Origin of the sequence: Methylobacter tundripaludum SV96, from assembly GCF_000190755.2 — a bacterium.
GTDB classification, from domain to species: domain Bacteria; phylum Pseudomonadota; class Gammaproteobacteria; order Methylococcales; family Methylomonadaceae; genus Methylobacter_A; species Methylobacter_A tundripaludum.
In genome coordinates this window covers 2,457,965-2,515,635 of sequence record NZ_JH109152.1, presented here as the reverse complement: position 1 = coordinate 2,515,635, position 57,671 = coordinate 2,457,965, and the positions used below count along the sequence as shown (strand labels likewise).

Genomic DNA, 57,671 nt, shown 5'->3' with positions numbered 1-57,671 from the left:
GCAAAAATCCAGTTTTTATCTTGCGGTTCCATCAGGAGCGTGTATTGGTAAGGCGCACCGGTAACGACAGGTTTGACTAAAGGCTTTTGGAAAGCCGCCTGAGTCCAGCGTTTGCCGTCGGTATAAGACAGAACCGGGCCGCGCCAGTAGCGTTGTCCCGGCGGCGGAACGGCTCCTGCAAATTTTACCCGGAACACCCGTTCGAAAGACTCGCCCAGATCGCTGATGGAACCGGGTTCCATGCTGTCGCTTAAACCTGTCCGTGCTTGATGGCGGTCGTTAAACAGCATCCATTTGGGCGCTTCAACCCGGGGAAATAAAACAAACAAAGCGACCGCAATCGGCAGGGCCTGAACGGTGATAATGACGGCTGTTTTTAACGCCGCCAGTGTTTGCGCGGTGCGGCTGTTGATACAAACCAGCGTCGCCAACAGCACGCAGCAGACCAGCAGGATATAAGCCGCCATCAGTATGCTTTGCTCGTATAAAAACTGGGAGGCCGCGACGATAAAGGCCAGATAGCTAATCAGGTAAAGATCGCGCTCTTTTTTAATCTCCAATAGTTTCAGTCCCAGTGCGGTGATAAACAAATGGGTGCCGGCATCACGCCCGAATAGGCCTTGATGTTGGCTGTACAGCACGGCGATTCCGCAGACGGTCAGTAACAAAATAACCAGTTTGCCGGGCAGCCAATTTTGTTTCCAGATACCGATAAATCGCCAGCTGAGCAACAGGCAAAAAAAGCCGAAGACGGTTAGCGGGATATGATAAACATGCGGAAAAACAATCAGCCCGATGGCGGACAGCAGAAAGATTAAAATGTTTTTATCGAGTTCCGGTTTCATAGGTTTAGGGTTTTTCACCATGAAGGAGTGAAGTTCACGAACGACTGTAAAGATAGAGAGATTGCTGTACACAAGTATCTGCGGGGTGTCGTCATTTGGACAGCCCCTGACCTGGCAAACAGGCCGATATGCAGACCTTCCAGGTTTTTAAAACCTGGAAGGTCTAACTTGCAACGTTTCGAACGGAACAACATTCCTCGCCGGCTTAGACTGGAAGTTACTCCTCGTTCCCACGAGACGCTGGAGCGTCTCATCTGCATTCCCACGCCGGAGCGTGGGAACGATAAAAACTTCGCGCCTCGGCAACGGCTCCATACGTTGCTCTGCCTCCTGCATCCACGCAAGTCGTTCGTGGTGAACTCTTGTAGCCATTACATAACATCAATTATCAAAACAGCGCCAGCGCTTCCAGGCATTTCCGATAATGCGTCAAGCCGTGGTCGGGCGGCAGCGTTAATCCCGGCAACGCAAAGCCGTAACGGATTCCGGCTTGCTCCGCATCGACTACCCAACGGCACAGTTGGCTTAGACGTTCCTCAATATTGTGCCCGGGCACATGCTCGTAATCCAGCCTAATCTCCTCTAATGACTGTTCGCCGCCGTATTGTTTGCTGAACACGCCCAAGCCTTTGGCAAACGCTTTCCAGTGTATATGTTTGATGGAGTCGCCGGACTGGTATTCCTGCAGACCGTAAAAGTCATCGGCCCCCTTGCGGCTAAATCCCTGTTGGGCTTGCGCGGATGACGTTTTGGGAAAAGGTATTTCAAGATGAGCCGGTTTCGGGTAAACCAGCGCCTTAAGGTCAAAGCGGATCGGCGACCAGGCGCGGAACAAGCCCAGCGGATAAGTGCTGGACAACGTGACTGACCCCGCTGGGTGCCAGCCTCTTTTTTGGGTGATCGAGTACAGCGTAACATGCTCGGTGCTGTGCGGCTCCATGGCCAGGTTTTGAGCGTCTTGCAATTTAATTTGTACCTGACGTTCCCTATCGGTCGGGTTGTTGATATGGATATCGAACCCGGCCGCCTCTCCGGCAAACACGGCTTTGCTGCGGCCTTTTTGCACCACCAGACCGGCTAACGCTTTGTAGCTGTGCAAGATGGTGATAAAAAAAATACTCGCCAGTAAAAAAGCCAGCATATAGGCCAGGTTATTGTTATAAACAAAGGCAATCAGCAACAGTACGGTAATCAGCAACACAAAGCCCAAGCCCCGTTGCGTGGGCAAGATAAAGATACGCCGGTGATTTAAGGTAACCGGCGCATCGACCGCTTTTTCACCGGAGACAAACCGGCTGAGACTAAAGCGTTCTTTTAAATTCAATGGACGGCAACGTTAGCTAAGATGGGAGCGACGATGGCTTCCGACTGAGTGTTGCCCGCCCGTAACCGATGTCCCGCGACCGCCGCCAGCACGGCTTGAAGATCTTCAGGGATAACCGCATCGCGTTGATCCATAAACGCCCAGGCTTTGGCCGCAGTCAGCAGCGCCAACCCGGCTCTGGGCGACAAGCCGCAGTGATACTCGGATGAATCGCGGGTAAAGTTAATGATGCCTTGGCAATAATCAAGCAAGGCAGACGATACATGAACCTGGCTAACCGCCTGCTGTATCCGTTGCAATTGTTCAGGCGGCAGTTGCACATGCAGCGATTCGCACAGACTGCGCCTGCTTTGCCCGGACAGCAATTGCCTTTCTGCCTGATGATCGGGATAGCCCAGTTCAATGCGCATTAAAAAGCGGTCCAGTTGCGACTCGGGCAACGGAAACGTGCCTATTTGATGGGAGGGGTTTTGCGTGGCGATCACGAAAAAAGGCTGGGGCAGCGGATAGGTTTTTCCTTCCACCGTCACCTGATGCTCTTCCATGGCTTCCAGCAAAGCGCTTTGCGCCTTGGGCGTGGCGCGGTTGATTTCATCCGCCAGCACCATCTGGTTAAAAACCGGGCCGGGATGGAATTTGAATTCATGATTTTTAGCATCGAATACCGAAGCGCCGATGATGTCGGCTGGCAAAATATCGCTGGTGAACTGAATCCGCTGATAATTTAAACCCAGCAGTTTTGCCAGAGTATGAGCCAGCGTAGTTTTGCCGACGCCCGGAATATCTTCTATCAACAGATGGCCGCGAGCCAGCAAACAGCAAAGCGCAAGCCGAACCTGCCGGGGTTTGCCGAGAATGACCTGATTGGCTGAATCTAAAAGCCGATTGATTGCATTTTGCATGAGGAGTGTTAGGATGTTTGGATTATAAATGTATTGAAATTCAGTTTTATTATAAAGCAAGATTCAAGTACACACAGGCCGAACCAAAAAGAGGGATTTGTTATGAAAGAATATGAAGAAGTACGCAACAGTTTAATTGACATGCTGGAAGATCTTGACGATCGGTTGGCTAAAATTACTCATGATGTCAAAGAACCTTTAGATAAAGACTTTGAAGAACAGGCGACCCAAGCGGAAAATGACGAAGTGCTGGATAGTTTGGGCAATGCGGCCAGAACGGAAATAGAAATGGTCAAACAGGCTATCGCCAGAATCGATAAAGGCCAGTACGGACTGTGCCAGGTTTGCGGCAAGCCGATCAGCCAGGAACGATTAAAAGCCGTACCTTATTCCAGCATGTGTATAAAGTGCGCCAGTCAAACAGGCTGCTAATGAATCATTTGAACAAACGATGAGCCGTAGGGCGACCGGACTGTCGCCCATTAGCTTGATACATCCGGCATAACTAAAATTTATCGGGATAAAATCAAAGATTACAAGACAATTTGCTCAAATCTTTTGTTTAATAAGCTTACCACCCTTATAATCCAACAAAACTTCCAAGTTTTTTTCCATTCCCTATTTATTTCACTACAACCAGAGACTTGTTTAACAATGAAAATGAAAATTGCCCTATTTTTAGGACTGTTACTGATTACTAATGTAAGTTTTGCTGATTTAAAGATTGGCTTTGTCAATATCCCCGCCGTTCTTGAAAAAGCCCCCCAAGCCGAAAAAGCAAAAAAACGTCTGGAACAAGAATTTTCGCCGCGCGATAAGCAATTAGTTGCTCAACAAAAAGAAATTCAAGGCATGGACGACAGAATGGCTAAAGATGCTGCCGTAATGGGCGAGTCGGCTCGTGCTAACATGGAAAAAGATATTCTGAACAAGAAAAGAGACGCCAAAAGAGCCCAACAAGAATTTAGCGAAGACTTTAATGTCCGTCGTAATGAAGAATTGGGTAAATTGCAAAGCCGTATCGTTGAAGTTATTCGCGGCATAGCTAAAGACCAAAGTTTTGATTTATTGCTGACCGATGGCGTTATTTATGCCAGCGAACAGATTGATGTCACTGCTCAAGTTCAACAAAAATTATCAGCAATGCCCAATTAATTGATGGCAATCGCCAGTCACGAATCGACTGACGACGCATCAAGTCCCCTTGTAAAGGTGGCCAATCGGCCGCCTTTTCAACACAGCACCATCATCCCCCCTCTTTTTCCTATTAGCCTGCGGCTAATTATCGACACTTTCACCGCCTCATTACACTTTGCATCGGGTAGGATGACATGAACAAGCGCCAGCTTATCGACAAGCTATCATTGGCTCCCCATATTGAGGGCGGCTATTTTTCCAGGACTTACAGTTCCGACCTAAAAACCGACATACCTGCCGACTCGAAACCGAGATGTTTGCTGTCCTCTATTTTTTACATGCTGACTGACGACAGCCCGATTGGTTATTTGCATAAGAATAAATCGGACATTATCCATTACTTTCATGGCGGCTCCCCTTTAACCTACTTGATCCTCCATCCTGACGGCACTCTAGAGACCAAAGTGCTTGGCGCTGATCTTGACAAGGGCCAGCAATTGCAATTAATTGTCCGCGGAGGCTGCTGGAAAGCAACCGAATTAGAGGAGGGCGAGTTCGGCTTAATCAGCGAAGCGGTATCGCCCGGATTTGAATATGACGATATGGAACTGGCGGAACAAACCATAATAAAGAATCAATTTCCGCACGCATGGGATCGACTCTCAAAATATGTCAGGTAGAAGCAGAAAGGCATTTGCCCACGCTATATCCCCCATCATTTGATTCACTCCCCCTCATTTTTCCCGATCCGTTTTTGTCGATTGATCAGCATCGAACGCAGCCGTTGCCATAGCGTCGTACAGCCTTTCATCACATGCGGCGCATGGCGTTTCGCCCTTTGCAGCAACAAACCGGCCAACCGAAAAAGCGTCAACCCGGCGCGATAGCTCATTCCCTGCAACCGGTAAAACAGCGGCCGCAGCGCCGACACCGCGCCTGTTCCCGACAGGCTTGCGGCGTACACACCATCCCTGGCGATAAAATTCACGTCCCTATCCTTGACCTTGCCGTGCCGATGCAGCCAGTGCAGCAAGCCGCTGACATAAAGAACGAACAGTCCTATACCGGTAAGAAACCAGATAAACCGCCCAGTAGCGCCAAACGCCTCGCCGGTATGCATAGGCCATACCCAGGTTGCAAAAGTTTCGCCCGAACTAAATGCCGACGGGTCGCGCACTTCTTTGACCTGACCGCTCCACCTGTCCACCCAGACCGTGGTGTAGGGATGCCGGTGATTGACTTCACTGCCTTGGCGCAAATTAATGCGATAAATTCCGCTGTCACCGGCAGGCGTGGTAACTCGCCTGAGTTCGGCGCGGGGAAACGGGGCGCGCGCGACAAATTCCGCCGACTCCAGGCCGACCGGGTGATTGTTGGGAATCGCCGTACTGATGATATTGCGCCCGGTTTCGCCATGCTCCATGCCGGATGAGCCGACCAGCGTTTCCAATACACCAGGGTAACTCAGATTAAAACCGGTGAACGCCAGCAGTAATAAGATCGATGCGCTAAGCAACCCGATCAGGCGGTGCAGGTCAAAGGCAAGCCGGATCATACCGGCACGATGACGAATCTTTAGAGCATCCAGAATTCCCCGCCAACCCGGCCACCACAAGTAAACGCCGGTACCGATAGACACCACCAGCAATAATCCCAAAATGCCCACCGTATTCCAGCCGAAGCGGTCAAGTTGAAGCTGGGTATGCAGGTCAAGCAGCCAAGTGGTTGCGGTTTGCCCCCAGAACCGGCTGGCAATGACCTCGGCAGTGTACGGGTTTACCGACACCATCAACGGCGCGTGCAGCTCGAAGAAAGTTTCTCTGGGTTTGTCGTACCAGACGGTAATCATGCCATGAGCGGATCGGGGCAGCTCCAACGTCCATGAGCCGTAGCGGTTGGGATGTGCCGCCTGCACCGCCGCCATGATTTTATCGAGGGACTGACGCTTGCCCTCCGGCTGCTCGATAACCAGCTTTGGGTTCAACAGCTCGTCCAGGTCTTCGCGGTAAACGCTGATACTGCCGGTCAGCCCCATCAGCGCAAAAAAGAATCCGGCGATTAATGCCAGATAAAGATGAACCTTAACCCAGGTTGCCCGGTTGAACAGGCGTTGAACGGGGAATTGCATGGCGTTGTTGTGAGATGAAAAAACCGTCATTATCCCATACGGGATTATGCGGTGTTTATTTTTGTCCGACGCGCCGCACATAATCCAAAAACTGCGTCATATGCCTATCCGACTACGGCATATGACGCAATATTTTCCGCCATAACGCCCAAGTCATTGGTGTTTATAACGATCTACCCAGGCATGGATATTGCTTGATTAGCCTACCGCCACTCCAGCTTAACCCTGTCTTGCACAACCGATGTCCGAACCCAAACACAGCTTCCTGCATGAACTCTTCCTGAAACACGCCCACGAGGTCAGCGCCTTTATTCGCGGACACTGGCCCAGAGAGCAGGATGTTGACGACATCATGCAGGAGTTCTCCCAGCTTATCCGGCGTTGCGTATTGAATCTGATCTTTATTTTCGTGGCGTAGCGCTTATGCATCAATTTTCTTGTTGCGTAAAAATGAATTTCCTACCAGTACCAAAGTCAAAACTCGGTTCAATCCTGGATTATTATGTTGATACCGTTTCCATACATAAACGGATTTATAAAACAGAGGCTTACCGAATCAAAGCCCTGAAAGACCTTCTGGGCGAAATGCAATTCGACGGGATTCCCCCTCAGCACATGGTTGTGTACCGAGATATTAGGCTTGCCACTCCAAATTCAAGAAACAACAATAAGATGCTTGCCGGTTCCACTGTTAAACTGGAGCTGATGCTGCTTTCTCATGTTTATTCCACAGCTATCGCGGAATGGGGCATGGAGAATCTAGTTAATCCGGTCGAGAAGATTCGAAAGCCCAAAATTCCTCCTGGCCGAAACCGCCATCTGACTCCCCAAGAAGAGCGAAAAATTCTCCGCGGTGCTTTGAGACACCCGAACCGGGAGTTCTACGCCATCATTGTTATAAATGGGAATATGGAAGGACATATTATCTCCCATAATTAGATCCCTAATATTCTTTTGGTGACCTTCAATTGCCATAAGGTTTTTCGTTCCTTTTTGTCGTGTGCGCGAAATGCGGGAAGCTGTACTTTTTGATTTTTTATGGCGGCTCAAAGTGAAAGACCAGAAAGAGATCAAATCCAGTCATTCGGATGAGAAGTGTTACAGACAGCTCTTGGCCGACTGCCGCTGGTCGAGACTGACGTTTCAGTTGCAAATAATCCTGGTTTACGGCGGATGATTGCAGGTTCAGTTGCAAATAATGTCGGTTTGATCGCCCGTCAGTTGCATTTAATTCCGGTCGAGAATTGCGCTGATTGCAGGTTTGTGGGTTTTCGATTGCAAGCCGCTACAGATAGGCGTTTCTGGCAAATCAAGCTAGCCGGAAATAAGCTTCCGTCGAATGCTAAATTGAGGTTCATGCCCTTATTCGACAGAGCACGATTGGATGCGGCGAGGTACGATCCGCATCAATCTCGACCGATACGGTGCATGACGTTTACCGCATCCTACCGGGCTTAATTTTGGTGTCGCAGATTCAATATAGGCAAGTCAATAACCCTATTAACGTATTTCCTCATGCATACCTAACATGGAAAATGAGTCTGTCATTTAAATCTGAATGACATAATCAAATTGGAGAAAATAATGGCTGTTGCATTTATTAGAGAAATTGTTAATTTAAATCCTGATATTACTTTGCGCATACGTGTCATGGATAACAACCGTCATCCAGTCTGGCAGGGTGTTCGATATTCAACCGAAGATTGGTTGCAAATCAATCGTCCGGCAAGTTCAGCTGTACCCGTTGTGGTTAGGCCGGACAACATGGCTGTGCCATGGAGTTATGGCGGAATACAACGTCTGTATATTCAAACCGTTACCACCGGTGGGCTGGTTAAAAATATCACAGCAGAAATCCATGGTGAAGATGCTTGGGACTATATGGTGTTGCGCGATAACTCATTGGCTGAAATTGGTAAAACAGAAATTGGCTCCCTTGGAGATGCTCCGGGCGTAAACCATTCTTGGTGGGCTATAGTGCTACTGGAAGATGGCCGCCTGGAATGGCGGTTGTTTGAACGGCAGGGAATGCACCGAGATGACTTGGTGAATATTGTGGAAAAAACCGGGAAATTCTTGATTGATATCTATCCCACTCTCATTGATAAAGGGGCCGAGCTTTTGCCGTTGATTGCCGGTTTATAAAAAGGGTTTAACTGACACGTCGTGAAGAACAGGATGGGGGTTTAACTTATCTTGCTCTTCATTTTTGTTGCGTTAGAGGCTGCGGACAAAACACATTAACCAATTGATTTTAAACAAACAATAAACGTCACCAGTCATCAGGATAGTTGACAATAGCATTTCAAAATCATGGGGTTAAAAACATCTTGTCCACGCTCTATTGCGAGATTGAAAATAATTAATTGGGGAAATCATGAAAAAAGAAATATATTTGGCTTTTATTATTTGTTTACTGTTTACAACCAACAGCTATGCAGCCTGTACCTGCATATTAACTATTAGTAATGGTCTTTGTAATAATCTAAATGAATATGTTAAAAATTCCGCCGACTCAACTTTGGTGGATTCGTATAACAATAAAACATGTGTTATTACAAAAAAATTCCACACAGGGGGGCATAAACTTCATGTATCTCAAGCTCCAAAAAATGATCCGCATATTACTGTTAAAAACAATATAGCAAATTCAACCTTTCATGTTTTTAGATATAAATATAAGCAGGGCGATCAGTATGGTAGTTCAAACAAAAAGGTCGAGACATTCAACATAGGCAAATATGCTACAACACGCGATTTAATGTAGTCAAATTGCCAAACGAATAATTTGTATATTTAGAGGGCGCCATTTCCGGTAAAGAAGTTGCCAAGAAATATATATTTGAATAATAAGCATACCAGGAAGGCAAGTAATTTTACGTGCCTTCCTTTTTTTGAGATGGGTTAATTTTAATTATCAAATATGCGGTTCGATTTGCCCCCATTTTTTTGAGCAAGTTTTCCCTGTGCTTTGCTGCGGTTCCCGGCGCTATTTTTAAAAGCTTGGCAATTTCTTTGGCTGTATATCCCTTCACCAGCAGCTGGGCAACCTCTTGTTCCCGAGGGGTCAAGGGCTCTGAGTCAGTCGCGGGCATCTCTTTGCTCGAAATATCTGTCGTGTTCAATAAATGCCAGTAAGCTGACAATTCTGCTGCGCGTCGCATTCCAAGTACATCTCGGATGTTTGCAAGGTGTTTACGAATGGTCTCTGGACTAATGCCAAGCGTTTTTGCGATTTCTTTGCTGGAAAAACCTTGAGCCAGCAGCGCAAGTACTTGCTTTTGCCTCTCGGACAGGTACGAGGCTCTTCGAGACAAGCTGAGCGCCAATTAATCGCGAATGATGCGCCTCCTCGCGTCTGCAGCATCCCACATATCCAGTTACAAAATCCATCGTTCCAACGCTCCGGCGCGGCAATGCCGTGACGGACGATCCAACGTCCAAATGTGCATCGCGCGAGCGGTACGGAATGCGTTACCGCACCGGAGCGCCGGAACGATAAAACGAGGGCCGTAGCTCCGATTAGTGAAACGTAATCGGACGAATTTAAAGCCTTCGTTCCACCACAACACGCTACGCTATTTGAATCTACGCCGACCGACCTTTCATCCACGATTAGTTCTCTTGCCACTATAATGGCATTCAATCTTTCGCTATCGCCCGATAATAACAACCCGGCGTAACAAAAACGTAACAAGGTCTGCATGAAAAAAGTCACCGAAAGGACTCGCCTGGCATTACTGGGAATCTGGCAACTGGAAATCGACGGCCAACTGAACATCGGGCCTAATTACAACAAAGGTCGGGCGCTGTTGGCTTACCTTGCCATCGGCAAAGGGCCGCAATCGCGGGAAGCGATTAGCGCCCTGTTGTGGCCGGACTCCGCAGGCCATCTGCGCAGGGTGCTGTCCAATCTGCGCACCACGCTGGACATCGGCAACGCTCCCCCCTGTTTGTTGTCCGAAGGCGGCGCGCTCGCCCTCAACCCTCAATATCCGCTGTGGATGGATGTCAGCGCCTTTACTGAACCGCTTGCCTGCCATGCCGATAGTTCGCCGGAATATTGCGCCGGCTGCCTGAACGGAATGGAGCGTAAGGCGGCTTTGTATCGCGGCGAATTCATGGCCGGCTTTTCGATTCCCGAATGCGAGGCGTTCGAGGACTGGCTGCAACAGCAACGCGAAACGCTACGCTGCCGGATGCTGACCTTGCTGGAACGGCTTTGGCAGTGCCATGAACAGAACGGCAAACCGGATAAAGCCCTGACCTATGCCCAACGCTATGTGGAAATGGAACCCTGGAACGATGCCGGCCAGCGCCAGTTGATCCGCCTGATGGCCGTGAACGGACAAGCGGCGGCCGCCTTGTCACAATTCGAAACTTATCGACGCTTACTGGACAGGGAATTGGGCGTTCTGCCGGAACAGGAAACCCTGATGCTGATCGAGCAAATTCGTATCGGCAACTTCGACACCGCTCGTAACAACACTCTCCGCTTATCACCCGCATCGAACGAGCCGGTTTCGGAGCACCGCCTGCTAACCATGCTTTACTGCGGATTCGACGCGCCCGGCGTGGAAGACCTGGACGATCTGGCCGAGACGCTGCAGCTCCCGCAACAGCAAAGCGAGGAGATCATCGCCCGCCATTCCGGCCATATCGTCCAATCCCAACGCCACGGCATACTGGCCTGTTTCGGCTTTCCGTCGGCACGGGAAAACGCCGCACGTCATGCGGTCAGAGCAGCGTTGACCATCAGAGACGCCATGCCTGCAGCCATCTCCGCCAGAATTGGCGTCCATAGTGGCATGGTCATCGCCCAGGCCGGCATACCGGACATCATGGGCATGACGGCGGCTTATGCGACGGACATGGCAGAATACGCCGAGGCCGGAACGGTGCTGATAAGCGAGGTCACCGAACGCCTGACGATGGGTTATTTCCGTATCCATCCCCTCGGCACCCAGAGCCGGCAAGGCATGGCCAAGCCGCTGGCCGTACTGCGCGTCGAGGGCGAAAGCGGCGCCAACTCGCGCCTGGAATCCGCCGAACGCCTGACACCGCTGGTCGGCCGCTCGGCCGAATTAGCCCAACTTCGGGCTTGCTGGGAACAAGCCCGGCAAGGCATGGGGCAAACCGTGCTGATTCGTGGCGATGCCGGCATCGGCAAATCGCGTCTGGTCCACGACCTTGCCGCGCAATTGACCGGGCATACCGCCAGCCGCGAGTTGCGCTGTTTTCCCGAGTTCAGCCAGTCGCCGCTGCATCCGGTGCTGGCTCTTTGCGAGTCGCTGTGCGGTTTTGGCGCCGGCGATGCAGAAGCCGACAAACTCGAAAAACTATCGACTTACCTATTGGCGCATCACCCGGCTCTGGCGGATGAGGCGCTGGAACTGATCGCGCCGTTATTTCATTTACCGACGAAAACGCCTTCCGCACTGTCGCCGCAAACACAAAAACAGCGCACTGTCGGCATACTGCTCGATTTGCTGCACAATCTGGCGGCTCGACAGCCGCTGCTGCTGATCATCGAAGATTTGCACTGGTGCGACCCGTCCACATTGGAACTACTGGAAGCCCATGCCCGGCAACAGGCCACCCCCATCCTGACGCTGCTCACCGCCCGGCCGGAATTCCGCCTAGAACACAAACCCGGCTATACACTGGATTTAGCGCCGCTATCGGTAGCGGAAGTCACGGAGTTGATCGAACAATTGGATATCGGGCTGTCCGAGGAAGCCATACTCGGCATCGCCGGCCGCACCGACGGCATACCGCTGTTTGCCGAGGAAATGGCGCGGGCCTCGCAGATTCATGTTACCGGCCCAGGCGCAACGCTGACCTTGCAGGAATTGCTGACCGCTCGCCTGGACAGTACCAGCGAGGCCAAGCCTACCGCCTGGTTGGCCGCCACACTGGGCAGGGAATTCGATTTAGCCTTGTTACGCCGCATATCCCCGCTAACTCAAGACGCGTTCGAACAGACTGTCGAAACATTGGTAAACACCGGCCTGATACATGGCGACCATGACAAGACCTTCGCCTTTCGGCATGCCTTGATCCAGGAAGCCGCTTATCGCTCCCAACCCAAGAAAACCCGGCAGGCGGCGCACAGGCGTATCGCCGAGGTCTTGCAAACGGCTTTCCCGGAAACCGCAGAAACCCAGCCGGAAATCGTGGCCCGGCATTTGACCGAAGGCGGCGAGACCTTGTCCGCCATAGGCTATTGGCTCAAGGCCGGCCACAACGCCGCGTTGCATTCTGCCCATTTGGAAGCCAAGGCCCACTTCGAAACCGGCTTGTCTCTTCTGGAACAACTGCCAGACGACGAAACCCGCAACCGCTTGGAACTACAGCTACAAGCCGCTCTCGGCGGAGTGTTGATCGCGCTCAAGGGTTACGGCTCCGAGGAAGCCAAACGACATTTCACCCGCGCCGCCTATCTGGGCCGAGGCGCCGGCGACGAGGCGGAACTGTTTCCCATTATTTACGGCCTCTGGCTGGGTGGCCAATCCGACAGCATCACCGTGGCGCCGTTGGACTTAGCCGAAAAACTCATGCACATTGCCCAGCGCTCGGGCGACCCGGTTCATGCGATCGCCGCACATTACGCCCACGGCAACAATTTATTCTGGTTGGGTCGTCATTTGGAAGCCCGTCCGCATCTGGAAACGGTGTTGTCGTCGTTTCCGAAAATATCGGCCGAACGCTTGGTCGCCGAGCTGGGCGAAGATACTCGCGTCAGTTGCCACTCGTTCCTCGCCTGGGTAGAGTGGTTGCAAGGCTACCCCGATCGCGCCCGCCGGCAGATCGAAACGGCGGTATCCCAAGCATCGGCCCTTGGGCATGCTCACTCGCAAGGCTTCGCGCTGGCATTTTCGGCTACCTTGTATCGCCATCTGGGCCTGCCGCGCGAGACCGAAGCCATTAGTCTCGAATTATTGAAACTGGCCGAGCATCGCGAGCTGGGCCTCTGGACGGCCGTGGCTTATACCGCCCAGGGCTGGGCGATGGTCGCTCAAGGTAACGCAGAGGCCATCCATCAGATCGAACAAGGCGTGGCGGCAGTGCGGGTAGCGATGAAGCTGGTCGACGCTACCATCAGCTTGTATTTGGCCGATGGCCTGCTCAGATTGGGCCACCACCGCCAAGCCTTGGAATGCCTGGAAAGCATCATCTCCCAAGCCATAGACTGGCAAGACCACTATCTGCTGGCGGAGTTTTTCCGCTTGAAAGCCGAAGCCCTACTAGCGCTGGATAACGGCGTCAGTAGGGAAGCGGAAGCCTTGCTGCATCAAGCATTAGACACTGCCCGCCAGCAAAAATCAGTGATGTTGGAATTACGCGCCGCCATCACTCTGGCTCGGCTATGGCGGGATAGAGGGGAGTCGGCGCAGGCCTACTCCATGTTAAACGCAGTCTATCGCCGATTTACTGAAGGCTTCGATACTCCTGATCTACAGGCGGCGGCGACGCTATTGCAGGAATTCTCACCTCTATAATTGTATTTGCGATTGCCAACGATTAGACAGTGCGATCGACTCAGCCTGATCAAGTAGGTAGGTAAACTTTGAATGGCAGTTTTCGAACTTTCACCGGCCATTGGCTTGAAATGCGCGACACATAATTGCCGATCCCTGTCTGTCACTGTCCAACAAACGGCCATTTAATGGACGGGTTTGACCAAATCACTTTCGCAGTGGCCTTTACACTCCGGTCAGGCGTTCGGGATGACTGGGCGTATTCTGGTGTTTTTATCCGGCCTTGCTTGTCCGGTATTATTCGTTACCGGCGTGATGCGCTGGCGACAAAAACGCAGGGCGCATAAGTTAAAAGCCCCGTAGCTTGGGTTGCCGTCTTTTTGGCGACCCAACTCATGACCGCGACGGATGTGAGTAGGGCGTGCCGTGCGCGCCTTAGCAGTGAGTATGAAATAACGTAAGCTGATTTTATTTTTAAATCATGAAGAATTAAAGCCTTCAGTCTTTCATGGTCATTGCTTAAGCCTGTTCCTTACCTCCCAAGGCGCGCACGGCACGCCCTACGACGGATATTTCCAGACACGGATCAAGATATTTCCTGGTTGCGATTTATTTTTTTCACGACGGTTCTAGACCGTGCGTAACATCAGTAAATAGTCTTCTACACTCTGATGCGACAAGGGCTGTTTTGTAATGCCACGGGCTTGTCTCCGGTTATAAAGCGTGTTGGTTTTGGCAAACGGTTGGTTCGGTTTCGTAAGACCGTAGGGTGGGTGGATTCGTCGATTGGTTTGTGATGAGATGATCAATGATTGGCAACCGCTTAACCTTTCTATAGCGCAATAGTGACCGGCAAGGCTCGGATGAGCCGCGCTATTGTCCTTGATAATGGCAGGGTGTTTGGGATGGCGAAATGATTTTGTGCTGACATTCCATCTTGCCCATGTTCCTCGCATAACACGTCCAATACCCAGGACCGTATGTGATATGCCTTATTGCACTGTGTCATATCACGCAGTTTTACAAATTATACCGCCCCTCCCTACCCCCAACCCATCGCTAAGAAATCTTGTCAGATACGGCGCAAGCCCTGTCAATGCTGGCTTCATGGCACTCGTATGCAAGGCGCATCCCAGTGTGGCATGGATGCTGCTTTTGCTTATCAAATACTTGTCAATCAATAGCCTGTCCCCGACTTTCAATGCCTAAATCCAAACACGATCTACTCAACCGCCTGTTCCATCATCACAGCAAAGAGCTGTTGGCCTTCGCCGGTTGGCGGGTGGGCGATTTCGCGGCCGAAGACCTGGTGCAGGAAACCTATCTGCGCTTTCTACAGCATCCCGAACCCGCCTCCATCAGTAATCCGCGCGCTTATCTTTACAAGGTGGTCGCCAATCTCGGCTTCGATCACCACCGCAAGGAGAACGTTCGCGGCAAATACACCACCGAGACCGATGAAGTCGAACCGGATGACCTGATTTCGCCGCTGCCGGGGCCGGAAGCGCTCATGGAAGGAGAACTCCTGCTGCGGAACTGTCTGGCGGCGCTGAAAACATTGCCCGAAGTGTATCGTCATGTTTTTTTCCTGAACCGGATCGACGGCTTAACCCACCTCGAAATCGCCGATGCCTTGAAGCTGCCCCAGCGAACCGTGGAGCGCTATTGCGCCAAGGCGCTTGCCCACTGCTTTACCCATACGATGCGTAATCATGGCTAAATCGGCGCGCACCGGCAGCCGCTATTGTTTTATACTGCGGTATTCAAAGCCTCCCATTATTCTATGACTGATTCTTACGACACCTCATCAGGCTCCGTCCATGAACAAGCCACTTTCTGGGTCACGCGGCTCCATTCCGGCGATTGCACCGACCAAGAACGGCGAGATTTCGAAGTTTGGCTGGCGCAAAGCGAGGTTCACCGCGTCGCTCACCGCGAAGTTGAAGCATTCTGGAACGGCTTAAGTCGAATTGAGTCGCTTGCCGCTCCCCAGCTTGCGGCCGCGCGCGCCTATCTGCGCGAGACCCGGCAGTCTCGTCGCGCATTGTCTAAAAAACGTCTGGCGGGAATCTTGTCCGTTGCCCTGATAACCGGTTTCAGCCCGCTTGGCTGGTCATGGCTGAGCACCGATATTTACCGCACCGCCAAAGGCGAGTCCACCAGCATCCAGCTTAGCGACGGCTCGCGCATCGACCTCAATACCGACACCGAACTGAGCATACAGTACACCTGGACAGCGCGTAGCGTGAAACTGGAACGCGGCGAAGCTCTGTTTTCAGTCGTTCACAACCCGGAAAAGCCTTTTGAAGTCATCGCCGCAGGCGGCCGCATTCAGGACATAGGCACTCGCTTCAATATCTACCGGCAAGCCGATCGGGTCTCGGTAACGGTGCTGGAGGGCGAAGTCAGCGTTGCGGCCAAGCAAAATGCCACCGCGCAAAACCTGATTCCCGGCCAGCAGATCAGTTACGACTCGACCGGGCAAACCTCCGCCATTTCTTACCCCGACATGTCTATCGCCACCGCCTGGCAAAAAGGACAACTGGTATTCAAAGGCCAGCCCTTGAATAGAGTCTTGGAGCAGTTGGGCCGCTATCACGATGCCTCGCTGCAAGTGCCCGATTCGCGCTTGCAGTCGCTTAAGGTCAGCGGAGTATTCCCCACCAACAACCTAAGCCTTGCCCTCAATACCATTGCCGGTGCCTTGCCCATCAAGGTAACCCAAACCGCAACAACTACCTTCGTCATAGCCCCGGCTGATTAGCTTAGAGAGTTTTGTTAACTGCTAAAAATATCAGCATGACTGCCTGTTCTGCCAAGATATAAATCATCGCCTGCAATACGGTAGATTAATAGCCAATCCGGTTCGAGGTGTGAATCTCGATAACCATTCCAGTTACCTTTAAGAGGATGATCCAGGTATTCTGCGGGAAGCGGTTTTTCCTCAAGTAGCAGAATAAGTAATGCCCTTAGCTTATCCATGTCTTTACCACGTTTCTTGGCAACTTTTACATCACGCTTAAATTGGCTGGAATGAATTGGGTTGAGCACATTAAATTTCCAGGTCTTTAAACAACTCATCTGCCGAAGCGAAGCGCATTCCCTTCCCTTGTTCCAGCTCTTCCATTGCGGCGCGTGTCGCTTGATTCGGCTGTTGTTGCTGAGCGATATAAAGCCGCATCAGTTCTCGTACAATTTGAGCGGCCGGGCGATGGACACTGGCTGCAACAGCCACAAATTGATCTCTCAATTCCGGCTCCATCTTGATGGACATTTGTACTTCTTTGCGCATGGTGATTCCCCTGATAAATGACAGTTCGTCAGTCTATTGGGTATCTATAAAATAGTCAAAGGACATTCATTTGCTGCCGTTGCGCCGCTATAAGGGTGCCATTAAGCTAAGGCGACTCCCATGAAAAACCATTGTAGAAGTGAATTTACCCCTCTACGAACCATGGAACACGGGAACGATACAATTTTTTTCGTACTAAGTGGCGGTCTACAATCACCAAATCAGTCTTATAAGTTAGTGTCACAAACAAACTTAAAGGAGATCTGATGCGCACACTACCCAAACTGATAGCAAACCTGCCGCTGGCGATGGTCATGGGAGCGGCCGTAGCCGAAGAAAACACTTTCAACCTCAACATCCCCGCGCAACCGCTAGCCGCAGCGATAGAGGCAGTGAGCAAGCAAACAGGATTACAACCCTTTTACGCCGACGGCGCTTTAGTCGGCAAACAAAGCCCGGCGCTGAAAGGAAGCTACAGTAAACGCGAGGCCGTGGAAAAACTGCTGGCGCAAAGCGGACTGGACTACACTTTCACCGGCGACAATACGGTGGCGGTCAAGGCGCCTGCCGCCAAATCCGCTCAAAAAGCAAAGACAGAGGAACCTGTGGTTTTAGATACGCTAACCATCAAAGCCCAAAAAGCCAATGTCGATCAGCCGTTCGGATCCTATCTCGACCCTTCCAAAATAGCCCTCGCCAGAACCGCAACCAGCGATACCGCCCAAATGCTTAATGGTACGCCCGGCGTAAGCTTCTCCGGCGGTGGCGGCATTTCCAGCCGCCCCGTTATCCACGGCATGGCGGACGACCGGTTGCGGGTTCAAGTCGACGGCATGAATTTGATTTCGGCTTGCGCCAATCACATGAATCCCGCGCTGTCTTACGTTGCCCCTTCCAGCGTACTGAGCGCGCAGGTGCTTGCCGGCATCACGCCGGTCAGCATGGGCGGCGACAGTATCGGCGGCACGATTCGCGTTAACTCCGCCGACCCGGAATTTGCCGAGGACGGCAAGGCGCCGTTGATAAAAGGCCAGGCCTCGACCTTTTATCGTACCAACGGCGATGCGCGAGGCGGCAATATTTCCGCTTCGATAGCGAACGAACATGCCGAGCTTAAATACACCGGCTCCACGGTGCAGGCCCGTAATTACAAAGCGGGCGGAAATTTCACCACCCAAAATACCAAAAACGGCAGCGATGTCGTCGGTTCTTCAGCCTATAAATCCGAGAACCAATCGCTGTCGCTGGCCTTGCGTAACGACGACCATCTTGCCGTCATCAAAGTGGGACAGCAAAATATCCCTTATCAAGCCTTCCCCAATGTGCGTATGGACATGACCGGCGATGACAGTTGGTTCGCCAATGTCTTCACCAAGAGCCAGTTCCAGTGGGGTAATCTGGAAACGCGCGCTTATCACGAGGACGCCCGGCACAAGATGAACTTCCTCGCGGACAAAATGACGACGCCAACCCGCAACATGCCTATGGATACGCATGGCGTTAACCAGGGCCTGTCGGTAAAAGCCAATATCGATATGACCGACAAACACTTGCTGACTGTAGGCAGCGAATATCAGCGTTATCGTTTGGATGATTGGTGGGACCCGGCTCCAGGCAGCATGATGATGGGGCCGGGTACATTTTGGAATATCAATGCAGGAAAACGCGATCGCATCGATCTATTTACCGAATGGGAAGGCCGCTGGACCCAACAATGGCTGACTCAACTCGGCGCCCGTGTCGGTGTCGTGGAAATGAGCGCCGGTAACGTAAAGGACTATAAAGACAGCACAGTGGCACAGAGAGCGGAAGCGACGGCGGTGAATGGCCAAAATAAAAAACAGACCGACGTGAATATCGATTGGACTGCGTTAGCGCGTTATACCTTCAACGACATGCAAACTTATGAGTTGGGGGCCGCCAGAAAAACCCGCTCGCCCAACCTTTACGAGCGCTTTGCCTGGTCTCGCGGAGCTATGGCGATGTTTATGAACAATTGGGTCGGCGACGGCAACGGCTATGTAGGCGACATTAATCTTAAGCCGGAAGTCGCGCACACCGTCAGCGCTACAGCCAATTGGCACGATGCCAAGCAGGAGGACTGGGAAGCGAAAGTCACTCCCTTTTACACCCACGTCGAAAACTATATCGATGCGAGACTCTGTCAGCCCGGTAATGGGGTGACCTGCGCCAGCCCGTCCAGCGGTTTTAATCTACTGCAACTGGCCAACTTCGATGCGCACCTTTTCGGTGTCGATGTTTCCGGGTCTAAATTATTAGTGGATACCGCTAAATACGGCAGTCTGACCGGTAAAACCGTTTTAAATTATGTCAGAGGCCGAAACAACGACACCGGCGGCAACCTGTACCAACAAATGCCGTTCAATGCGACGGTAGCGCTCGAACATAAGCGCGGCGGCTGGTCCAACACTATCGAAACGCAAATAGCCAGCTCTAAAACAGATGTGCAAGCCGTCCGTTTGGAACCTAAAACCGCAGGCTACGCACTGCTCAACCTGCGCAGCAGTTATACCTGGAAGCACTTACGCATCGATGGCGGCATAGATAATCTTCTTGATAAAAATTACGCCCTTCCCTTGGGCGGTACCTATATAGGCGAAAGGAGTGTTGCGGGAACCGCAGTTCCCGGCATGGGGCGCTCGTTCAATGTGGGTATGACGATAAACTATTAAGTTTTTTATAGCTGACGTTACGCAAATTACATAAAATCACCGCGAAGATACGAGGAGTACGCTATTTTGTTTTTTCTTCGCGGTGGACATTGATTAGCTATTGCGTAACATCAGCAAATAACAATGCCCCTGGTAATAAACTAACATGGCAAGCAGCGCTACAAAGGAAATCAAATGATGAAACGATTAATCGCATCCCTCTCGGCCGCTTTATTGATAGCGGTATCAGCCCAGGCAGTAGAAAAAGCCGGCGATGATCGGCTTGATGAAATTGCGCAACGCGGTTCGCATGTCATGCCTTTCAATTTGGAGCAGACTACGCATATTTTCTCAAAAACCGAGAAAGGCGGCTTGCAGCAGGTCATCGCCAAAGACAGTTCCAATGTTGAGCAAATCAAGTTAATACGCGAGCATCTGTCAAAAATTTCAAAGGAGTTCGTTCAAGGCGACTTCTCCAACCCGGCCAAGATTCATGGCGAAAATATGCCCGGTTTAGCGGAATTGAAAACAGCTAAGCCGGATCAGATCAAAATTGTCTACAAGGAGCTGCCTAATGGCGCCGAGATCGACTACTCAACGGATGTTCCCAAACTGATTGAGGCCATTCATCAATGGTTCGACGCTCAATTGAGCGATCACGCCCGTCATGCTATTCCAGGTCACCCGCATCATTTAATGCACCACAAACCGTAAACCCGACATTTACCGCTCAATTCGGCAAGACGCAAACCGATATCAACCATGACGGTTCCGCAGCCAAGCAAAACCTGCGGTTATCGCGTCTAACACCCCATACAAACGCTGGGCTGCGCTTAACCTTGAACTCCAGCTTCGCTCATTACTCGAATCCGAGCTCTAAATCAGATAGGTCATATCACCTATAAAAATGTGTTATATGGCCTATTCCTCCGCTGCGAGACAGGAGTCGAGTAGTCCCCAGAAGCGATAGGGCATGTGTATTCACGAAGCGTTTTTTTGCGTAGTGAAAATGCAGGCTTTCCGAAATCGCGTCGAGTCATTGCGAGAATGATGTTGGATACCCTTTGCTGGGTATCCAACGAATGAAGCAGGACGGCTGGTTCAGGTGTTTACATGAATTTGCCCAACCAGTTTATGGCGCTGATCAAACAGCTGTCGCCCGGCACGCAGGGTTTTATGGATAGTCCGCATTCATTACCGGCGCCGTGTAAAAAGCCGATTGGTTTGGCGCAGGCGTTAAGCATTGTTCAAAGCCGTTGTCCTGAAGGTCGGATCGATTGGCTGAACTTTCCCGATGGCGATACCGGCGTTTATCGTATCAGCCTCATCAACGTACCCGAACTCAGCCGGTTTTGGTCGGAGCGGCAAGTTTCCGTCGATCAATACAACGGTGCGATATTGAAAGTACAAGATCCCGGCACCCGCAGTACCCCTTTGTCGAATGACAATGGCCATTGCACAGCGGCCTGGCCTTCGGTTGGACCGGGCGGATTTTAGTGTTTTTGACCGGCCTAGCCTGTCCGGTGTTGTTAAGGGTTGTCAGATGCCTGCCCTCCTGCGCAAGACTGCAAGACGCGACAGAACTGGGTGGGCAGGCGTCGGACAAGCCTCGAGGGAGGAAACCGCGGGCTACGCAGCAGTGGACTAGAACAGGGGATGGACTATGGAGATTTAACAGGTGGCTGTACGGGTTAACCTGGCTCTCATGTTGGTCAGCCGAGGCCCGATATAGCCCAGTAGGTCCATCTCACAGTCTATGCGCCTGATTTTTCGTGGCGGTGGCGAGCAAAAAATAGGGATTTTACGCCACCAGGCCAAGCCTTCCCGTATCGGCTCTAACCGCCGATAAACCAGTGGCAGGTGATTTGGCGTTTGGCAGGCACTTGTTTTCATGCCGTACCTCGTTGCCAAGGTGGCGCTCGAATCGGCTGTTTGCGCGCTAAGATTTCGACGATGATCATGGCCGCACCGCAGTCGGGACAGGTGAAAGTCGGCTGGGCCGATTGTCCTACCGCATCGGTATCCCCACCGTTGAGTTCACTGTCGGTCGGCATAACCTGCAGTAGTTTACGTACCTGCGCAAGCTGTTCACGGCGGCCGCAATTGGCGAGCAAGCCATAATGACGAATGCGATGGAAGCCACTGGGCAACACATGCAACAGGAAGCGGCGGATAAACTCGTCGGTAGTGAGCGTCATGGTTTTATGCCGCGTCTTGCCCTTGGCTCGGTAGTCTTTCCAGCGGAACGTGACGCCGCGCTCGTCCAGGGCAATCAGGCGTGAGTTGGCGATTGCCACCCGGTGGGTATAACGCGACAGATAAGCCAATACCGCCGAAGGCCCTGCAAACGGGCGTTTGGCGTAGACCACCCATTCGCACTTTTTAAGTGGCACGAGCCAATCAGCAAAGGCCGAGGCGTCAGCCAGATGGGCATGCTCACCGAAGAACTGCAATTGTCCTGCCGCCTGCGCTTTGCTGAGTTCTTCCAGAAAACGCCGTCGAAACAGCCGTGACAGCACGCGTACCGATAAAAAGAAGCCCGGTTTGCAAGCCACCCATCGCTTGCCGTCTACGGATAAGCCGCCGCCGGGAACGATGCCGTGCACATGCGGATGATGAGTTAACGCCGAGCCCCAGGTATGCAGAATCAAGGTGGCTCCGATCCGTGCGCCCAGATGTTTAGGGTCTGCGGCGATGGTGCGCAGCGTCTCGGCGGCAACCTCAAACAGCAAGCCATAGATCACTGACTTGTTGGTGTAAGCGATGGCGCTGATCGGCGCGGGCAAGGTGAACACCAGATGGTAATAGTCCACCGGTAACAGATCGGCCTGCCGGGCTTCGAGCCACCGTTTAGCCGCACTGGCCTGGCATTTTGGGCAGTGCCGGTTACGGCAAGAGTTGTAGGCAATTTCGTCATGCTCACAGGCGGAGCAGTGCAACACATGCCCACCCAAGGTCGAGGTACGACACTGTTCGATGGCGGACATGACTTTCAGTTGCCCCAGACTTAAGTGGGTTTGCTGAGCTTGTCGCCAAGCGGGTCCGTGGGTGCGGAAGATATCCGCCACCTCCAGTGCGGGACGCACCATGACCTTAGTCTACACCGGTTGCAATGTCTCCAGTGGACTGACCACCTCACGCAGGATATCGGTGGCTACCTGGGCATAGAGCGCCGTGGTCTCCAGCTTCTTGTGACCGAGTAACACCTGGATCACCCGAATATCCACCTTCTGTTCCAGCAAATGAGTGGCAAAGCTGTGCCTCAGCGTATGCATCGATACCCGCTTGTCAATTCGCGCCGCCTCAGCAGCGGCATGGATGGCCCGGTTGAGTTGACGGGTGCTGAGTGGATCGATGGGGTCCAAGCCAGGAAATAGCCAGCCACCTTGGAGCATTTTGCCTTGTGCATGAGCAAACTTCCACCAGGCCCGCAACCGTTCCAACAGCACCGGCGACAGCATGGCATAACGATCCTTGCTGCCTTTACCCTGTTCGATGCGCAGCGTCATACGCTGGCTGTCGATATTACCGACCTTCAGCGACACCACCTCGCTGGCACGTAAGCCGGCGCCGTAAGCCACCGATAACGCTGTCTGGTGCTTGAGATTGTCAACGGCGGCGATCAGGCGAGCCACCTCTTCACGACTCAATACCACCGGCAGTTTGTGAGGTACATGCACCGGGTGCATCTTAGTCAACAACTCAGGGCGGTCTAGCGTCGTTTCAAAGAGAAACTTGAGCCCGGTGAGGGTCGCATTCAATGAAATCGGCGAAATACCGTGATCAACCAAGTGCAATTGATAACGGCGTAAATCTTCGACGCTGGCTGTATCAGGCGAACGTCCCAGGAAACCCGCGAATCGTTTCACAACACGGATATAACTGGCCTGGGTTTTGGGGGAAAGTTTGCGCATCCGCATGTCGTCAATCATGCGTTGGCGCAACGGGGTAATGGGTTTACTTGTCGAAGTCATGACACTGCTCCTATCTTGAAACAAGGCGGATTGCCTCATTCCTTAACATAGGAAAATGTCACGCTCTTTCAACCACCCCCAGGCTTATGATCGCAGCCTCAATACCGCGTGAGCGGTTTAGTCCAATATTCGTTATCGGCCTGATTCGCTGGCTGCAAAAACGCAAGGCGAATAAGTTGAAAAACAAGGACGGCAAAAGGCTAAGGGGGTTAAAGCGTCTGCCAGCAATAACTTCCGCTTATGATTCCCGCGCCCTGCGCTCATCGTTATACACCAGCATCGACAGGCTGACGTTAGGCGGGAAACATGCCGATATGCAGACCTTCCAGGTTTTTAAAACCTGGAAGGTCTAACGTGCAACGTTCTGAACTGGTCAGACGTTTCGAATGGAGCAGAACCCCATCCTGCTTGATTCGAAAGTTACCGGCCCGCTCCTGCAGCGTCATTGTCTTCTTAAATTAATGGCAGTGACGCGCCGCGTGGAAACGATGAGCCCAAGTTTTGGGGCGTTATTGCCGCCATATCCCAAGGGCGGCCCCTGTTGAAGCCGCGTTTTTTTTTCGCCTTGCGCCTTTGGCCCTTCGCCTAATTTGACTATTTAAATTTTTTTTATCTTTTAGGTGAGGATTTCTTGCGCCTGAAACGTCTTATAGTTGAAGCTCGTAATTTGTTGTTTTTCCCTTAAAACCGGCAGTTCAGTTAGACGCTGCAAATTCTGGGCTTCGTTGTCTTCCTCATTTTGTGTCAGGCACGATAGCTGTTATCCAGGGATGGTTTTTTAAACGTAATCATGATGATTGAAGACTTGTTTGCAAAGATAACCCTGTTTAAGAATTTATGACGATTATTTCGTCCTAATTAATAAACGCGAAGACTGATACAAAAACAAACTAACGACATGAGGAAGGCGCTATGAAAACACTCAAACTGGTACAAGAATCCAAGGGAGTAAAGCTCCCTGCAAAGATGTCTAAAAATCGCGATGTTAAAAAGGATGATGATTTAATCGATTTATTTCCCCTCCCCCGATATTTTCAAGTGCATTTTCAGCATGTTCATGAAAATAGCCATGACCTTCAAGGCGAACTGGTTCAACTTAAAGATTATGTGGCTAAAGTCGACGAAAAACTCGAGCGTTTGATGGCGTTGTTAAGCCGTCCGCCCGAACATGTGCTTTGATAGCAAGACAATTTCCCTATGTATTTATTTAATAGCCATGAAGGCGGCGCGTTAACGCCTTTCGACGGCGCGGCTATGCCGACTGCACAAAAAATGCAAGCATTGCTTCAAGCCTTGGTAGGTCAAGAAAAGCCGCTCTCAATGGGCGGTTTGTTATTGACCTTAGTGCTGTCACTGCATCTATGGGCGGCTATATGGATGCTGCAACCTAGCGAGCCCGTTACCAAGGCCCAACCGATGATCATGGAAGTATCGCTGGTTTCCGCGCCGAGCCAACAAGCTGCGGCTGCGCCGATTGCGCAACCTAAACCGGTCGAGCCGAAAAAACCGCCGGAAAAAAAGCCGGTCAAGAAAAAGCAGCCGGTTATCCGCAAACAAATGGAGCTTCCAAAGCCGCAGGCTATGGCCGAGGAAATGCTGCCTGCGCCGTCGACTGCCGAATCGGCACCGGCTCCGGTAGCGACTAGCGCTGCCGCGAATACCTCAAGCAAGGCGACGGCGGATACCGCACCCTTTACCGAAGCGAATTTCAACGCCAATTACGGCTCCAATCCCAAGCCGAAATACCCCGGCGTTGCCACCAGTCGAGGCTGGGAGGGCACGGTGCGATTGCTGGTGAAAGTGTCCGTCGAAGGCGACAGCGAGGAAGTCACCGTGCAACGCAGCAGCGGCTACGACGTGCTCGACGAAGCCGCTATCGAAGCGGTCGAAAAATGGAAATTTATTCCAGCCAAACAAGGCGACACGCCGGTGTCCAGTTCGGTCGTCGTACCCATTAATTTTGTTTTGAATAACTAAAAAAGGAGATCTTAATGCCTCATCATATTGCGCCGGAAGTCATCATCAACGGCACCTTGTACACACTGCTGGCTTTCTCGGTAGCCACATGGACAGTGATTTTTTTTAAAATCTGGGAATTCACCAATAACGGTTACCGCAACCGCCGTTTTAACGCCGCGTTCTGGGATGCAGCCGATTTAACGCACGCGGAATCGGTGCCCGCAGATACCGCCATCGGTCCGCAGGCTCGAATCGCACAGCAGGGTTTTGCCTGGCTGAACGAAAGCCAACAGGCTGACGGTAAACACCTCAGATATATCGGCGCTCCGGCTGAATTGCTGGAACACTCGCTACAAGTGCAAATGCAGCGGGAGCAACACCTGATGGAAAGCGGCCTGACCCTGCTCGCCAGCATCGGCAGCACTTCGCCGTTCGTCGGCCTGTTCGGCACGGTGCTGGGCATCATGCACGCGATGCATGAGATTACCGCCAGCGGCTCGACCAGCCTGGATGTCGTGGCGGGCCCTATCGGCGATGCACTGGTCGCCACCGCAATCGGTATTGCCGTCGCCGTACCCGCGGTGTTGGCGTACAACTTTTTCCTGCGCAGGGTCAAACAGCAACGCGCCGGTTTGGAAAACTTTGTCACCAGTTTTCTGCATATCACGTTAAGCGCTGACAGCAAGGCTAAGGCATAGACATGGCTTTTAAACCGCAATCGGAAGACGAAGGCGCGATGAGCGAGATTAACGTCACGCCGCTGGTCGATGTGATGCTGGTGTTGGTGATTATTTTGCTGGTGACCGCGCCGCTGCTCACCCAATCGGTGCATGTGACCTTGCCGAAAACCGCTGCGACCACCCCGGACATTAAGGAACAACCGCTACAGCTCGGCGTCGATGCGCAAGGACTGATAACGCTGAATAAACTGCCCATGACCGATCTGGCTACATTGGAAACGGCTTTGAAGGATGAACTGTTGCGAAACCCTGAAATCGGCCTGCATTTATATGCCGATCAAGACGTTGTTTATTCAAAGGTTGCTGAAGTAATGGCGACCGTTCAACACGCCGGAATTGCCAAAATAGCCTTTGTGACTGAGGAGCAGTAATTTGCCCGGTCGGATTTTTAATACTGCCGGGGTAGCTCGGGCATGCCGTTTATGCCCGACATTTCGATGGTTGAATAGGGAAATGACGATCAAGTTACCTATCGCCGCCTCATTACTATCCCCGGGAACGTCGGGCAACGAACGGATGTTGCCCGACCTACGCCTTTTAATCTGCACAATCGTGTTGCTGACGACAAGCTGCGCTACAGCACCGGAGCGTAATGCCATCGATATGACGAAATCGCCGCCGCAATGGGCAACCGTCAATGCTCCCGCCAACCCAATCGCAACGCAATGGTTAAGCTCTTTTGCCGACCCCGCGCTAAGCGCATTAGTGAAAGATGCACTGAACAATAACTATGATTTGAAAGCCGCCGCAGCGCGCGTGGATTCGGCGCGGGAACAAGCGCGTATCGACGGCGCGGCGCGTTGGCCGCAGTTATTTTTTGCAGCGGGATACCGGCGCGACGCCTTGCCAAGCAGCGAGACAGGCGCGTTTGAAGCGCTGTTCACCATGAGCTGGGAAATCGATGTCTGGGGACGCATCAAAGCCGCCCAACAAGCGACCGGGCAGGAAGCGGAAGCCGTGGCTGCCGATTATCACGGTGCCAGACTGTCCCTGGCGGCGCGCACCGCGCAAAGCTATTTTGAGCTGATCGAGGCCAATCTTCAGGCTGAGGTAGCCGAACAATCGATCAAGGATCGCCGCACCATCGTCGAACTGGTACGCGGCCGATTTGCCCGCGGCCTGACACGCGGCCTGGATTTGCGTCTGGTGCTCACCGATCTGGCCAATGCCGAGGCGCAACTTGCCGGATCGCGCAATCAAGTGCAAATCGTCACCCGTAGACTGGAAGTATTGCTGGGCCGCTATCCGGGCAATAGCCTGAAAAACCGTTCAGCCTTGCCGGCACCGCCGACCGCTTTAGCCGCAGGATTACCCTCGGAACTGCTGACGCGTCGGCCCGACCTGATCGCCGCATTGTCGCGACTGCAAGCGTCCGATTCCCGTGTGGAGAGTGCGAAGAAAACCCTGTTGCCGCGGATTACCCTGACCGCCGCGGGAGGCACCGGCAGCCCCGCGTTGACAGAGCTGATCGATCCTCGCGCCGTCGCCTGGAATTTAGCCATGGGGCTCGTACAACCCGTTTTTACCGGCGGCCGCCTGAAAGCGGGCATACGCTTGAATGAGGCGCGCACCGAAGAAGCCTTTAATCAATATCAAAGCACCGCGCTTAACGCCTTTCGCGAAGTGGAACAAGCGCTGGCCGCAGAATTTTGGCTAAGGGAACAGGAACTGGCGCTCAAGGAAGCCGTGGAGCAAACCCAAGCCAGCCGCAAGCTCGCGGTCTATTCGTATCGTCAGGGCCTGATCGAAATTCTCACTTTGCTGGACAGCTACCGCAGCACCCTGAACGCCCAAAGCGCGCATCTTTCCGTGCAACGGCAATTGCTCAGCAATCGTATTGATCTGTACTTGGCTTTGGGGGGCGGGGTTTGATGATCACCTCGTTCACCTCGTTCCCACGCGCTGCGTGGGAATGCAGTATCGGCGCGCTGCGCCGCGAGTCACGACCAACATCTTGCGTATACGGGACGCAGCGCGTCCAGCACCGCATTCCCACGCAGCGCGTGGGAACGAGGGGTAAAGCTTTTTATTCGCACGAAAACACGAAGTTTATTTCTTCGTGTTCTTCGTGTCTTCGTGGTGAAAATTATTTTTTTAGCCCGTTTTATTTGGATTTACCTGATTATTAATGAGAAAACACTGGATGCTTGAAAATAGCCGGTTGAAAATCCTCCTGCCCGTTGCGCTGTTGCTGGTCGGCATCGGCTGCGCCTGGGCTGTTATCGCCACGCGTCCCCAAATGACGCTGCAAACGCCGAACGCCGAAGTGCCGCTGGTTACCGTCATTCAGGTCGAACCGCAAACGCTGCGGCTCGACGTTCATTCTCAAGGCATCGTCACGCCGCGCAATGAAATCGATTTGATACCGGAAGTTTCAGGCAAAATCATCCAGCTTCATACCGATTTTGTCACCGGCGGCTTTTTTACCCGCAACGACGTGTTGGTGTCCATCGACCCGCGCGATTACGACTACGCTATCGCCCAAGCCCAGGCACAAATCGCCGAAGCCAAACGTCAACTGGCGATGGAAGAAGCCCAAGCCGAGCAGGCGCATAATGAATGGCAAGCCTTGGGCGAAGGTATCGCCACATCGTTGGCGATGCGCGAGCCGCAACTGGCCGAAGCGCGCGCCAAACTCAAAGCCGCCGAAGCCAGCCTACTGCAAGCTCAAATCAAACGCAGTCGCTGCGAATTGCGCGCCCCTTTTACCGGACGCTTGCAGACCAAATTGGCGGGCCTGGGGCAGACTATCCAATCCGGCGAAAAGCTCGCCCATCTCTATTCCACCGATCTTGCCGAAATCAGGTTGCCGTTACCGACCGACCAACTGGCCTATCTCGATTTGCCGCTGGGCACGGGCGACAGACAATGCGGTGCATCGTCCCTGCCCTGCCCTAAAGTCATCCTCACTGCCGACTTCGCGGGTACGCCGCAAACCTGGGAAGGCCGCATCGTGCGTAGCGAAGGAAAGCTGGACGACACCACCGGCGTCCTCTATGCGGTCGCCGAAGTCATCAACCCCTACACGCAAAAAGACGATCATCCGCCGCTGCTGGCCGGGCTGTTTGTGCAGGCGCAGGTACAGGGCAAAGCGCTGCACAACCTGTTCGTGCTGCCCCAAAATGCAATCGATGCCGCTCAGCAAGTGTTGGTGGTCGATACCGAGCTACGCCTGCACCTCCGCCATCTTGAAGTGCTGCGCAACGAGCCGGATCGTATCCTGGTGAAAAAGGGATTGAACGCGAGCGATCGGATTGTGACCTCCGGTATCCAGGTGCCTGTGGAAGGCATGAAAGTCAGGGTTGAATGATGGTCACTTGATGTTCAAGTGTTTAAGCTTAAAAAAGCAGGAAAACGGATAAGCTATTAACCAACTTTGTTTAGTGAAGGTGAACTATGAATAGTCGCGACAAAAAAAGCCCCTCTCCCTCAGGGAGAGGGGTTGGGGAGAGGGTGAGCCAACTCGACCATGCTAAACATTTGCGCGCCAACCAAACCGATGCTGAGCAACGGCTTTGGTATCATCTTCGCGCTCATCGCTTCATGAATTTAAAATTTAGACGCCAGGCCCTAATAGGCCCATTTATCGTTGATTTTGTCTGTATGGAATACAAGCTGATTGTTGAAGCGGACGGTAGTCAACATGGCGGCGATGACGATGCGCGACGAGATGCATGGCTTAAGAAACAGGGTTTTACCGTACTGCACTTTTGGAATCATGATATTTTGCAACAGACGGATGTTGTTTTAGAGGCTATCCGTCAAGGATTTATTGCCCTCTCACCCTCTCCCCCACCCCCTCTCCCTGAGGGAGAGGGGAGTAAAGACGCATCCGCTAGAACGGGCTTCGATGTGTCGAGTTACACTATCGCTAACCCGAATACTCATGAATAGTCCATCACAATATCAATCTACCGGCCTGTTGGCCTGGTTCGCCTCCAATCCGGTGGCGGCCAATCTGTTGATGATTCTGATCATTATCGGCGGCATCGTCGGTTTTAGAGTGATGGATAAGGAGGTATTCCCCCGCTTCAGCCCTCGGCAGATCGATATTATGGCCGCGTATCCGGGAGCCGGTCCCCTGGAAATCGAGGAATCGGTGTGCGTCCGTATCGAAGAGGCGATCGTCGATATGCCGGGCGTCAAGCGGCTGGACAGTGCGATTCGCGAAGGTGAATGCACTGTTAGTGTATCGATATTGCCCGATTACGATCAGGAGCAGATCATCAATTCCCTGCGCGGACGCATTCAAAACATCCCCCGACTGCCGAAAAACCTGGAAAAAATCGACATACAGCCGGCCACGCGCAATGGCGATGACGGCGTTATCTGGGTGGCTTTGCACGGCCCCACCGATCCGCTCACCTTGCAGCGTTTCGGCGAGCGCTTCCGTGCCGACCTTGAACAGATTCCCGGCGTGCTTCGGGTGCGTAATTACGGCGAGATTCCTTATGAAATCGTTATCGAGGTCGCTGCCGCCAAACTGAATCAATATCACCTGTCCTTGCACGATGTCACCGAAGCGGTGCGCCGCGCCTCGCTGGATCAGTCGGGCGGGCTGGTAAAAACACCGTCCGGCGAATTGCAGCTTAGGGTGAAAGGAAAAGCGCAGGATGCGGCAAGCATCGGCAACCTGGTGCTGCGTACCCATGCCGACGGCACGCGACTGCGTCTTGGCGAAGTCGCCGTGATCCGCGACGGCCTGGAAGAGCGGCTTTCGGAATGGCATCATAACGGCGAGACCGCCCAAGGCTGGGAAATCCATACCCAATACAGCTCCGTCGAAGTGGCGCGCCGCGTTAAGGACTATGTCGCCGACATGCAGCCGCAACTGCCGGAAGGTTTGCTGATGACGACCTGGTGGGATGACTCGCAGGCTTACGACGAACGGGTGCGCACGCTGGTGGAAGACGGCCTCGGCGGCTTTGTGCTGGTGTGTTTGGTGTTGACCTTGTTTTTGCGGCTGCGCGTGGCTATCTGGGCCGGTGTGGGCATTTTCACCTCGGTGCTCGGCGCGCTGTGGCTGATGCCAGCGCTGGATGTGTCGCTCAACATGTTGTCGTTGTTCGGCTTTCTGCTGGCGATGGGCATCTTGGTGGATGACGCGATTATTATCGGAGAAAGCGTGTATTCGCATCAGCAGGACGGTCAAGATGCCGAGGCCAGTCTTGCCGGTGCGATTCGCGGCGTACAGGCGGTGGCTTTGCCGGTGATTTTGTCGGTGCTGGTGGCTCTGGTGGCCTTTTTGCCGGGATTGTTCCTGCCCGGATGGGCGGGGCAGATGATGAAGCCGATCTGTCTGGTGATGATTTTGACACTGGTGTTTTCGCTGATTGAGGCGCTACTGATTCTACCCTCGCATCTGGCCGCGCCTAATCGCGCCGGAACAGCTTCTTCCGGACTGGAACGTTTGCGGGAAAAGCTTAACCGCGGCCTGGAGCGGTTTGTCGACCGCTACTACCGCCCGTTTTTACAACGCGCCCTGGACTGGCGTTACCTGACCGTCACCGGTTTTATCGTATTGCTGCTGCTGTGCGGCGCATGGCTGGACAGCGGACGGCTGCGCATGTCCCTGCAGGCGGATGTGACCAAGGACAGTTTCTGGGTTTCCCTCGCCTCGCCTCAGGATATGCCTTACAGCGAAGTGCGCAACCGGGCGCAGCAGGTGGAACAGGCGTTTTTCGCCCTGCGCGATGAACTGGACGGTGTAGGCAACGCAAACCATGAGCTCAAAAAAGCCAGCATCGTAGTCGGGCTGGAAACCATGATCTTTGAGCACGGCGCGGGCTTTTGGACCGAATTTTCAGCGGAGGGGCGGCAACGGATAGTCGTCGAGGATTTTATCAACGAGTGGCGCAAACGCGTCGGCGACTTGGGGCGCACCAAGATCGATTTTCTTTACAAGGAAGGCGATGTACCTTACGACATCGAGTTCGATCTCGGTACCGCCGATCCTGAGTTACTGCCCAAAGCGGCCGAGACACTTAAAAATACGCTTGCCGCCTATCCGGGCGTTTACGACGTGGTCGATTCCAGCGAACCGGGCAAGCCGGAAATCCGCTTGACCTTGAAACCGGAAGCGGAGCGCTTGGGTTTACGTCTCGAAGATTTATCCGCGCAAGTCCGCCACGGCTACTATGGCGACGAAGTACAGCGGTTGCAGCGCGGGCGCAATGAAGTCAAGGTGATGGTGCGTTATCCGCGCCGGGAACGCCAGTCGCTGGACAGTCTGGCGGCGCTGCCGGTGCAACTGCCGGACGGCCAACACGCGCCTCTGGGTACGTTGGCAAAAGTGACATTAACCCCCGGCGTCGCCAAGCTGATCCGGCAAGACCGCCGCCGGGTGCTGAAAGTGCAGGCGCGGGTCGACCCGCAAAAAGCCGATGTCAACGCCATCTATGCGGGACTGGAATCCGGGGCATTGAAAAACCTGCGCTTGAATTACCCCGGCCTGAGCGTCAGCATCGGTCAAGAACGTCAGGAACAGCAGGCCATAACGGGGGCGTTAGGGCAATACACCCTGATTTCGCTGCTGGTGATTTACGTGCTGATTGCGGTTCCGTTCCGATCCTATCTAAAGCCGCTGATTTTCCTGCTGGCGGCGCCGGTCGCCTGGTGCGGCGCGGTCATTGCGCACGGGCTGGCGGGCTTGCCGTTATCGATGGAATCGTTGGTCGGGATGATCGCGGCCAGCGGCGTGGTCGTCAACGACAGCCTGGTGCTGCTGGATTACATGAAAGAACACCACGATCCGCAAAAACCGATCACGGAACTGATTTGCGAAGCATGCACCTCACGGTTCCGGCCGATCTTTTTGGCCTTCCTGACCAATTTCGCCGGATTCTTACCGGCTCTGCTGGAAACCAGCCCGCAAGCGCAATTTTTGATTCCGATGACCTTGTCCCTGTCTGCGGGCCTGCTGTTGGGCATGACCGCCAGCCTGATATTAACACCGGTTTGTTATGCCATTTTGGGTAAGCAAAAAGACGCGGGGCTATCCTAATTATCTTAAAAACCGCGGTCGATCCACGAAAGACACGAAATTGCGTTGATTTAGCCATTCACCCTTTGGGTGACGACCTACAGTGTGGTATCCCTTTGAATATTTTCGTGCTTTTCGTGGACAGTGCTTAACGTCAGTTAGTAAACAGGGCCTCCTATCAACTTTATTGCCGTCAAAATCGGGAATTACGATACCATAGGGAAACATTATAATCATTGATTAGACCTCTATGTCCGAACGCGACAAGTGGGTACAGATGTTTGACCTTTTAGATATTAAAAACTTCATTCCTCATGGCTATTGCCTGTCGTGGAGTCCCGTATTACTTTGGCTGCATGTCACCTCAGACCTACTGATCACGCTCGCCTATTATTCCATTCCCCTGATGCTGGTCTACTTTATCCGGCGGCGTAAGGATTTCCCCTATTCGTGGCTGGCGGTCATATTTGCCGGATTCATTGTCGCCTGCGGCACCACTCATTTACTGTCGGCTATCACGATCTGGATACCGTTATATTGGCTGGACGGCTTGCTTAAAGCCTTTACGGCCATTATTTCGATCGCCACCGCCGTGCTGCTGCTAAGCGTTATTCCCCGCGCCTTGTCCAGACCCAGTGCCGCACAACTGCAAGCGGAGATAGAACAAAGAAAAACCGCCGAGAAAGCGCTACGCATCGCTAATGTTACGCTACAGAAAAATATCGCGCGCACTCAGCTATTGCTCGATTCAGCGTTAGATGGAATCGTCAGTATGGATCATCACGGCAACGTAACAGGCTGGAATGCCCAAGCCGAACATATTTTCGGTTACTCCAGCGAGCAGGCATTAGGACGTGAAATGGCGGAGTTAATCGTTCCGCCTGCTTATCGGGAAAAACACAGGCAAGGCTTATCGCGCTTTCTGGCGACAGGCACGTCAAACATTATCGGTACGCGCCTGGAGATTACCGGTTTGCGTGCCGATGCTTCGGAATTTCCAATGGAGCTGACTATCGGCGCGCTGAAACAAAAGAACAACTATTTTTTTAGTTCCTATATTCGCGATATTAGCGAGCGCAGAATAATCGAAGATGCGTTGCGCGAAAGTGAATATCGCTGGAAATTTGCCATTGAGGGTTCCGGCGACGGGGTATGGGACAGGGACATTCAGACCAATAAAACCAAGTATTCCAGCCGCTGGAAGGAGATGCTGGGGTATGCCGAAAACGACATCCTGCCTGCTCACCAGGAATGGCTAAATCGAATTCATCCCGATGACCAGTCGTACGTTGCAGGCGTGCTACAAGCATGCTTGACTGGAAAGACGGCCATTTATGTCAGTGAACACCGATTGCGCTGCAAGGATGGCAGCTATAAATGGATTCTGGCGCGGGGCACGGTGGTCAGCCGGAGCGAAGACGGCAAGCCCTTGCGCATGATCGGCACGCATACCGATATTTCGGAGCGCAAACAGGCGGAAGAAGCGCTACGACAAAGCCGGAAGGAGCTGCAAGAAGCGCAGCGAATCGCCCATATGGGCAACTGGCAGCTGGACATGACAACTCACCATGCCGTTTGGTCGGAGGAACTTTACCATATATTGGGATTAAACCCGGAATTGCCGGTGCCGGGTTACACTGAGCACCACCAGTTTTTCACTCCCGAGAGCTGGGAACGCTTGAGCGCCGCTATGCTCCACACACAGGAAACGGGGGGGCCCTACGAGCTGGAGCTTGAGATGGTCAGGGCAGGCGGCACTCACGGGTGGATGTTGGCGCGCGGGGAAGCCATGCGGGATGGCAGCGGTGCTATTGTCGGACTCCATGGCGTGGCGCTGGACATCTCCGAACGCAAGCAGGCTGAGCGGGTGTTAAATCAACTCAAAGCCATGATTGACATATCCCTGGACGGGTTTTGGATAGTCGATTTAGAAGGTAATGTACTGCAAGTTAATGAGGCTTACGCAAAGATAAGCGGTTATTCGGTTGATGAATTGGAGGGCATGCATGCCAGTCAATTGGAAGCGATAGAAGAATCGGAGCAAATAAAAGCGCATATGGCAAAAGCGGTTGCGATGGGCTATGAGCAATTCGAAACCCGCCTCCTCCATAAAAATGGACATACCATTACTATTGAAGTATCTGCCACCTTCCTGCCTGAGTTTCAGCAGTTTTGTGTATTTTGCCGCGACATCACCAAGCGCAAACGGATGGAAGACGAGCTAAAAGCCAGTGAGCTAAAATTCCGCTCGATTATTGAGGCTTGCCCGGTGCCGATGGCGTTGAATGACGAGCACTTGAACATCTCTTTCCTGAATCCGGCATTTGTGCAAACCTTTGGGTACAGCGTCAATGATATTCCCACTCTGGCGGACTGGAGGCAGAAAGCCTACCCTGACCCTGATTATCGGCACTGGGTCGAGACTGCCTGGCAAGCGGTACTGGAGAAAGCCAATCAGGAACAGACCGAATGCCTGCCAATGGAAGCGGACATTCACTGCAAGAATAACCGCATTAAAACCGTGTTGCTGACTGCCGCTACGATTCACCACAGCTTTACGGGTGAGCATCTGGTGATACTGTACGACATTACCCCGCGCAAACAAATTGAAGCCAAATTCAACGCCATTTTTGCCGCGTCGGTGGAAGGCATTATCACTTACGATATGTCTGACGTCATCGTATCCGCTAATGCCGCAGTAGAAGCTATTTTCGGCTATAAACCGGAAGATCTGGTGGGTTGCAATATTAACAAGCTCATGCCGGCATCGCCAAAGGCAATGAGCGATTGCGATTCATCCCAGGCAGCAGAATCTATCGGTCAAATTCAAGAAATTGAAGGCATTCACAAAGACGGTTCCGCGGTGCCTCTGGATCTATCCATAGCGGAGTTTTCTATCGAAAATGAGCACTACTTTACCCATATTGTGCGTGATGTGAGCTTGCGCAAACACCGAGAACAGCAGGACAAGGAGCACCTGGACGAACTCGCCCATGTCACTCGCCTTGGGCTGATGGGCGAAATGGCGTCGGGCATTGCCCATGAAGTCAACCAGCCGCTGGCTGCGATTTCCAGCTACACCCAAGTCAGTCTAAACCTTATTAACGTCGGGCATCCCGATCTGGCAAAGCTCGCCGAGATCCTGTACAAAACCCAGCAACAGGCGTTAAGAGCCGGACGGATCATTCATCGCATGCGGGAGTTCGTCAAATCCCATGCAAAACAGCGCTCAACCGCCGACCTTAATACGCTGATCCATGATGCTGTCGGCCTGTGTATCGATGAACTTAAACAAAACAACATAAGACTGACATTTGAACTGGAAAACAATTTGCCGTCTATCTCTGTCGATCAGATACAAATTGAACAGGTCCTCATCAACCTGATCCGCAACAGCGTTGAAGCCTTGCAAAACTTATCCTCGGAACGGCAACGCCACTTAACCATCCATAGCCACCTGGTTCCCAATAATGTTATTCGGGTCAGGGTGAAAGACAATGGACCGGGACTTGACGAAGACCAAAAACAGCAAATATTAACGCCTTTTTACACCACCAAGTCAGACGGCATGGGCATGGGGCTATCCATCAGCCGCTCACTTATCGAAGCCCACGAAGGTACGTTGCATTTCAATAGCAAACCGGGAAAAGGCACCACTTTTTATTTCACACTGCCTACACAGAGAAAAACCCGATATCTGCCATTCAACTCAATAGAGGATGAACGTGACTCATAGGTAACTGTACTTATTGATTGACGAAGTTGTTCTCTCTATCCTAAAGGCACGTGTACAACACCCACCGATTTTTTAGAGCGATCGGTTTATGGCCTATGATTAAGCAGAGCACCGGTTGTTATGCCTGTGTTTTATCATCAAAACTGGACACCCGCTATTTTTTAACTCTTCAATGACGGGTTGATTGTAGATAGGTTCGGAATGTTTCAGCTGCAAGGTTTCTTCCGATATTCCCGCCACATCAGGGCGACAGATTGGAATGAGGTACGATCTCAACGTTCATAAGGTATCGAGGCATTGTGCCAGGTGGACTGAACACTACCAGATTTCAGTATGCCTGCATGATCGTTTACGGCCTTTTTAATGCGCTCGACCTTAAGCCTGCTTCAGCTCCTGAGTTATAAAGGGCTGATCGGTATAAGGCATTGACGCTCAAGCATGTTTTAGACTCCTGTTTTTTATGACGGCACACGGAACGAAGGGCGCTTTAAGTCATCCCGAAATGACATTCCTTTCCACACTTCACCCCATACCTGGAAAATGCAAGCATTAATTGATCACCTTTTTAATATTAAAGACCTCATTCCTCATGGCTATTGCCTGTCGTGGAGTCCGGTCTTGCTTTGGCTACATGTCGGATCGGATCTGCTGATCACTCTCGCTTATTATTCCATTCCCCTGATGCTCGTGTATTTTATCCGGCAGCGTAAAGATTTTCCCTATCCGTGGCTGGCAGCCATGTTTGCCGGATTTATTGTCGCCTGCGGCACCACGCATTTACTGTCGGCTATCACGATATGGATGCCGTTATATTGGCTGGACGGCTTACTTAAAGCCCTTACGGCCATTATTTCCATCGCCACCGCCGTGCTGATGATCTGGATTATTCCCCGCGCCTTGTCCAGACCCAGCAGCGCACAGCTGCAAGCCGAAATACAACAAAGAAAAACAGCCGAAACCGCACAGCACGAGGCTTTCGACCGGCTACAGAAAATAGCGTGTCAGTTGCCCGGCATGGTCTTTCAATTTCGCTTGCGTGCCGATGGCAGCTCCTGCTTTCCTTTCGCCAGTGAAGCCATCTGCGATATATTCAGGCTCAGTCCGGAGGACGTTCGCGAGGATGCGTCCAAGGCATTTGCCCTTGTTCACCCGGACGACTACGGCAGTATCGGTCCTGCCATCCGGAAATCAGCGCGAAACTTGACCCCGTGGCATCATGAATACCGTCTCAGGTTTGCCGACGGTACAGAACGCTGGCTATTCGGTAACGCCTTGCCGCAACGCGAAGAAGACGGTTCGGTGCTTTGGCACGGCTTCGTAACCGATATCAGCGAACGTAAACGGATGGAGGAAAAACTGCACGACAGTGATGCCCTTAATGTCAGCATACTTGACTCGCTGGCCTCGCGTATCGCCGTGCTGGATGCACAAGGTGTTATTGTTGCCGTCAACAAAGCGTGGCGGCAGTTCGCCAAAGACAATGACTTACCGGAATCCCGTCAAAATATGCTGGGGCTTAATTATCTGGATATATGTAAAAATGGCTGTAGTCAACCTCATTGCAATGATGTAAATCCTGCTCAGGCCGGTATTGCGGCAGTGCTGACGGGCGAGCGGGAAACCTTTAATTTAGAGTATCCTTGCCGCTCGCCCACTCAACAGCGCTGGTTTCACATGAATGTATTGCCCTTGCAAGGTTCGCATCGCGGGGTTGTCGTCAGTCATGAAAATATCACCGAGCGCAAACTCATGGAAGATGAACTAAAAGCCAGCGAGGCTAAATTCCGCTCGATTATTGAAGTTTCCCCGGTGCCGATGGCGCTGAACGACGAGCAATGGAACATCACCTTCCTGAATCAGGCGTTTGTACAAACCTTCGGTTACAACGTAGACGATATACCCACGGTGGCAGACTGGCAGTCGAAAGCCTACCCCGATCCGGACTATCGTCGCTGGGTCGATACGACCTGGCAATCGGCACTGAAAAAAACCAAACAGGAACAGACCGACTTTCCTCCTATGGAGCTGGCTATTCGCTGTAATAACAACAATATTAAAACCGTGTTGGCGAGTGCCGCTGCGATTCATCACGATTTCGCAGGCGTGCATTTGGTGATTATGTACGACATTACCCAGCGCAAGCAGATTGAAGCCAAACTCAACTCCATTTTTAATGCGTCAGTGGAGGGCATTATTACTTTTGACATGTCCAATATCATCATATCCGCTAATGCCGCAGTAGAAGCTATTTTCGGCTATAAACCGGAAGATCTGGTGGGTTGCAATATTAACAAGCTCATGCCGGCATCGCCAAAGGAAATGAGCGATGGCGATTCATCCCAGGCAGCAGAATCTATCGGTCAAATTCAAGAAATTGAAGGCATTCACAAAGACGGTTCCGCGGTGCCTCTGGATCTATCCATAGCGGAGTTTTCTATCGAAAATGAGCACTACTTTACCCATATTGTGCGTGATGTGAGTTTGCGCAAACACCGGGAACAGCAGGACAAGGAGCACCTGGACGAACTCGCCCATGTCACACGCCTTGGGCTGATGGGCGAAATGGCCTCGGGCATTGCCCATGAAATCAACCAGCCGCTGGCTGCGATTTCCAGCTATACCCAAGTCAGTCTAAACCTTATTAATACCGAGCATCCCGATCTGGTAAAGCTCGCCGAGATCCTGTACAAAACCCAGCAACAGGCGTTAAGAGCGGGACGGATCATTCATCGCATGAGGGAGTTCGTCAAATCGCATGCAAAACAGCGCTCAACCGCCAACATTAATAATTTGATTCACGAGGCTGTCGGCCTGTGTATTGATGAACTTAAGCAAAACGACATAAGACTGACATTTGAATTGACAAACAACCTGCCGACTATCTATGTCGATCATGTGCAGATTGAACAGGTCATCATCAACCTGATCCGCAACAGCGTTGACGCCTTGCTAAACTTACCCGAAAAACGGCAACGCCAATTGACCATCCATAGCCGATTGACGCTTAATAATGACATACAGGTCAGGGTAAAAGACAATGGGCCGGGACTTGACGAAGAGCAACAACAAAATATATTAACGCCTTTTTACACCACCAAGACAGACGGCATGGGCATGGGACTATCTATCAGTCGCTCACTTATCGAAGCCCATGAAGGCACCTTGCATTTCAATAGCCACTCCGGCAAAGGCACTACCATGTATTTTACCCTGCCCATACGGAGAAAATCCGGCACGCGTTAACATAGCAGCGGATAGCGCGGTAGAGGAATGCGGAGTAAGCCCCAACGTCATCCCCAATACCGCGCCAAAATCCGGGCTTGAGGGGAGATTTGACCGTTCTCCCCTCGATTATCAAGGTCTAAAAGTCAAAGCTTTCAACTTCCGCAATTAAAAACACCGGCGCGCCCCCCGTTGAAATTTCAACCGCGTGCGCCGCTGTTTCTTGTCCTCCGGCTGAATTCAAACACGCTTCCAATGCTTGCATGGACGGAAAATAAACTTCCGCAATGCGATGAAAAGGCGCGGAGGCGTTGCCTGGACTGCCCGTTATGAGGGACGCAACAAAGCGGGTTTTTCCTGCCAGTTTTTCTACAGCCATGGGAACGTGCTCATTCGCATAGCGTTGCTCAAACGTATCAAGGTTGGTCGGATGTGGGTACATGACGATCAGTTTTGCAGTTTTCATAGTTTTCTCGTATGGTCTTGTTAATGGAGGCTCTATCTTATAAGCGATACAAGGTATTTGTATAATACCGGCTTGCTATGAATGAATAGGATTTACCTATATAAAGCCTATCCTGTGACAATGTACCCCTTAATTGCCGGTTTAAGGCGACTTCCGATAAAGATCATCCCATCAAGAATCTAATCCTTAGGAAAAACAGGTCCACGAAAATCACGAAAGACACGAAAAAAAAGCAGTCAAAAGAATCCGTTTTGCGAGGTTTTTCGTGCTTTTCGTGCTTTTCGTGGACAATTCTTCGGGAAAAATCGGAAGCGAAACGCTTGGATTTAACCTTGATGCATTGCCCTCCTCGGCTATAGCGTGATAAAGCAACCCCCTACACTTGGCTCAAAGGATCAATCCTGCCTAATTCACCGACGTTAATCGCGGCTTTACCGGCTCGCTATCAATTTCAAAATCCATTTTGATGCGTTTTGCCGCGGCTTTCATTTCCGTTTTGCTCTTAAATGGCCCGGCGATAACCTGGTAGGCATCGTCCTTCTGGATTTTACGGGCCGGTATGATCGGCCCTTGATGATTAAGCATGGTTGCCAGTTGTTGCGCCTTGGTTTCGTCATTAAAGCTGGCCACCAAAATGGCCCAGTCGCTGTCTTTTAACTCACCGGCGACAGGTTGGTCGTAGAACTGCCCCGGATGTTTCAGCTGCAAAGCGTTTGCCGACAGTTCCGCCACATCAGGACTTTGCACCAGTATCGGCGTGGGAATACCGTCCGAACGCTGGAGTATGCGTTCGACTTTTTCCCAATCGACGGCCACGCCTTTTTTGGCGCTGAGTTCATGCAAATCCTTCACCACTTTTTTTCTTAGACCGGCTTTCTCCTTGGCCCATTTCGGCAAAGGTTCATGCGCTTCGAGGTAGAGCATGTCCTCATGCCACGCGGTCAAATAGGGCTGATGAATGATGCGCACCGGCATGCCGACCGTGGCTTTTTTGAACAACACTTCAATGTCCTCCGGGTAAAGCTGCACACAGCCGTGACTGATCTGCATGCCGATACCATAGGGTTTGTTGGTGCCGTGGATTAAATAACCGGGAAAGCCCAGACGCATTGCATAAAGTCCCAACGGGTTATCAGGCCCTGAGCGAACGACCTTGGGCAATGAATCGCCTTTTTCGGCATGTTCTCGATGAATGGACTCGGGAACATTCCAGCTTGGATTGGCATCTTTGGCGACGATGCTGGTCTGTCCCATCGGCGTATTCCACCCCTGACGGCCAATGCCGACCGGATAGGTGTAAACTTTGTCCGGCTGTTTTTTGGGATAGTAAAACAGGCGCATGTTCGCCAGGTTCAGCGCTATGCCTTTATGAGGCGAATCGGGAAGTATGAATTGCAAAGGCAACAGAACGCGACTGCCCGGCTTGGGTGTCCAGGGGGAGACGGCGGAATTGGCTATGCTGATGTCGTTATAGCCAAGGCCGAAATGCCGGGCAATATCCGGCAGGGCATCATTTTCGCGGGTGTCGATTGCAGCAAGGCTGCCGACCATGTTTTCGCCGTCAGGCAGTTCGAATTCGTGGGTGACTACGGTTTCCGATTGCGGCTCGGGAAACTCGATGGTTACCGTTTTTTCCTCGTCTTCGGGAAAAAACGACGACAAGGTCTGACAGCCGCTGAGCAGCGTTAATCCAATCGCCAAACCGAGTGACAGGGCTGACTTTTTAATTTTGAACAGGTCAATTCTAAAGTTTTCTTGGCTAGTCATAGAGGTAAGCGCGAGTAGAGTTACAAACGCTAAGTATAACCAAGAGAACATTAAGATAGGCCGCGGTAAACATTAAGAAATGATTAAATCCGGGTTAAAAAGCACGGCCTTGAGGGACCTGACTGAACCTCCGACAGGACAAACTCCGTTTAGCCCTCGGCGTTTGAAGCTTGCCTAATCATTCGCTAACCGGCCGGTCAGAATTCAGCGCACTCCATCCGACTACGATCCTGTATACCATCAGCACTACCGTTGCAATCAGGATAAAAAGCCCGATACCGAACTCAAACGTTAAGCCCGACAATGCAAGACCGGCCAGAGCTATCCACACGGTCTTGATCTGCCAGTCGAAATGGGATTCCAAAAAGGTTCCCTTAACGTCATCCTGCCTCATAAAGTTGATAATCACACCCACCAGCAATGGCAACCCGGCAAACGCGAAAGCCAGCACCTGACACAGATACACGGCCGTTGCCAAGCGCTTTAATGAGTGCAATTTTTCAATATCGGTTTGATCAGTCGAACTTTCATTCATACCCCACCCGCCTGTTGATTTTTCTGTTATGACAACCCTAAAAAACGCGTTGTCCTCCTTCTTGGTTATAAGCCTTATCACAGATAAATCAAGCGGCGCCAAACTCATTTTATGCTTTAAATAAGCTCAAAATCCGAGTTCGGACAGGCCGGGGTGATCATCGGGTCTCGGCCCCGGCGGCCAATGAAATTTCCGCTCCGCGTCCGCTATCGGCAAGTCGTTGATGCTGGCTATGCGTCGTTTCATCAGGCCGTTTTGGTCAAACTCCCAATTTTCATTGCCGTAAGATCGAAACCAGTTGCCCGATGCGTCATGCCACTCATAGGCGAAGCGCACCGCAATACGCGCATCGTGAAAAGCCCACAGCTCTTTTATCAGGCGGTAATCCAGCTCCTTGGCCCATTTTTGCTGGAGAAATTGCACGATCTGATCGCGGCCGGTAAGAAACTCGGCACGGTTACGCCATTCGCTATCAACGGTATACGCCAACGCTATTTTTTCCGGGTCATGCGTATTCCATGCATTTTCGGCGGCGCGTACTTTTTGCGCGGCCGTTTCGGCAGTGAATGGCGGCAACGGCGGACGGATGTTTTCAGTCATGTTCTGATCCTCTTGTAACGACTCAGCAGTTAAAAAAATGGAACGCTGATGCCAAAAGTAAGCGCCTCCAGGCGACGCTGATAATTATGATCAAATAGGATTTAATCCGTGTTCATCATATTCATCCGCGGCATCTGCGTTCCATTATGTTTGAGAACGCTTTTATTGGTTTATTGCAGTACGAATTTAAGCCCGATCAGCAACAGGATGGAAGCCAGAATCGGCCGTAAAATTCTTTCCGGGATCTTTGCGCTCAGGTGGCTGCCAATCCAGATGCCGGGCAAAGAGCCGATCAACAGGCTGCCCAATAAAACCAGGTCCACGTTACCCAGACTGAGGTGACCCAGCCCGGCGACTGCGGTGAGCGGAATGGCATGAGCCAAATCGGTGCCGACAATTTTCAGCGTGGTCATTCGGGGATAAAGGAACAGCAGCGCGACAGTACCCAGCGCACCGGCCCCGACAGACGACAGCGTCACCAATATGCCCAGCACGGCGCCGATCAATACGGTGGCGGGTATTTGCAAATGTTTGAAGCGACCGGCATTTTCGGGAGTGCTATGCTCATCATCAATAGGCTTAAGCTTCGCCGCCCGGCTTAATAACACGCTACGCACTATCAGCGAAAAAGCGGTCAACAGCAGCGCAACGCCCAGCGTAAAGGTAATCGCCCCTGTGGTTTCCTTACCGACTTCCATAAAATGTTTGAGTACAAACAAGGTAGCCAAGGCAAAAGGTATGCTGCCCAGCGCCAGCCAGCCGACGATTTTCCAGTCGACCGAGCTGTGTTTGTTGTGATGCACCCACACGCCGCCGGTTTTGGTGATGGCGGCAAACAGAAGGTCGGTACCCACCGCGACGGCGGGTTTGAATCCGAACAGGAAGACCAGCAATGGCGTCATCAGCGAACCGCCGCCTACGCCGGTCAAACCCACCAACAGACCTACTGCAAGACCGGAAAAAGTGTATCCCCAATTCATAAAAACGCGCCCTTGTTTTAATGCGTTAAAAAAATACGCATTATAACAGGCGAGTAGTTCTATTTTTTAAGAGTTGTTGTCCTATGTTTGTTTGATTTCTATTTCAAAATGAAGTCTGTTTCAAATCACTGCGCTTTAGACCGATCACTCACGCTGCAAATATTGAGCAATCGATCGACTATTTTGGGTTTATTCACTTTCAAGCGACTGATCGTTGTCATTTAAAACTCTTCCCAGCCGCCGGCATCAACGGTTGCCAACTGCGCTTTATGCTGGGTTGCAGGCGCTGTCGAATGAGGAATAAGTCGGTAAGAGCTGCCTGAATGGTCCCCCACTTTAAAGCCGCTCACCGTGACCGCCAGGTTTTGCGCCTGTTCTTCCAACGATTCCGCCGCTGCCGCGGCTTGCTCCACCAAAGCGGCATTTTGTTGGGTTACGTCGTCCATTTGGGCGATGGCTTGATTGACCTGCTCAATGCCGGAACGTTGTTCAGCGGAGGCGGAGGTAATTTCGGTCATCGTATCGGTAACGCCGCGAATGGAGGCGACGATTTCCCTCATCGTCAGCCCTGCCTGATTAACCAGCTTACTGCCTCCTGCAACCTTATCGACCGAATCATTAATCAGGTTTTTAATTTCTTCAGCAGCCGTCGTAGCGCGCTGCGCAAGATTTCGCACTTCAATTGCCACGACGGCAAAACCTTTGCCCTGCTCTCCCGCCCGGGCGGCTTCTACCGCGGCGTTGAGGGCAAGTATGTTGGTCTGGAAAGCGATGTCGTCGATCACCGAAATAATGTCCCCGATTTTACGTGAAGACTCATTGATGTCATTCATGGTCGCAACAACCTGGCCGATCACGTCAACGCCTTTGCCGGCTATGTCGGATGCGTCAACGGCGAGCCGGTTGGCATGCTGGGCGTTTGCGGCATTATGCTGCACGGCGGAGGTCAGCTCTTCCATGCTGGCGGCGGTTTGTTGCAGGCTGGCGGCTTGTTGCTCGGTGCGGTATGACAAATCATTATTGCCTGAAGCGATTTCTTTTGTTCCGGTGTTAATGCTGTCGGTGGCGTCCTTGATTTGGCTGATAATATCTTTAAGCTTTTCCACCGTGGTATTGGAGTCGTTCTTGAGTTGCCCGAAAGTACCGGCATAGTCGTTGGTGATGGTTTCGGTCAAATCGCCACGGGACAAGGCGTTGAGGATACGCACCACTTCATTGAGGCCGGTTTCGCTGGTTTGCACAAGCCGGTTGATGTCTTCGCCCAAATGGCGCAAAAAACCTTCCTTGCCATTCACATCGAATCGCATGCTGAAGTCCCCCATAGCGGCGGCTTCGACAATCGCCGCGACCTCATTCTCCGCCGTTACCTCGTCGGTGCGGTCATGCCACTCGGCTACCGTGCCGAGTCGTTGACCTTGTTCATTGACGACCGGATTGGCGGTCACCACCATCGAGCGACCGCCTACCGTCATATTGGCCTCATAGGCGCCGGTTAAGGCGTTGAGCATGTTTGCCTGATGCGAGGGATTTTTGTGGAAAAAATCCATGTTGGCGCCGATCAACCCATTCATTGAGAATTTCGATAATTGCCGACCAATTTCCGCTTCGGCCTTGCCAAAAATATTGATCACTTCCCGGTTAACGTAGATGATGTTGCGGTCGTTATCGGCAATCATGACCCCGGTACTGACATTGTCCAGCGCGATCTTGACGCGCAGGGTTTCGTCCGCCGCTTTACGGTCTGCCGTTATGCGCGCCAGCAATTGTTGTTGCATGGTTTCCATGGAGCGCAACAAATCCCCGATCTCATCGCTTTGGTGAATGTCGATACTGGAGTTCAGGTCGCCATCGGCAATGGCTCCCGCGACCTGTTGGGCGGTTTTGAGCGAGCGTAAAATGCCGCGACTGACCCATACGGTCAGCACTATCGCCATTGCAACACTGAAAGAGAAAATACCCAGCAAACCGATGTTGTATCGGCCGGTCATCGCCTGCGCCTGCCGTTCGTCCTCGGCATTGCGCGCCGCTGTATAGCGCAACAGCTCATCGATAACGACACGATGTTGGTCATAGGAGCGACGCATTTCCTGAAAACCGGCGAGTGCGCCGTCGCGATCTCCGGCCTGGATTGCAGGCAGAAACCGTTGTTCGGCCTCGGCATAAAAAGCCTGCGCGGGCAGGTAAGAACGTTCAAGCAATAAATCATGAAGCTCCTGATCCAACGGCTGGGTTAACCAAAAGCTGTGACGGGCATCATATGCCGATCTCAATTTTTTAAATCGCGATACCAGTGCTTGCGTCTTCAGATCATAAAAGTCTTCGGCAACTGTCAGTTGCAGCGCCACCATATAGGATTCGATGATGTATTCGGGCGGCGGCAGCACATCGGCAATAATGTCTTTACCTTGCGCAATCCGCTGGTAAACCGGCCCGTTAACATTAAGCGTGGTCATGGCCTTGAATGTCGCAATGCCGAACAGCGAGAAGCCGATAACCAAAGTGCCCAGGATCAGTATAAAGCGTATTTTGATGGTTAAGTTCTTAAACATGATACGTTTTCTTTTCGATTTTATAGTTGCCGTGCTTGACGATGCGGCGGATTCAACCGGTTTCCCTGCCCTGGATGCCGGTGAGCTTGCAATGATCTTGCGCAGGTCGGTTAGCCTTTATCCAATTTCGATAAAACTTCAGCGCCAGGCAGCGGACGACCAAACCAATAGCCCTGAAAAGCGTTGCAGCCGCAACCGACCGGATAATCAACCGGCATGGTTCAGTTGAATACGACCGGTAACGAATGGACTATGCTGCCGAAAACTCGAATTCATCCCGCTTTCCAGACATGCAGTGAAATAGCCTGCTTTTTTTAATACCGACATGCCCCCTCCTCCCATCAACCTTATTGCCGGAAAATAGTTTAGTGCAGCATGTAATGAATAAAGAAATGATATTATTCGATGATTATGTCTAATAAATAGATACACAGCATTCGGCTTTTGTTACTTTCTACAGCCTTGCAAGACACGGCTTAGCGCCGATTATAGTTAGCCTAAATGTTCAATGGCTTTCAATACCGGCGGCAGTGTTTTTGCTTGTTGTAAAGGTAAAGGCAGTGGCGTGACCCGCTTTATGGAAAGCGATTTGTCCGGTCAAATCTTGATCATTAATAGAGCGGAATACGTCAGTTGAGTAATGCCGTTTCCGTAGGATAAAAAGATGCGGTCAGGGCTGCTGACCGCACAGAGAGGAAGGATAGCTAACTCTAATCCCTTTAGGAGAGGGAGCGCATACAAGAGTTGCATGCATTCTAATGACTAAATGCCGCCTTGAAAATGTGACCGATTGCCGCGCGACAATTTGCCTCTACAAATGGCGCGCTAATTGCTTTGTATCCAGGTTTGTGCGATGGAAATGGCGCAACGACTGGGCTTAAGCAATCCATCAGGTGAATTGCCGGTGCGCTTCCCCCAGAAAAGCAGGTCATATCACGCATAATCCGCTTCGCCCATCGAATGAAGGAAGTCCCAAAAGAGATTTAAAAAGCTTTGTTGCATGAACCGCGCTTTTTATCTATTTATTAGATGCAACTATCGAATAATATCGTTTTATTAAAAGTAAAAATCCCCCTAAGCTATATCCAACCACAAAGAACTGCCGTAAAAAATAGTACGGCAGTGTTTGCAACGTGTGTTTGATGTCATTTTTATGTGTACCTCCTCTCTGTACAAGGATCGTTTTCGGGGCGGGTTTCGACCCGCCTTTTTTTTTAAACCGGAAAAGGTACAAATTCTTTACGATTTGAATCCACTGCAATACAGCCCATACAACCTGAAGCGGAACATCCGCCGATAAGTACACCCTTTATCAGACCTGAGGATAAATTCATGCCATTACAAAATCTAGTTGAATATTTCAATGACCGCTTCGGGCAAGAGCATCGCTCCAGTTTTCGTCCCTTTCTTCTGGAAGAAGGAACAATAAGCGCGCTGTTCGGTCAAATCAAAATAGGCAGTGTTTTTTCGCCAATACGCCTGGCGCAAAAACCCGCCGAGATCGTCGGCCACGCCGCGAAACTTAAGGTTTCCACCCATGAAGTCCAATACCTGTATTCGGACGAAATTGAAAATTTGCTGAGTAACCATCCTCACCAAGCCAGCGATTTTGAATCCATCATCAATTTCGATCGCTTATCCCGCACCGTGCATATGCTCAATTACCTGCCCATCACCCATTTGCAGGGCGCGCTGTTCGTGGAAGTCGATCCGCGCCATATACTGGGCGTTAAAAAGGATCACGGCGCCTATTTTGAAGAAGTAATCGGGCAATGCGGCCTGGAAACCAAGAATGTCGTCATCATCATGGCGGTAAACAGCAACTATGCCCGGCATTACCAGGAACTGGTCACCGGCCTGGATAATTACCGGCACAGGGGCTATCAAATCGCGCTTAAGTTCGATTATGTCGCGCAGGAAGGCCAATCGTTCGATCTGATTAGCAAGCTGTCCCCGAATTACGTCAGTTTGTCGGCGCGGCATCTTGACCATGTCCGCGACAATGCCATGTTTGAAAAATTGCGCGATTTAAAAGCGCTGGTCGTTTCAACAGGCGGGCAAAGCATCCTGCAACAAATCGATCAAAAAAAGTCCGATCTGCTGGCTCGCAATACCGGTTTCGATCTGGTGCAGGGCAATTATTACGAACGCGCCTCGGCACCGGTATTTTCGCCGGAATCGCTTGATGTCGGAGTCAGCGCCAATGGCTAGCGTTCGGGATTAAAAACGAGAGTTTGTAATGGCGATAGCCGTCATGACATTGTGAGGAAAGTCCATGTGTGAATTATTGGGTATGAGCGCGAATGTTCCGACCGATATTCGCTTCAGTTTTACCGGCCTGATGCAGCGCGGCGGACGCACCGGACCGCATCGGGATGGCTGGGGCATTACCTTTTACGAAGACCAGGGTTGCCGCACCATTAAAGACCCCGCGCCCTGCTGCGACTCGCCCATTGCCAAACTGGTTCAAGCCTGCCCTATTAAAAGCCGCGCCGTTATCGGCCACATCCGGCAGGCTAATCGGGGCCCTGTTGCCTTGAAAAACACCCATCCCTTCACCCGCGAACAATGGGGCCGTTTTTGGACTTTCGCCCATAACGGCCAATTAACCGACTATCAGGCCTTGCAACAGTCCGGGAAACATCTGCCGGTCGGCGATACCGACAGCGAAACGGCATTTTGCTGGCTGCTCAACGAACTGGATCGAAAGTACCCGCACAAACCCGCAAACATGCAAGCCATGTTCCGTTACCTGGGCGAGCTGTGTCTCCAATTGCAGCAGTTCGGCATCGTCAACATCCTGCTTTCCGATGGCGACTATTTGTTCAGCTTTTGCAGCAACACCTTGCACTGGCTTACCCGGCGCGCGCCATTCGGGTTGGCCCGGCTGATTGACGAAGATGTCGCGATCGATTTTAATCAGGAAACCACGGCCAATGATGTGGTCACCGTCATCGCCACGCTGCCGCTAACCAGCAATGAACAGTGGCATAAAATGGAAGCCGGTTATTATCTGCTGTTTAAGAACGGCGAATGCGTTGGCGACAGCGCATAGGATATTCCGGCGCTGTCTCTGGATCTCGTCAAGCCAGCGGCGGCTATTGCTCGATTGCATTTTCTCGGTCACTTGCGGCTTAAGGGATATCCGCGATAGGCATGCACAGAGTAAGTGGAGCATCGGGGAGCGCTACAAACCCATAGCGGGCATAGAAAGTTGCCAATTCTGTATCCTTTGCATCGACAAATAAAAAGCTGCCGCCAATTAAGCGAGAGGCCGTTTTAACTTGCGTCATGGCATCAAGCAACAGACGTTCGCCATGACCTTTCTTTTGCTCCTGGAGCGATACAGCTAAACGGGCAAGCGTCATTGCAGGCACATTTAAGGGGAGGGATTTTTTCATGTTTTTCGGCAATGCTTCTGTGAGCATGAGGCCTCGGATCGCAAGTGAATAATAACCGATGATTATTTCGTCCTGCATCAGTACAAAGGTGCGGGATATATTTTTTTTCTGGTGCTGCCGCGAAGTATTTTTTAGCCAGGCATCAAGGGCTATATTGCCGCAATTAAAACTGTTCAAGTCATGTGATCGATCTAGACTCCGTATTGATAAAGCCACTTTCTACCTCGTTTTTATAACGCTCGGATGCCTTTGCCAAAACACTATTGGGGGCAGATGGCTTCTGAAGCATTGCGAATAACATGGCGGCATCTTTACGGGTCAAGCTGATTGTCGTTTCACGCGCAATAAGCTGCTCAGCCCTTTCAAGCGCGGCTTGAACCACAAATTGATTCAGCGTAGCGCCCGTTAAATCTGCTGCCTCTTGGAGTTTCTCTTGTATTGACAGAGAAACCCTTGCCGTAATACGGCCTCGTTCTATTGATTTTTGCTGCATATGAATTAGTTACCGTAGTTACCCATAACCTATGTTAGGTCGATATTGGCGTGTCGATATTTTTTTCACTTATCGGAAATTTAATTATGTCATAGTGGTGACAATATGACACCATATTTTACAGTCTCGCCTGAAAAAATTAAGGCCTTCAGGATAAGTCGCCCTATATCGACAACAAGCTTGAACCGTTACCAGTGAAAATCCTTACCCGCCAACACAGCTTTGACATAACCGGCCTTGATCACAAAATCGCCGAATCGTTCGCCCGGTTCCCGCTCTTGGGCATACCGTTGAATAATAGGAGTTAGTTCGGCAAGAATCTGTTCCTCATTGATATTCTCGCGGTACAGCTTATTCAGGCGTTGGCCGTAAAAACCCGCGCCCAAATACAGGTTGTACTTGCCCGGCGCTTTGCCGATAAAACCGATTTCCGCCAGCGATGAACGCGCGCAGCCATTCGGGCAACCGGTCATGCGGATCAGGATCGGATCGTATTCAAGTCCAGCCTGTTTGATGATCACATCGAGCTTATCGAGCAGCGACGGCAAGTAGCGCTCGCTTTCAGCCATGGCCAGACCGCAGGTGGGAAAAGCCACGCAAGCCATCGAATTCAGGCGCAACCCGGTCTGGTCATGAGTGTCGGCCAGCCGGTATTTTTCCAGCAGGGCGTCGATGACCGGTTTCCGTTTGCTGCTGACCTGCCCGATAATCAAATTCTGGTTGGCGGTGAGCCTGAAATCGCCGTCATGCACTTTGGCAATCTCGCGTAGCCCGGTCATCATCGGGTAATCCTCGGTGTCGAGAATGCGGCCGTTCGGAATAAACAAAGTGTGATGCCAGGCGTCGTTAGCGCCTTCGACCCAGCCGTAGCGGTCGCCGGAATGTTCGAATACGAAAGGTTTGGGCGGCTCCATAGCCCAGCCCAAGCGCCGGTTGAGCTCGAACTTTAACCAGTCGAGGCCCCGGTCCTCGATGGTGTATTTAAAGCGCGCGTGTTTGCGATTGGTTCGATCGCCGAAATCGCGCTGAATCTTGACGATTTCCTCGGCGACTTGCAACGTTTTGTGCTTGGGGCAATAGCCGATCACGTCGGCCAGACGTGGGTAGGTCGACGTCTCGCCGTGGGTCATGCTCAGTCCGCCGCCGACGCTGACGTTAAAGCCAAGCAGATGATCGTCCTCGGTAATGGCGATAAAGCCGAGATCGTTGGCAAACAAATCGACATCATTGCTCGGCGGAATGGCCAGCGCTATCTTGAATTTGCGCGGCAGGTAGTGTTTGCCGTAGATCGGCTCTTCGTCCTGTCGGCTTGAGGACAGCAGTTCCTCGTCCAGCCAGATTTCATGGTAGGCGGTGGTCCGGGGCGTCAGATGCTCGCTGAGGCGGCGGGCATATTCATAGACTTCCCCATGCAACCGCGATTGGTACGGATTGGGATTGCACATGACGTTGCGATTCACGTCCCCGCAGGCGGCAATGGTATCCAGCAATGCGGCGTTGATTTCGGCAATGGTTCTTTTCAGGTCGCGCTTGACGATACCGTGCAGCTGGTAAGCCTGTCGCGTGGTCAACCGGATGGCAGGGTTGCAGTAGGTATTGGCGATGCGGTCCACTTCCAGCCATTGCATCGCTGTACACACGCCGCCGGGTACGCGGATGCGCACCAGAAACTGGTAGTGCGGCTCCAGTTTTTGTCGGCGGCGCTCGTCCCGCAGGTCGCGGTCATCCTGCTGGTAAATACCGTGATACTTGGACAGCTGGGTGTCGTCTTCGGCCAGCGCGCCGGTCAGCGGGTCTTGCAGGCTCTTGACCAGGGTGCCGCGCAGGTAATTGCTGGCGTCCTTGATCCGCTCGACTTCAACCCGCTTGTTTAATTCTTCTTCCAATTCTTCCGGCGTTACATAGGCCATTGTTTAATCCTCATTGAATACACATCCCATTGATAACGTTTACGGGGGTTTACGCTGGTTCCCAAGCTCCTGCTTGGGAACCCAGTAGGCGGAAGCTCCAGCTTCGCGAGACGGAAAGCGCCCTCGTTCCCACGCGCTGCGTGGGAATGCGATATGGGACGCGCTGCGTCCTACGTCGATACACTCCGCATTTCGACACGTTGCCCGCGACTCGCGGCGCAGCGCGCCTTGACTGCATTCCCACGCAGCGCGTGGGAACGAGACAAACGGGAGTGCAAGCTTTGCTTGCGCTTGCAGGCAAAGCCTGCACTCCAGCGAGCGGGACGGGGGTTGCACCCCCGTCCCTACCGTTTTCGATAACTACTGCCATATCTTCATCCGTCAAACGTTTCGGACGGGGTTGCAAACCCCGTCCGGCCACAGTACTTGTGTATAACGACGAGCGCAGCGCGTGGGAGAAATTCTTCCCATCGTTTAATCCTCATTCAATACACATCCCGCTGATAGCGTTTTGCCTTTTGCAGATTCGCCACATAGTCTTCCGCATTGTCCGAACCTGTTTCAGCCGCCACAATCCTGAGCAACGCCTGATGCACGTCGTGCGCCATGCGTTTTTCGTCTCCGCAGACGTAAAGATGAGCACCCTCTTGCAACCACGCATACAGTTCCTTACCGTACTCAGCCATCAAATGCTGAACATAGATTTTTTGCTCCTGATCACGGGAAAAGGCGACATTCATACGGGTCAACACCCCGTTTTTCAGGTAACGCTGCCATTCGGTTTGATACAAAAAATCGGTCTCGAAATGCTGGTCGCCGAAAAACAGCCAGTTTTTACCGGTCGCGCCCACCGCTTCACGCTCTTCGACAAAAGCGCGGAAAGGCGCGATGCCGGTGCCGGGACCGATCATTATAATCGGCGTGGAAGAATCGACCGGGAGCTTGAAATTAGTGTTGTGATCGATATAAACAGAAATGGTCGCATCCTCGTCAATGCGCTCGGCCAGAAACGTCGAGCCAACCCCTTTACGATTCCGACCGTGCGAGTGGTAGCGCACCGCAGCCACGGTGACATGCACCTCGTCGGGATGCTGTTTCAGGCTGGACGCAATCGAGTACAAACGGGGCGGTAGTTTGCGCAGGCAATCGACAAAGGCCTGCGGCGACAGGTGCTCAACTGGAAAATCCGTTACCAGATCAATAATTTCACGGCCATGCAGATAGTCGTTCAGTTTATGCTTGTCGCCCAGCAACTGATCCAGCTTGCGGTTGTTCGCCAACAAGGCGTATTTTTGCACCATAGGCCGGGTAATGGCGGTGATTTCATAATGACTAAACAGTGCGTCATAAAGAAAGCCGTCCTTGCCATTAAGCATAATCCATTCGGTACCGCCAAAATGCAGGGTCTGCAACAGGGCATCGATCACGTCGGGGGCGTTGCTCGGATAAACACCGAGCACATCGCCCGGTTCGTAAGTCAGGCCGGAACCTTCCAGCGACAATTCCAGATGATGGGTTTCCTTGATCGAGCCTCGCCCATTCAGCACGATATTTTCCAGTAAAACCGCTGGAAACGGATTCTTGCGCGAATAAGCTAAGACGCTTGCAACAGATGGCGACGACAAGTCTGCCGCTTGGGGTTTTATGTCCAGCCGCATGGACAGTTCATTCAACACCGCATCCATCCAAGCTTCGGCGCCAGCCTCGTAGTCCACATCGCAATCAACCCTCGGATGAATCCGCGTTGCCCCCAACGCTTCCAGGCGGCGATCAAAATCAACGCCGGTTTTGCAGAAAAACTCATAGCCGGAGTCGCCCAAGCCCAGCACGGCGAACTGCACTTGCTTGAGTGACGGAGCGCGCTTGCTGAATAAATACTCGACCAATTCCCTGGCATTGTCGGGCGGTTCGCCTTCGCCGTAAGTGCTGACAATGACCAGCAGGTTTTTCTCGGCCTTCAATTGCGGAAGCTTATAGTCACCCATTTTTTTGATGACCGTTTTTAATCCGCGACCGGCGGCCAAGCGGTGCATTTGTTCGGCCAACGCATCACTGTTGCCGGTTTGCGAGCCGACCAGAATGGTAATATCGGCAATATCGTCGGCGCTTGGGACGGATGTTAAATTGTTGGCCACCAACCCGGTCAAATATCCCCCAATCCAGGCGGCTTGCTCCGGCGATAAAGCGGCAACGAGTTGCTGGAGGAACCGGTGTTGATCGTCGTTTAATGGCGTCCGGCTGCATTCAGGTAATGATATATGCATAGAAATACTCAGGTTCTTAAGAACATAGTTCGAATTAACGCCCGACATGTTGCAACGTTGCTTGGGAGGTTACGCTACGCCAAGCAGACCTACAATTGCGGCTAATACGTAGATTTCGGCCAAAAAAAAGCCGGTGGTCCTTTAAGGACTCACCGGCTTCCGGTGATCCGGTCAGCTTGCTTTTTTAAAAAATACTTTAAGTCGTCAGTTTGGCTGGACGGGGTTTGCAACCCCGTCCGAAACGTTTGAAGGATGAAGATATGGCAGTAGTTATCGAAAACGGTAGGGACGGGGGTGCAACCCCCGTCCAGCTCGTTAGAGCGTGAGAACCCTAAGCGGAAGTTATTATTGATGGAGTCCTTAGCTTGACGCATAGCGTCTTTACGCCTTTTTTACACCCCATTCATTACAATCTGTTGCAGTTTTGAACGCCTGGAAACTTACCGGTTGTGTAAGTGCCTATAGGTTAACCGCTCAATTTATACAGATACAGGGGAACATCGTGCGTTGTAGTTTACGTCTACTTGGAATAGCGGCTTTACTGTTGCCGACATTGGGAGTTGCCGGGGTAGAAACGGCAACACCGGTATTGCAGCGGCTTGACCTGACTCATCATTGGGTCGGGTATTTTTCACTGGCTGTGATGGTGGCGGCTTATGCGGCGGCGACGTTCGAAGAGGCTACCGAGCTGCGTAAATCCAAGCCGATGTTGCTGGCGGCGACGTTGATTTGGTTTGCGATCGTTTTTACCTACCAGCAGCGAGGCCTTGACCAGCTTGCCGTAACGGCCTTTAAGAGCAATTTGCAGACTTATATTGAATTGCTGCTGTTTATTATGGTGTCGATGACCTACTTGAATGCGATGAAAGATATGCAGATCTTTGATGCATTGAAAGTCTGGCTGGTCAGCAGACACTTCAGCTACCGGCAATTGTTCTGGATTACCGGATGGCTGGTATTTTCAATTTCCAGCATCATCAACGGCCTCACAGCGGGGTTGTTGATGGGAGCGGTGGTGGTCGCCGTCGGCAAAGACAGTCCTCGGTTTGTGTCTTTGGCCTGCATCAACATTGTTGTCGCTACCAATGCCGGAGGTTCTTTCAGTCCACTAGGCGGTATATCGACCCTGTTCGTCTGGCAGCACGGTGTGCTGGCGTTTACCGAATTTTTCAAGTTATTCATTCCCTGTCTGGTGAACTTTCTGATTCCGGCTGCGGCGATGCATTTTGCGGTTCCCAAAGACAAACCGACTATCGAAGCTGGAGAAGTACACCTGCCGCGTGGCGCCAAACGCATCATCTTTCTGTTCGGAGTAACCATCGGCCTGGCGGTTACGTTCGATATGACGCTACATTTGCCGGCTGCTGCCGGCATGATGGCCGGCTTGTCGTTATTGCAGTTCTTTTATTATTATCTGCAAAAAAGCACTGATTCACGCATACAAAAACCATCGGAATTTGACTTGTCTTTGAATAGCGATGAAATCAATTCATCAATCCTTGAAGCCAAAAGGCTTGAAGCGATCAGGCTTGATATTTTCGAAAAAGTCGGGCGTCTGGAGTGGGATACCCTGCTGTTTTTCTACGGCGCGATGATGGGAATCGGCGGTTTGGGCTACATCGGTTATCTGGATGCCATTTCCAAAATTGTGTACGGTCAATTAAGCCCGACCCTGGCTAATATTTCAATTGGTTTGTCGTCTGCATTTGTCGATAATGGCACCCTGATGTTCGCCGTCCTCACCATGCACCCCGACATTACGCAAGGCCAATGGCTGCTGTTAACCTTGACCTTGGGCATCGGCGGCAGTCTGCTGGCGATAGGCTCGGCGCCGGGCATCGGCTTGCTGGGCCAGGCCAAAGGCCAATACACCTTCAGCAGCCATCTGAAGTGGTTTCCGGTGATTCTGTTAAGCTACTTTGCCAGTATCGGCGTGCATTTCCTGGTAAACGCCCAATCTTTTTGAAAGCACCGGAACACGAACGGCTTCGGAGGACAATCTTGCGCAACAACGCTCAGCACAAGCAACCGGAAAGCGAACAAGGTCAGCAATTACCGGCGATGGTGCTAAACCGTGGCCGTCGTTCGGAGCGTTTGCTGGGTTACCTATGGGGTATAGCGGCACCCGTTATTTGCACATTGGTCGATTGGCCGTTACGGCATGTGCTGGGAACCGCCAGCATTTTGATGACCTATCTGCTAGGGATATTTCTGGTAGCTAGCCGTTATGGCCGCGGTGCGTCGATGACGGCTTCGTTGCTGAGCATACCGGTATTCGCCTTTTTTTTCGGCCCTCCGACTTTTTCATTCGC

General features: G+C 52.0%; 49 protein-coding genes and 1 pseudogene (2 of these 50 running past the window's edge). 31 read left to right on the top strand and 19 right to left on the bottom strand.

The window, feature by feature from the left end:
• From METTU_RS11265 to METTU_RS11250, 3 genes are all read right to left on the bottom strand, one after another.
• Positions 1-845 carry the start of a transglutaminase TgpA family protein gene (locus tag METTU_RS11265; RefSeq protein ID WP_040579750.1) on the bottom strand. The gene continues 1,096 nt to the left of window position 1, outside the view, so only the first 845 of its 1,941 coding nucleotides appear in the window; the start codon lies at positions 843-845; its stop codon lies off the left edge, out of view.
• A gap of 388 nt (positions 846-1,233) precedes the next feature.
• Complete coding sequence (locus METTU_RS11255) at positions 1,234-2,169, bottom strand: DUF58 domain-containing protein (RefSeq protein ID WP_006891696.1); 936 nt, start codon at positions 2,167-2,169, stop codon at positions 1,234-1,236.
• Positions 2,166-3,071 carry an AAA family ATPase gene (locus METTU_RS11250; protein WP_006891695.1) on the bottom strand — a complete coding sequence of 302 codons (906 nt, stop codon included), beginning with the start codon at positions 3,069-3,071 and terminating at the stop codon, positions 2,166-2,168. Before METTU_RS11250 ends, METTU_RS11255 begins: the two co-directional genes overlap by 4 nt.
• A gap of 102 nt (positions 3,072-3,173) precedes the next feature.
• Here METTU_RS11250 and METTU_RS11245 point away from each other — a divergent pair, with 102 nt between their 5' ends.
• The 3 genes from METTU_RS11245 to METTU_RS11235 all read left to right on the top strand — a co-directional run bounded on the left by METTU_RS11245 (position 3,174) and on the right by METTU_RS11235 (position 4,888).
• Positions 3,174-3,503: a TraR/DksA family transcriptional regulator gene (locus METTU_RS11245; RefSeq protein WP_006891694.1), complete on the top strand. Its 330-nt coding sequence runs from the start codon at positions 3,174-3,176 to the stop codon at positions 3,501-3,503.
• 222 nt (positions 3,504-3,725) lie between these two features.
• A complete protein-coding gene (locus tag METTU_RS11240) occupies positions 3,726-4,226 on the top strand; it encodes an OmpH/Skp family outer membrane protein (protein WP_006891693.1) in 501 nt (166 codons plus the stop codon).
• A gap of 176 nt (positions 4,227-4,402) precedes the next feature.
• A complete protein-coding gene (locus METTU_RS11235; RefSeq protein WP_006891692.1) occupies positions 4,403-4,888 on the top strand; it encodes a cupin domain-containing protein in 486 nt (161 codons plus the stop codon).
• A gap of 44 nt (positions 4,889-4,932) precedes the next feature.
• Here METTU_RS11235 and METTU_RS11230 read toward each other — a convergent pair whose 3' ends face one another.
• Positions 4,933-6,336: a PepSY-associated TM helix domain-containing protein gene (locus tag METTU_RS11230; RefSeq protein WP_254257898.1), complete on the bottom strand. Its 1,404-nt coding sequence runs from the start codon at positions 6,334-6,336 to the stop codon at positions 4,933-4,935.
• Between the two features lie 241 nt (positions 6,337-6,577).
• Between METTU_RS11230 and METTU_RS23655 the strand changes: the two genes are divergently transcribed.
• The 4 genes from METTU_RS23655 (at position 6,578) to METTU_RS11215 (ending at position 9,103) form a co-directional block, all read left to right on the top strand.
• A complete protein-coding gene (locus tag METTU_RS23655) occupies positions 6,578-6,754 on the top strand; it encodes a hypothetical protein (protein WP_006891690.1) in 177 nt (58 codons plus the stop codon).
• Positions 6,755-6,786: 32 nt separating this feature from the next.
• Complete coding sequence (locus METTU_RS11225; protein WP_050897752.1) at positions 6,787-7,275, top strand: site-specific integrase; 489 nt, start codon at positions 6,787-6,789, stop codon at positions 7,273-7,275.
• A gap of 645 nt (positions 7,276-7,920) precedes the next feature.
• A complete protein-coding gene (locus METTU_RS11220; RefSeq protein ID WP_006891688.1) occupies positions 7,921-8,481 on the top strand; it encodes a hypothetical protein in 561 nt (186 codons plus the stop codon).
• Between the two features lie 232 nt (positions 8,482-8,713).
• On the top strand, positions 8,714-9,103 hold the full coding sequence (locus METTU_RS11215; protein ID WP_006891687.1) for a hypothetical protein: 390 nt from the start codon (positions 8,714-8,716) through the stop codon (positions 9,101-9,103).
• A gap of 109 nt (positions 9,104-9,212) precedes the next feature.
• On the opposite strand, the gene METTU_RS11210 is transcribed toward METTU_RS11215, so the two are convergent.
• Entirely contained in the window at positions 9,213-9,653 is a 441-nt protein-coding gene (locus METTU_RS11210) for a response regulator transcription factor (protein WP_169624893.1), read from the bottom strand.
• Positions 9,654-10,040: 387 nt separating this feature from the next.
• Here METTU_RS11210 and METTU_RS11205 point away from each other — a divergent pair, with 387 nt between their 5' ends.
• The 4 genes and pseudogenes from METTU_RS11205 to METTU_RS11195 all read left to right on the top strand — a co-directional run bounded on the left by METTU_RS11205 (position 10,041) and on the right by METTU_RS11195 (position 16,581).
• Positions 10,041-13,838 (top strand): ATP-binding protein, encoded by a 3,798-nt coding sequence (locus tag METTU_RS11205; RefSeq protein WP_006891686.1) that lies wholly within the window; start codon positions 10,041-10,043, stop codon positions 13,836-13,838.
• 195 nt (positions 13,839-14,033) lie between these two features.
• Positions 14,034-14,180 (top strand): annotated as a pseudogene (locus METTU_RS22465) (PepSY domain-containing protein); the annotation flags it as partial.
• 838 nt (positions 14,181-15,018) lie between these two features.
• A complete protein-coding gene (locus METTU_RS11200; protein WP_006891683.1) occupies positions 15,019-15,537 on the top strand; it encodes an RNA polymerase sigma factor in 519 nt (172 codons plus the stop codon).
• 63 nt (positions 15,538-15,600) lie between these two features.
• Entirely contained in the window at positions 15,601-16,581 is a 981-nt protein-coding gene (locus METTU_RS11195; protein WP_006891682.1) for a FecR family protein, read from the top strand.
• A gap of 14 nt (positions 16,582-16,595) precedes the next feature.
• Here the strand turns inward: METTU_RS11195 and METTU_RS11190 are convergent, their stop codons facing one another.
• Positions 16,596-16,868, bottom strand: coding sequence for a type II toxin-antitoxin system YafQ family toxin (locus METTU_RS11190; protein ID WP_006891681.1), 273 nt, complete (start codon positions 16,866-16,868; stop codon positions 16,596-16,598).
• A gap of 1 nt (position 16,869) precedes the next feature.
• Positions 16,870-17,109 carry a hypothetical protein gene (locus METTU_RS11185; RefSeq protein ID WP_006891680.1) on the bottom strand — a complete coding sequence of 80 codons (240 nt, stop codon included), beginning with the start codon at positions 17,107-17,109 and terminating at the stop codon, positions 16,870-16,872.
• A 266-nt stretch (positions 17,110-17,375) separates the two neighbouring features.
• On the opposite strand from METTU_RS11185, the gene METTU_RS11180 reads away from it, so the two are divergent.
• From METTU_RS11180 to METTU_RS11170, 3 genes are all read left to right on the top strand, one after another.
• The gene (locus tag METTU_RS11180) at positions 17,376-19,802 is read left to right on the top strand and encodes a TonB-dependent receptor (RefSeq protein ID WP_006891679.1); all 2,427 of its coding nucleotides are present in this window, start codon (positions 17,376-17,378) and stop codon (positions 19,800-19,802) included.
• Between the two features lie 174 nt (positions 19,803-19,976).
• Complete coding sequence (locus tag METTU_RS11175; protein ID WP_006891678.1) at positions 19,977-20,495, top strand: hypothetical protein; 519 nt, start codon at positions 19,977-19,979, stop codon at positions 20,493-20,495.
• 399 nt (positions 20,496-20,894) lie between these two features.
• Positions 20,895-21,278 carry a PepSY domain-containing protein gene (locus METTU_RS11170; protein ID WP_040579748.1) on the top strand — a complete coding sequence of 128 codons (384 nt, stop codon included), beginning with the start codon at positions 20,895-20,897 and terminating at the stop codon, positions 21,276-21,278.
• Positions 21,279-21,670: 392 nt separating this feature from the next.
• On the opposite strand, the gene METTU_RS11165 is transcribed toward METTU_RS11170, so the two are convergent.
• The gene (locus tag METTU_RS11165; protein ID WP_006891225.1) at positions 21,671-22,870 is read right to left on the bottom strand and encodes an IS91 family transposase; all 1,200 of its coding nucleotides are present in this window, start codon (positions 22,868-22,870) and stop codon (positions 21,671-21,673) included.
• A gap of 9 nt (positions 22,871-22,879) precedes the next feature.
• Positions 22,880-23,755 carry a tyrosine-type recombinase/integrase gene (locus METTU_RS11160; protein ID WP_006891677.1) on the bottom strand — a complete coding sequence of 292 codons (876 nt, stop codon included), beginning with the start codon at positions 23,753-23,755 and terminating at the stop codon, positions 22,880-22,882.
• 86 nt (positions 23,756-23,841) lie between these two features.
• Here METTU_RS11160 and METTU_RS11155 point away from each other — a divergent pair, with 86 nt between their 5' ends.
• From METTU_RS11155 to METTU_RS22450, 11 genes are all read left to right on the top strand, one after another.
• A complete protein-coding gene (locus tag METTU_RS11155) occupies positions 23,842-24,108 on the top strand; it encodes a hypothetical protein (RefSeq protein ID WP_006891676.1) in 267 nt (88 codons plus the stop codon).
• Between the two features lie 559 nt (positions 24,109-24,667).
• Complete coding sequence (locus METTU_RS11150) at positions 24,668-24,934, top strand: hypothetical protein (RefSeq protein ID WP_006891675.1); 267 nt, start codon at positions 24,668-24,670, stop codon at positions 24,932-24,934.
• An 18-nt stretch (positions 24,935-24,952) separates the two neighbouring features.
• Positions 24,953-25,732 carry an energy transducer TonB gene (locus METTU_RS11145; RefSeq protein ID WP_006891674.1) on the top strand — a complete coding sequence of 260 codons (780 nt, stop codon included), beginning with the start codon at positions 24,953-24,955 and terminating at the stop codon, positions 25,730-25,732.
• Between the two features lie 14 nt (positions 25,733-25,746).
• Positions 25,747-26,412 carry a MotA/TolQ/ExbB proton channel family protein gene (locus METTU_RS11140; RefSeq protein WP_006891673.1) on the top strand — a complete coding sequence of 222 codons (666 nt, stop codon included), beginning with the start codon at positions 25,747-25,749 and terminating at the stop codon, positions 26,410-26,412.
• Positions 26,413-26,414: 2 nt separating this feature from the next.
• On the top strand, positions 26,415-26,825 hold the full coding sequence (locus METTU_RS11135) for an ExbD/TolR family protein (RefSeq protein ID WP_006891672.1): 411 nt from the start codon (positions 26,415-26,417) through the stop codon (positions 26,823-26,825).
• Positions 26,826-26,907: 82 nt separating this feature from the next.
• A complete protein-coding gene (locus tag METTU_RS11130) occupies positions 26,908-28,326 on the top strand; it encodes an efflux transporter outer membrane subunit (protein WP_006891671.1) in 1,419 nt (472 codons plus the stop codon).
• Positions 28,327-28,582: 256 nt separating this feature from the next.
• Entirely contained in the window at positions 28,583-29,764 is a 1,182-nt protein-coding gene (locus tag METTU_RS11125; RefSeq protein ID WP_254257895.1) for an efflux RND transporter periplasmic adaptor subunit, read from the top strand.
• Between the two features lie 86 nt (positions 29,765-29,850).
• Positions 29,851-30,348 carry an endonuclease domain-containing protein gene (locus METTU_RS11120; RefSeq protein ID WP_006891669.1) on the top strand — a complete coding sequence of 166 codons (498 nt, stop codon included), beginning with the start codon at positions 29,851-29,853 and terminating at the stop codon, positions 30,346-30,348.
• A complete protein-coding gene (locus METTU_RS11115) occupies positions 30,341-33,457 on the top strand; it encodes an efflux RND transporter permease subunit (protein WP_006891667.1) in 3,117 nt (1,038 codons plus the stop codon). Before METTU_RS11120 ends, METTU_RS11115 begins: the two co-directional genes overlap by 8 nt.
• A 256-nt stretch (positions 33,458-33,713) precedes the next feature.
• On the top strand, positions 33,714-37,172 hold the full coding sequence (locus METTU_RS22455; RefSeq protein WP_169624891.1) for a PAS domain S-box protein: 3,459 nt from the start codon (positions 33,714-33,716) through the stop codon (positions 37,170-37,172).
• Positions 37,173-37,712: 540 nt separating this feature from the next.
• Positions 37,713-40,415, top strand: coding sequence for a PAS domain S-box protein (locus METTU_RS22450; RefSeq protein WP_006891664.1), 2,703 nt, complete (start codon positions 37,713-37,715; stop codon positions 40,413-40,415).
• Between the two features lie 118 nt (positions 40,416-40,533).
• Here METTU_RS22450 and METTU_RS11100 read toward each other — a convergent pair whose 3' ends face one another.
• From METTU_RS11100 to METTU_RS11075, 6 genes are all read right to left on the bottom strand, one after another.
• A complete protein-coding gene (locus METTU_RS11100) occupies positions 40,534-40,860 on the bottom strand; it encodes an EthD family reductase (RefSeq protein WP_006891663.1) in 327 nt (108 codons plus the stop codon).
• Positions 40,861-41,265: 405 nt separating this feature from the next.
• The gene (locus METTU_RS11095) at positions 41,266-42,627 is read right to left on the bottom strand and encodes a L,D-transpeptidase family protein (protein WP_150107778.1); all 1,362 of its coding nucleotides are present in this window, start codon (positions 42,625-42,627) and stop codon (positions 41,266-41,268) included.
• A 178-nt stretch (positions 42,628-42,805) separates the two neighbouring features.
• Entirely contained in the window at positions 42,806-43,162 is a 357-nt protein-coding gene (locus METTU_RS11090; RefSeq protein WP_006891658.1) for a DUF4870 family protein, read from the bottom strand.
• A 126-nt stretch (positions 43,163-43,288) separates the two neighbouring features.
• Positions 43,289-43,762 carry a nuclear transport factor 2 family protein gene (locus METTU_RS11085; RefSeq protein WP_006891656.1) on the bottom strand — a complete coding sequence of 158 codons (474 nt, stop codon included), beginning with the start codon at positions 43,760-43,762 and terminating at the stop codon, positions 43,289-43,291.
• Positions 43,763-43,932: 170 nt separating this feature from the next.
• Positions 43,933-44,742, bottom strand: a complete 810-nt coding sequence (locus METTU_RS11080; RefSeq protein ID WP_006891654.1) for a sulfite exporter TauE/SafE family protein — start codon at positions 44,740-44,742, stop codon at positions 43,933-43,935.
• 221 nt (positions 44,743-44,963) lie between these two features.
• Entirely contained in the window at positions 44,964-47,291 is a 2,328-nt protein-coding gene (locus METTU_RS11075) for a methyl-accepting chemotaxis protein (RefSeq protein WP_006891652.1), read from the bottom strand.
• Here METTU_RS11075 and METTU_RS11070 point away from each other — a divergent pair.
• The 4 genes from METTU_RS11070 to METTU_RS11060 all read left to right on the top strand — a co-directional run bounded on the left by METTU_RS11070 (position 47,290) and on the right by METTU_RS11060 (position 50,346).
• Positions 47,290-47,520, top strand: coding sequence for a hypothetical protein (locus METTU_RS11070; RefSeq protein ID WP_040579747.1), 231 nt, complete (start codon positions 47,290-47,292; stop codon positions 47,518-47,520). The genes METTU_RS11075 and METTU_RS11070 overlap by 2 nt on opposite strands.
• 279 nt (positions 47,521-47,799) lie before the next feature.
• A complete protein-coding gene (locus METTU_RS24825) occupies positions 47,800-47,928 on the top strand; it encodes a hypothetical protein (protein ID WP_302050580.1) in 129 nt (42 codons plus the stop codon).
• Between the two features lie 695 nt (positions 47,929-48,623).
• Complete coding sequence (locus METTU_RS11065; protein WP_006891650.1) at positions 48,624-49,502, top strand: EAL domain-containing protein; 879 nt, start codon at positions 48,624-48,626, stop codon at positions 49,500-49,502.
• A 64-nt stretch (positions 49,503-49,566) separates the two neighbouring features.
• Entirely contained in the window at positions 49,567-50,346 is a 780-nt protein-coding gene (locus METTU_RS11060) for a class II glutamine amidotransferase (protein WP_006891648.1), read from the top strand.
• A gap of 79 nt (positions 50,347-50,425) precedes the next feature.
• Here the strand turns inward: METTU_RS11060 and METTU_RS11055 are convergent, their stop codons facing one another.
• From METTU_RS11055 to METTU_RS11040, 4 genes are all read right to left on the bottom strand, one after another.
• Entirely contained in the window at positions 50,426-50,869 is a 444-nt protein-coding gene (locus tag METTU_RS11055) for a GNAT family N-acetyltransferase (protein WP_217182820.1), read from the bottom strand.
• Between the two features lies 1 nt (position 50,870).
• Positions 50,871-51,185 carry a type II toxin-antitoxin system TacA family antitoxin gene (locus METTU_RS11050; protein ID WP_006891643.1) on the bottom strand — a complete coding sequence of 105 codons (315 nt, stop codon included), beginning with the start codon at positions 51,183-51,185 and terminating at the stop codon, positions 50,871-50,873.
• A gap of 188 nt (positions 51,186-51,373) precedes the next feature.
• On the bottom strand, positions 51,374-53,095 hold the full coding sequence (gene cysI, locus METTU_RS11045; protein ID WP_006891641.1) for an assimilatory sulfite reductase (NADPH) hemoprotein subunit: 1,722 nt from the start codon (positions 53,093-53,095) through the stop codon (positions 51,374-51,376).
• A 485-nt stretch (positions 53,096-53,580) separates the two neighbouring features.
• Positions 53,581-55,359 carry an assimilatory sulfite reductase (NADPH) flavoprotein subunit gene (locus METTU_RS11040; RefSeq protein WP_006891640.1) on the bottom strand — a complete coding sequence of 593 codons (1,779 nt, stop codon included), beginning with the start codon at positions 55,357-55,359 and terminating at the stop codon, positions 53,581-53,583.
• Between the two features lie 502 nt (positions 55,360-55,861).
• On the opposite strand from METTU_RS11040, the gene nhaD reads away from it, so the two are divergent.
• Both nhaD and METTU_RS11030 read left to right on the top strand, forming a co-directional pair.
• Positions 55,862-57,325 carry a sodium:proton antiporter NhaD gene (gene nhaD / locus METTU_RS11035; RefSeq protein WP_006891637.1) on the top strand — a complete coding sequence of 488 codons (1,464 nt, stop codon included), beginning with the start codon at positions 55,862-55,864 and terminating at the stop codon, positions 57,323-57,325.
• A 35-nt stretch (positions 57,326-57,360) separates the two neighbouring features.
• Positions 57,361-57,671: the beginning of a DUF4118 domain-containing protein gene (locus METTU_RS11030; RefSeq protein ID WP_006891636.1), read on the top strand. 1,282 nt of this gene lie beyond the right edge of the window; the window shows 311 of its 1,593 coding nt (coding positions 1-311); it begins with the start codon at positions 57,361-57,363; its stop codon lies off the right edge, out of view.

Coding starts and splice junctions, on each gene's coding strand:
- METTU_RS11230 (WP_254257898.1), bottom strand. CDS start 6,336: ATGCAATTCCCCGTTCAACGCCTGTTCAACCGGGCAACCTGGGTTAAG.
- METTU_RS11095 (WP_150107778.1), bottom strand. CDS start 42,627: ATGACTAGCCAAGAAAACTTTAGAATTGACCTGTTCAAAATTAAAAAG.
- METTU_RS11120 (WP_006891669.1), top strand. CDS start 29,851: ATGAATAGTCGCGACAAAAAAAGCCCCTCTCCCTCAGGGAGAGGGGTT.
- METTU_RS11250 (WP_006891695.1), bottom strand. CDS start 3,071: ATGCAAAATGCAATCAATCGGCTTTTAGATTCAGCCAATCAGGTCATT.
- METTU_RS11065 (WP_006891650.1), top strand. CDS start 48,624: ATGCCATTACAAAATCTAGTTGAATATTTCAATGACCGCTTCGGGCAA.
- METTU_RS11115 (WP_006891667.1), top strand. CDS start 30,341: ATGAATAGTCCATCACAATATCAATCTACCGGCCTGTTGGCCTGGTTC.
- METTU_RS11225 (WP_050897752.1), top strand. CDS start 6,787: ATGAATTTCCTACCAGTACCAAAGTCAAAACTCGGTTCAATCCTGGAT.
- METTU_RS22450 (WP_006891664.1), top strand. CDS start 37,713: ATGCAAGCATTAATTGATCACCTTTTTAATATTAAAGACCTCATTCCT.
- METTU_RS11200 (WP_006891683.1), top strand. CDS start 15,019: ATGCCTAAATCCAAACACGATCTACTCAACCGCCTGTTCCATCATCAC.
- METTU_RS11245 (WP_006891694.1), top strand. CDS start 3,174: ATGAAAGAATATGAAGAAGTACGCAACAGTTTAATTGACATGCTGGAA.
- METTU_RS11145 (WP_006891674.1), top strand. CDS start 24,953: ATGTATTTATTTAATAGCCATGAAGGCGGCGCGTTAACGCCTTTCGAC.
- METTU_RS23655 (WP_006891690.1), top strand. CDS start 6,578: ATGTCCGAACCCAAACACAGCTTCCTGCATGAACTCTTCCTGAAACAC.
- METTU_RS11170 (WP_040579748.1), top strand. CDS start 20,895: ATGAATTTGCCCAACCAGTTTATGGCGCTGATCAAACAGCTGTCGCCC.
- METTU_RS11180 (WP_006891679.1), top strand. CDS start 17,376: ATGCGCACACTACCCAAACTGATAGCAAACCTGCCGCTGGCGATGGTC.
- METTU_RS11240 (WP_006891693.1), top strand. CDS start 3,726: ATGAAAATGAAAATTGCCCTATTTTTAGGACTGTTACTGATTACTAAT.
- METTU_RS11070 (WP_040579747.1), top strand. CDS start 47,290: ATGATACGTTTTCTTTTCGATTTTATAGTTGCCGTGCTTGACGATGCG.
- METTU_RS11185 (WP_006891680.1), bottom strand. CDS start 17,109: ATGCGCAAAGAAGTACAAATGTCCATCAAGATGGAGCCGGAATTGAGA.
- METTU_RS11220 (WP_006891688.1), top strand. CDS start 7,921: ATGGCTGTTGCATTTATTAGAGAAATTGTTAATTTAAATCCTGATATT.
- METTU_RS11205 (WP_006891686.1), top strand. CDS start 10,041: ATGAAAAAAGTCACCGAAAGGACTCGCCTGGCATTACTGGGAATCTGG.
- METTU_RS11090 (WP_006891658.1), bottom strand. CDS start 43,162: ATGAATGAAAGTTCGACTGATCAAACCGATATTGAAAAATTGCACTCA.
- METTU_RS11150 (WP_006891675.1), top strand. CDS start 24,668: ATGAAAACACTCAAACTGGTACAAGAATCCAAGGGAGTAAAGCTCCCT.
- METTU_RS11050 (WP_006891643.1), bottom strand. CDS start 51,185: ATGCAGCAAAAATCAATAGAACGAGGCCGTATTACGGCAAGGGTTTCT.
- METTU_RS11215 (WP_006891687.1), top strand. CDS start 8,714: ATGAAAAAAGAAATATATTTGGCTTTTATTATTTGTTTACTGTTTACA.
- METTU_RS11160 (WP_006891677.1), bottom strand. CDS start 23,755: ATGACTTCGACAAGTAAACCCATTACCCCGTTGCGCCAACGCATGATT.
- METTU_RS22455 (WP_169624891.1), top strand. CDS start 33,714: ATGTTTGACCTTTTAGATATTAAAAACTTCATTCCTCATGGCTATTGC.
- METTU_RS11235 (WP_006891692.1), top strand. CDS start 4,403: ATGAACAAGCGCCAGCTTATCGACAAGCTATCATTGGCTCCCCATATT.
- METTU_RS24825 (WP_302050580.1), top strand. CDS start 47,800: ATGGCTTTCAATACCGGCGGCAGTGTTTTTGCTTGTTGTAAAGGTAAA.
- METTU_RS11080 (WP_006891654.1), bottom strand. CDS start 44,742: ATGAATTGGGGATACACTTTTTCCGGTCTTGCAGTAGGTCTGTTGGTG.
- cysI (WP_006891641.1), bottom strand. CDS start 53,095: ATGGCCTATGTAACGCCGGAAGAATTGGAAGAAGAATTAAACAAGCGG.
- METTU_RS11075 (WP_006891652.1), bottom strand. CDS start 47,291: ATGTTTAAGAACTTAACCATCAAAATACGCTTTATACTGATCCTGGGC.
- METTU_RS11085 (WP_006891656.1), bottom strand. CDS start 43,762: ATGACTGAAAACATCCGTCCGCCGTTGCCGCCATTCACTGCCGAAACG.
- METTU_RS11040 (WP_006891640.1), bottom strand. CDS start 55,359: ATGCATATATCATTACCTGAATGCAGCCGGACGCCATTAAACGACGAT.
- METTU_RS11100 (WP_006891663.1), bottom strand. CDS start 40,860: ATGAAAACTGCAAAACTGATCGTCATGTACCCACATCCGACCAACCTT.
- METTU_RS11130 (WP_006891671.1), top strand. CDS start 26,908: ATGACGATCAAGTTACCTATCGCCGCCTCATTACTATCCCCGGGAACG.
- METTU_RS11060 (WP_006891648.1), top strand. CDS start 49,567: ATGTGTGAATTATTGGGTATGAGCGCGAATGTTCCGACCGATATTCGC.
- METTU_RS11175 (WP_006891678.1), top strand. CDS start 19,977: ATGATGAAACGATTAATCGCATCCCTCTCGGCCGCTTTATTGATAGCG.
- METTU_RS11165 (WP_006891225.1), bottom strand. CDS start 22,870: ATGGTGCGTCCCGCACTGGAGGTGGCGGATATCTTCCGCACCCACGGA.
- METTU_RS11155 (WP_006891676.1), top strand. CDS start 23,842: ATGATCGCAGCCTCAATACCGCGTGAGCGGTTTAGTCCAATATTCGTT.
- METTU_RS11140 (WP_006891673.1), top strand. CDS start 25,747: ATGCCTCATCATATTGCGCCGGAAGTCATCATCAACGGCACCTTGTAC.
- METTU_RS11195 (WP_006891682.1), top strand. CDS start 15,601: ATGACTGATTCTTACGACACCTCATCAGGCTCCGTCCATGAACAAGCC.
- METTU_RS11135 (WP_006891672.1), top strand. CDS start 26,415: ATGGCTTTTAAACCGCAATCGGAAGACGAAGGCGCGATGAGCGAGATT.
- METTU_RS11125 (WP_254257895.1), top strand. CDS start 28,583: ATGAGAAAACACTGGATGCTTGAAAATAGCCGGTTGAAAATCCTCCTG.